The sequence below is a fragment of the Klebsiella sp. Q2 genome (assembly GCF_009900705.1).
Taxonomy (GTDB): domain Bacteria; phylum Pseudomonadota; class Gammaproteobacteria; order Enterobacterales; family Enterobacteriaceae; genus Klebsiella; species Klebsiella quasipneumoniae.
Window position 1 is genome coordinate 1,479,712 of sequence record NZ_JAAABE010000001.1, and the last position, 57,671, is coordinate 1,537,382.

Annotated in this window: 51 protein-coding genes, 1 tRNA gene and 3 pseudogenes (1 of these 55 running past the window's edge); 33 read left to right on the plus strand and 22 right to left on the minus strand. The window is 55.1% G+C overall.

Annotated features, from left to right (window positions below; all coding sequences use genetic code 11):
• Positions 1–520: 520 nt before the first annotated feature.
• Positions 521–1,186: an HAD family phosphatase gene (locus tag GT756_RS07210; protein WP_012542740.1), complete on the minus strand. Its 666-nt coding sequence runs from the start codon at positions 1,184–1,186 to the stop codon at positions 521–523.
• A gap of 95 nt (positions 1,187–1,281) precedes the next feature.
• Positions 1,282–2,151 (minus strand): DMT family transporter, encoded by an 870-nt coding sequence (locus GT756_RS07215; protein ID WP_004204702.1) that lies wholly within the window; start codon positions 2,149–2,151, stop codon positions 1,282–1,284.
• Positions 2,152–2,562: 411 nt separating this feature from the next.
• Between GT756_RS07215 and GT756_RS07220 the strand changes: the two genes are divergently transcribed.
• Complete coding sequence (locus GT756_RS07220) at positions 2,563–3,129, plus strand: C40 family peptidase (protein WP_032426068.1); 567 nt, start codon at positions 2,563–2,565, stop codon at positions 3,127–3,129.
• A 44-nt stretch (positions 3,130–3,173) separates the two neighbouring features.
• On the opposite strand, the gene phoE is transcribed toward GT756_RS07220, so the two are convergent.
• The gene (gene phoE, locus GT756_RS07225) at positions 3,174–4,226 is read right to left on the minus strand and encodes a phosphoporin PhoE (RefSeq protein ID WP_004204700.1); all 1,053 of its coding nucleotides are present in this window, start codon (positions 4,224–4,226) and stop codon (positions 3,174–3,176) included.
• 288 nt (positions 4,227–4,514) lie between these two features.
• Here phoE and proB point away from each other — a divergent pair, with 288 nt between their 5' ends.
• The 4 genes and pseudogenes from proB to GT756_RS07245 form a co-directional block, all read left to right on the plus strand.
• Positions 4,515–5,618: a glutamate 5-kinase gene (gene proB / locus GT756_RS07230; RefSeq protein ID WP_004204699.1), complete on the plus strand. Its 1,104-nt coding sequence runs from the start codon at positions 4,515–4,517 to the stop codon at positions 5,616–5,618.
• A gap of 10 nt (positions 5,619–5,628) precedes the next feature.
• Positions 5,629–6,882, plus strand: coding sequence for a glutamate-5-semialdehyde dehydrogenase (gene proA, locus GT756_RS07235; protein ID WP_004147253.1), 1,254 nt, complete (start codon positions 5,629–5,631; stop codon positions 6,880–6,882).
• 113 nt (positions 6,883–6,995) lie between these two features.
• Positions 6,996–7,071 (plus strand) — tRNA-Thr (locus tag GT756_RS07240).
• Positions 7,072–7,281: 210 nt separating this feature from the next.
• Positions 7,282–7,395 (plus strand): annotated as a pseudogene (locus GT756_RS07245) (transposase); the annotation flags it as partial.
• Between the two features lie 183 nt (positions 7,396–7,578).
• On the opposite strand, the pseudogene GT756_RS07250 reads toward GT756_RS07245, so the two are convergent.
• A pseudogene (locus tag GT756_RS07250) lies at positions 7,579–8,570 on the minus strand (IS110 family transposase); the annotation flags it as partial.
• Positions 8,571–8,636: 66 nt separating this feature from the next.
• Between GT756_RS07250 and GT756_RS07255 the strand changes: the two are divergent.
• From GT756_RS07255 to GT756_RS07280, 6 genes and pseudogenes are all read left to right on the plus strand, one after another.
• A pseudogene (locus GT756_RS07255) lies at positions 8,637–9,609 on the plus strand (IS3 family transposase); the annotation flags it as partial.
• A 475-nt stretch (positions 9,610–10,084) separates the two neighbouring features.
• Positions 10,085–10,357 (plus strand): His-Xaa-Ser system protein HxsD, encoded by a 273-nt coding sequence (gene hxsD / locus GT756_RS07260; protein WP_001610846.1) that lies wholly within the window; start codon positions 10,085–10,087, stop codon positions 10,355–10,357.
• On the plus strand, positions 10,357–11,745 hold the full coding sequence (hxsB, locus tag GT756_RS07265) for a His-Xaa-Ser system radical SAM maturase HxsB (protein WP_160124632.1): 1,389 nt from the start codon (positions 10,357–10,359) through the stop codon (positions 11,743–11,745). The genes hxsD and hxsB overlap by 1 nt, the downstream gene beginning before the upstream one ends.
• The gene (gene hxsC, locus GT756_RS07270) at positions 11,738–12,850 is read left to right on the plus strand and encodes a His-Xaa-Ser system radical SAM maturase HxsC (RefSeq protein WP_053810730.1); all 1,113 of its coding nucleotides are present in this window, start codon (positions 11,738–11,740) and stop codon (positions 12,848–12,850) included. Before hxsB ends, hxsC begins: the two co-directional genes overlap by 8 nt.
• Positions 12,847–13,479, plus strand: a complete 633-nt coding sequence (gene hxsA, locus GT756_RS07275) for a His-Xaa-Ser repeat protein HxsA (RefSeq protein ID WP_071845765.1) — start codon at positions 12,847–12,849, stop codon at positions 13,477–13,479. Before hxsC ends, hxsA begins: the two co-directional genes overlap by 4 nt.
• A gap of 20 nt (positions 13,480–13,499) precedes the next feature.
• On the plus strand, positions 13,500–15,104 hold the full coding sequence (locus GT756_RS07280; protein WP_160124633.1) for a TIGR04141 family sporadically distributed protein: 1,605 nt from the start codon (positions 13,500–13,502) through the stop codon (positions 15,102–15,104).
• A gap of 3 nt (positions 15,105–15,107) precedes the next feature.
• On the opposite strand, the gene GT756_RS07285 is transcribed toward GT756_RS07280, so the two are convergent.
• On the minus strand, positions 15,108–15,434 hold the full coding sequence (locus GT756_RS07285) for a hypothetical protein (RefSeq protein WP_227507942.1): 327 nt from the start codon (positions 15,432–15,434) through the stop codon (positions 15,108–15,110).
• A 443-nt stretch (positions 15,435–15,877) separates the two neighbouring features.
• Positions 15,878–18,643 carry a LuxR C-terminal-related transcriptional regulator gene (locus tag GT756_RS07290; RefSeq protein ID WP_160124634.1) on the minus strand — a complete coding sequence of 922 codons (2,766 nt, stop codon included), beginning with the start codon at positions 18,641–18,643 and terminating at the stop codon, positions 15,878–15,880.
• 254 nt (positions 18,644–18,897) lie between these two features.
• Here GT756_RS07290 and GT756_RS07295 point away from each other — a divergent pair, with 254 nt between their 5' ends.
• From GT756_RS07295 to GT756_RS07350, 12 genes are all read left to right on the plus strand, one after another.
• Positions 18,898–19,857 carry a thiamine pyrophosphate-dependent dehydrogenase E1 component subunit alpha gene (locus GT756_RS07295; RefSeq protein WP_032455609.1) on the plus strand — a complete coding sequence of 320 codons (960 nt, stop codon included), beginning with the start codon at positions 18,898–18,900 and terminating at the stop codon, positions 19,855–19,857.
• Positions 19,858–19,868: 11 nt separating this feature from the next.
• Positions 19,869–20,888 (plus strand): alpha-ketoacid dehydrogenase subunit beta, encoded by a 1,020-nt coding sequence (locus GT756_RS07300; RefSeq protein ID WP_004178692.1) that lies wholly within the window; start codon positions 19,869–19,871, stop codon positions 20,886–20,888.
• 3 nt (positions 20,889–20,891) lie between these two features.
• A complete protein-coding gene (locus tag GT756_RS07305; protein WP_160124635.1) occupies positions 20,892–22,427 on the plus strand; it encodes a 2-oxo acid dehydrogenase subunit E2 in 1,536 nt (511 codons plus the stop codon).
• Entirely contained in the window at positions 22,417–23,814 is a 1,398-nt protein-coding gene (gene lpdA / locus GT756_RS07310; protein WP_160124636.1) for a dihydrolipoyl dehydrogenase, read from the plus strand. The genes GT756_RS07305 and lpdA overlap by 11 nt, the downstream gene beginning before the upstream one ends.
• Before the next feature lie 176 nt (positions 23,815–23,990).
• Positions 23,991–24,242 (plus strand): zinc ribbon domain-containing protein, encoded by a 252-nt coding sequence (locus tag GT756_RS07315; RefSeq protein WP_004204679.1) that lies wholly within the window; start codon positions 23,991–23,993, stop codon positions 24,240–24,242.
• A 510-nt stretch (positions 24,243–24,752) separates the two neighbouring features.
• Positions 24,753–25,544, plus strand: a complete 792-nt coding sequence (locus tag GT756_RS07320; protein ID WP_032455606.1) for a class I fructose-bisphosphate aldolase — start codon at positions 24,753–24,755, stop codon at positions 25,542–25,544.
• Positions 25,545–25,558: 14 nt separating this feature from the next.
• Complete coding sequence (locus GT756_RS07325; protein ID WP_002889866.1) at positions 25,559–26,110, plus strand: glycerol-3-phosphate responsive antiterminator; 552 nt, start codon at positions 25,559–25,561, stop codon at positions 26,108–26,110.
• A gap of 20 nt (positions 26,111–26,130) precedes the next feature.
• The gene (locus tag GT756_RS07330) at positions 26,131–27,669 is read left to right on the plus strand and encodes an FGGY-family carbohydrate kinase (protein ID WP_160124637.1); all 1,539 of its coding nucleotides are present in this window, start codon (positions 26,131–26,133) and stop codon (positions 27,667–27,669) included.
• 11 nt (positions 27,670–27,680) lie between these two features.
• Positions 27,681–28,442 (plus strand): SDR family NAD(P)-dependent oxidoreductase, encoded by a 762-nt coding sequence (locus GT756_RS07335; protein ID WP_004204674.1) that lies wholly within the window; start codon positions 27,681–27,683, stop codon positions 28,440–28,442.
• 16 nt (positions 28,443–28,458) lie between these two features.
• On the plus strand, positions 28,459–29,454 hold the full coding sequence (locus GT756_RS07340) for a 2-hydroxyacid dehydrogenase (RefSeq protein ID WP_053810735.1): 996 nt from the start codon (positions 28,459–28,461) through the stop codon (positions 29,452–29,454).
• An 88-nt stretch (positions 29,455–29,542) separates the two neighbouring features.
• Positions 29,543–30,805, plus strand: coding sequence for a PTS galactitol transporter subunit IIC (locus GT756_RS07345; RefSeq protein WP_160124638.1), 1,263 nt, complete (start codon positions 29,543–29,545; stop codon positions 30,803–30,805).
• A gap of 217 nt (positions 30,806–31,022) precedes the next feature.
• Positions 31,023–31,661, plus strand: coding sequence for a glutathione S-transferase family protein (locus GT756_RS07350; protein WP_042937970.1), 639 nt, complete (start codon positions 31,023–31,025; stop codon positions 31,659–31,661).
• Between the two features lie 40 nt (positions 31,662–31,701).
• Here GT756_RS07350 and GT756_RS07355 read toward each other — a convergent pair whose 3' ends face one another.
• Positions 31,702–32,451 carry a cyclopropane-fatty-acyl-phospholipid synthase family protein gene (locus GT756_RS07355; RefSeq protein WP_032455602.1) on the minus strand — a complete coding sequence of 250 codons (750 nt, stop codon included), beginning with the start codon at positions 32,449–32,451 and terminating at the stop codon, positions 31,702–31,704.
• A gap of 57 nt (positions 32,452–32,508) precedes the next feature.
• The gene (locus GT756_RS07360) at positions 32,509–32,766 is read right to left on the minus strand and encodes a YjhX family toxin (protein ID WP_002889848.1); all 258 of its coding nucleotides are present in this window, start codon (positions 32,764–32,766) and stop codon (positions 32,509–32,511) included.
• Between the two features lie 463 nt (positions 32,767–33,229).
• Between GT756_RS07360 and glaH the strand changes: the two genes are divergently transcribed.
• From glaH to csiR, 6 genes are all read left to right on the plus strand, one after another.
• The gene (gene glaH / locus GT756_RS07365; protein ID WP_004204667.1) at positions 33,230–34,207 is read left to right on the plus strand and encodes a glutarate dioxygenase GlaH; all 978 of its coding nucleotides are present in this window, start codon (positions 33,230–33,232) and stop codon (positions 34,205–34,207) included.
• Positions 34,208–34,234: 27 nt separating this feature from the next.
• Positions 34,235–35,503: an L-2-hydroxyglutarate oxidase gene (lhgO, locus tag GT756_RS07370; RefSeq protein ID WP_032455601.1), complete on the plus strand. Its 1,269-nt coding sequence runs from the start codon at positions 34,235–34,237 to the stop codon at positions 35,501–35,503.
• Positions 35,504–35,526: 23 nt separating this feature from the next.
• The gene (gene gabD / locus GT756_RS07375; RefSeq protein WP_160124639.1) at positions 35,527–36,975 is read left to right on the plus strand and encodes an NADP-dependent succinate-semialdehyde dehydrogenase; all 1,449 of its coding nucleotides are present in this window, start codon (positions 35,527–35,529) and stop codon (positions 36,973–36,975) included.
• Between the two features lie 12 nt (positions 36,976–36,987).
• Positions 36,988–38,271, plus strand: coding sequence for a 4-aminobutyrate--2-oxoglutarate transaminase (gabT, locus tag GT756_RS07380; RefSeq protein ID WP_004204663.1), 1,284 nt, complete (start codon positions 36,988–36,990; stop codon positions 38,269–38,271).
• Between the two features lie 135 nt (positions 38,272–38,406).
• Positions 38,407–39,807: a GABA permease gene (gene gabP, locus GT756_RS07385; RefSeq protein WP_004204661.1), complete on the plus strand. Its 1,401-nt coding sequence runs from the start codon at positions 38,407–38,409 to the stop codon at positions 39,805–39,807.
• Between the two features lie 45 nt (positions 39,808–39,852).
• On the plus strand, positions 39,853–40,545 hold the full coding sequence (gene csiR, locus GT756_RS07390) for a DNA-binding transcriptional regulator CsiR (protein WP_043521479.1): 693 nt from the start codon (positions 39,853–39,855) through the stop codon (positions 40,543–40,545).
• Between the two features lie 97 nt (positions 40,546–40,642).
• Here the strand turns inward: csiR and crl are convergent, their stop codons facing one another.
• From crl to gpt, 3 genes are all read right to left on the minus strand, one after another.
• Complete coding sequence (gene crl / locus GT756_RS07395; RefSeq protein ID WP_002889793.1) at positions 40,643–41,041, minus strand: sigma factor-binding protein Crl; 399 nt, start codon at positions 41,039–41,041, stop codon at positions 40,643–40,645.
• Between the two features lie 57 nt (positions 41,042–41,098).
• A complete protein-coding gene (gene frsA / locus GT756_RS07400) occupies positions 41,099–42,343 on the minus strand; it encodes an esterase FrsA (protein WP_004204644.1) in 1,245 nt (414 codons plus the stop codon).
• 105 nt (positions 42,344–42,448) lie between these two features.
• Entirely contained in the window at positions 42,449–42,907 is a 459-nt protein-coding gene (gpt, locus tag GT756_RS07405; RefSeq protein ID WP_002889733.1) for a xanthine phosphoribosyltransferase, read from the minus strand.
• 257 nt (positions 42,908–43,164) lie between these two features.
• Between gpt and pepD the strand changes: the two genes are divergently transcribed.
• On the plus strand, positions 43,165–44,622 hold the full coding sequence (gene pepD, locus GT756_RS07410; RefSeq protein ID WP_160124640.1) for a cytosol nonspecific dipeptidase: 1,458 nt from the start codon (positions 43,165–43,167) through the stop codon (positions 44,620–44,622).
• A 48-nt stretch (positions 44,623–44,670) separates the two neighbouring features.
• Here pepD and GT756_RS07415 read toward each other — a convergent pair whose 3' ends face one another.
• The gene (locus GT756_RS07415) at positions 44,671–45,117 is read right to left on the minus strand and encodes a GNAT family N-acetyltransferase (RefSeq protein WP_023319792.1); all 447 of its coding nucleotides are present in this window, start codon (positions 45,115–45,117) and stop codon (positions 44,671–44,673) included.
• Between the two features lie 2 nt (positions 45,118–45,119).
• Positions 45,120–46,175, minus strand: a complete 1,056-nt coding sequence (dinB, locus tag GT756_RS07420) for a DNA polymerase IV (RefSeq protein WP_004204641.1) — start codon at positions 46,173–46,175, stop codon at positions 45,120–45,122.
• A gap of 159 nt (positions 46,176–46,334) precedes the next feature.
• On the opposite strand from dinB, the gene GT756_RS07425 reads away from it, so the two are divergent.
• On the plus strand, positions 46,335–47,195 hold the full coding sequence (locus tag GT756_RS07425) for a glycerophosphodiester phosphodiesterase family protein (RefSeq protein WP_160124641.1): 861 nt from the start codon (positions 46,335–46,337) through the stop codon (positions 47,193–47,195).
• Positions 47,196–47,342: 147 nt separating this feature from the next.
• Here the strand turns inward: GT756_RS07425 and nqrM are convergent, their stop codons facing one another.
• Genes nqrM through GT756_RS07460 form a run of 7 tightly spaced genes read right to left on the minus strand, consistent with a single transcriptional unit; the run spans position 47,343 to position 53,403 of the window.
• A complete protein-coding gene (nqrM, locus tag GT756_RS07430) occupies positions 47,343–47,558 on the minus strand; it encodes a (Na+)-NQR maturation NqrM (protein WP_004204638.1) in 216 nt (71 codons plus the stop codon).
• Between the two features lie 2 nt (positions 47,559–47,560).
• On the minus strand, positions 47,561–48,784 hold the full coding sequence (nqrF, locus tag GT756_RS07435; protein WP_064177987.1) for an NADH:ubiquinone reductase (Na(+)-transporting) subunit F: 1,224 nt from the start codon (positions 48,782–48,784) through the stop codon (positions 47,561–47,563).
• Positions 48,785–48,796: 12 nt separating this feature from the next.
• The gene (gene nqrE / locus GT756_RS07440; protein WP_004177335.1) at positions 48,797–49,393 is read right to left on the minus strand and encodes an NADH:ubiquinone reductase (Na(+)-transporting) subunit E; all 597 of its coding nucleotides are present in this window, start codon (positions 49,391–49,393) and stop codon (positions 48,797–48,799) included.
• Positions 49,394–49,399: 6 nt separating this feature from the next.
• Positions 49,400–50,038, minus strand: coding sequence for an NADH:ubiquinone reductase (Na(+)-transporting) subunit D (locus tag GT756_RS07445; protein WP_002889716.1), 639 nt, complete (start codon positions 50,036–50,038; stop codon positions 49,400–49,402).
• Complete coding sequence (locus GT756_RS07450) at positions 50,031–50,825, minus strand: Na(+)-translocating NADH-quinone reductase subunit C (RefSeq protein WP_049003844.1); 795 nt, start codon at positions 50,823–50,825, stop codon at positions 50,031–50,033. The genes GT756_RS07445 and GT756_RS07450 overlap by 8 nt, the downstream gene beginning before the upstream one ends.
• Complete coding sequence (locus GT756_RS07455; protein ID WP_004204634.1) at positions 50,818–52,056, minus strand: NADH:ubiquinone reductase (Na(+)-transporting) subunit B; 1,239 nt, start codon at positions 52,054–52,056, stop codon at positions 50,818–50,820. Before GT756_RS07455 ends, GT756_RS07450 begins: the two co-directional genes overlap by 8 nt.
• Before the next feature lie 3 nt (positions 52,057–52,059).
• The gene (locus GT756_RS07460) at positions 52,060–53,403 is read right to left on the minus strand and encodes a Na(+)-translocating NADH-quinone reductase subunit A (protein ID WP_004204633.1); all 1,344 of its coding nucleotides are present in this window, start codon (positions 53,401–53,403) and stop codon (positions 52,060–52,062) included.
• 411 nt (positions 53,404–53,814) lie between these two features.
• Here GT756_RS07460 and dpaA point away from each other — a divergent pair, with 411 nt between their 5' ends.
• Complete coding sequence (dpaA, locus tag GT756_RS07465) at positions 53,815–54,555, plus strand: peptidoglycan meso-diaminopimelic acid protein amidase (protein ID WP_002889699.1); 741 nt, start codon at positions 53,815–53,817, stop codon at positions 54,553–54,555.
• Here the strand turns inward: dpaA and GT756_RS07470 are convergent.
• Both GT756_RS07470 and lpcA read right to left on the minus strand, forming a co-directional pair.
• Positions 54,526–55,293 carry a class II glutamine amidotransferase gene (locus GT756_RS07470; protein ID WP_004204630.1) on the minus strand — a complete coding sequence of 256 codons (768 nt, stop codon included), beginning with the start codon at positions 55,291–55,293 and terminating at the stop codon, positions 54,526–54,528. The genes dpaA and GT756_RS07470 overlap by 30 nt on opposite strands.
• Positions 55,294–55,367: 74 nt before the next feature.
• On the minus strand, positions 55,368–55,949 hold the full coding sequence (gene lpcA, locus GT756_RS07475; RefSeq protein ID WP_004145825.1) for a D-sedoheptulose 7-phosphate isomerase: 582 nt from the start codon (positions 55,947–55,949) through the stop codon (positions 55,368–55,370).
• Positions 55,950–56,188: 239 nt separating this feature from the next.
• Between lpcA and fadE the strand changes: the two genes are divergently transcribed.
• Positions 56,189–57,671 carry the 5' portion of an acyl-CoA dehydrogenase FadE gene (fadE, locus tag GT756_RS07480; protein ID WP_108450671.1) on the plus strand. 962 nt of this gene lie beyond the right edge of the window, so the window shows 1,483 of its 2,445 coding nt (coding positions 1–1,483); the start codon lies at positions 56,189–56,191; its stop codon lies beyond the right edge, outside the window.

The following is a 57,671-nucleotide window of genomic DNA, read 5'->3' on the forward strand; positions in this document are numbered from 1 at the left end:
GGCCCGGTAAGCGCAGCGCCACCGGGCGATGACAGCGGGTACGGAGCTGCTTTTATGCCGGGTGGCGGCTGCGCCTTACCCGGCCTACGGCCCGAGCAACCAGTCATTAATTTACCCACTTGCGCGACTGAAACTGCCGGTGCTGGCCGGAGCCCGGGGGTACAGGGGGCGGCGGCGACTGGCCGCCCCCTGTGCGCTCCCGGCGCCGTAAGTGACATAACGCAGAAGAACTAACCGGGAGCGCAATCTGCCCGGAAAAAGCCCAGGAGTGGTAGCCCTGCTAAACGCAGGGCGAGCAGGGACATTTCCGGTTGCGCCGATATTCCGCCGGGTGGCGGCTGCGCCTTACCCGGCCTACTCGTCCGGCTCCGACTGTCTGTAGGCCCGGCAAGCGCAGCGCCGCCGGGCGAGACAGCGGGTACAGAGCCGCTTTATGCCGGGTGGCGGCTGTGCCTTACCCGGCCTGCAGGGCTTATCCGGTCTGGAACGACTGAACCCGAAGAAACATTTATCCGCTCCGCTATTCCAGCCGCCAGCTCAGCACCGGCCAGCCGTATCCGGCACCCGCCGCCTGCAGCTGCGGACAGGGATTGACCAGCCGCACGCGATCCGCATGCAGGCACAGCGGCAGATCGTTAATGGAATCGGTATAGAAAGTCACCTCGCCGTCATACTGCGGATGCGCCTCGCGCCACTGCGCCAGACGCGCCACCTTCCCCTGCTGATAGCTGGGGATCCCGGCAATGACCCCGCTGTAGCCGCCGTCGACCATCTCCACGTCAATGCCCAGCGCCTGATCAATCTCCAGCGCGGCGGCCACCGCCTGCACCAGCAGGCTAACCGAGGCGGAGATAATCAGCATCTGCTCCCCCTCGGCCCGCAGACGACGAATGAGCTCCCACGCCTGCGGATAGACCCGGGGCAGGATCGCCTCGCGCACGCAGCGGGCCACCAGCGCATCAACGTCCGATTTCGGTATTCCGGCCAGCGGCGCCTGGATCAGGGCCACATAATCGGCGATATTCATCTCTCCCCGGTCATAATCCGCCATTAGCCGCGCCTCGCGGGCAAGATACCCCTTCTGCGTCGCCAGCCCTTCGCGAACCATAAACTGGCTCCAGACCGTACTGCTATCGCCCTGTATCAGGGTGTTATCGAGATCAAAAATCGTCAGCGTGTTGCCCATGGTACTTTCCCTTACTGGTCAAAATAAGCTGCCGGGAGCATGCGTAAAAAAGATGACAGGAAAATGAACCGGACGCCGCAGCGCCCGGCTCGTCGTCAGCCGGCGCGGACCTTGCCGGTGCGGAACACCAATACGATCCCGCCGACGATCGCCACCATACCGACCATCGCCGCCGCCGGCAGCCGGTTGCCCAGCAGCAGATAATCCAGCAGCGCCGTGATCGCCGGCACCAGATAAAAGAGGCTGGTGACATTGACGATATTTCCCGCGCTCAGCAGACGATACAGCAGCAGCTGGGCGACCACCGAAATCAGCAGCCCGAGAAACAACACCGGAATAATCAACCCGACGTTAACGGTAAACCGGAAGCCGCTGACCGGGGCGAGCAACAGGCACAGCCCCAGACTCACGGCGTACTGCAGCGGCAGGACATCCGCCGGCGACTGACGGCTGCGCTTTTGCCACAGCGCGCCAAAAGTCATCAGCAGCAAAGCCGCCAGCGCAAACAGGATCCCCGCCATCGCCATTGGCGACGCCGCCAGGCTGCGCCATACCAGCAGCACCAGCCCCGCCAGGGCAAGCAGCAGCCCCAGCAGCCGCCGCCCCTGCAGGCGGCGCTCCACCACGCAAAGCGTGAGGATGGGCTGGATCCCCATCATGGTGGCGATAAGTCCCGGCGTCACGCCGTTGGCCATCGCCTCGAAGTAACAGACCGAATAGCCGCCAATCAGCATCAGGCCGGTGGCCGCGGTCTGCAGGCGGGTGCCCGGTGCGGGCAGCCAGCGCCGACGGACGATGGCCAGCGGCGCCAGCGCGACCAGGGCAATCAGAAAACGAAAGACCAGCAGCGCCATCGGCGAGGCATTGTCCAGTCCCCAGCGGGTGAAAATGGCCGCGCTGCCCCACAGCAGCACAAAAATGGCCGTTGTCGCCTGCGAGGCGAGCAGAGAATAGCGAACGTGCATAGCATGCTCCCGAACGTCAAACACAAGGTATCAAGCGTCATACCGGCAGGTAAGCGCCTGCAAAGACGGCGTTAAGCGCCGAAAACAACCCGGTCTGGAGGGGGAGGCGGTGGGCAGAGCGTGGCGAAGCGATGATGAGGCGCAGACGTCATCCACCCCGCGTCGAAAGCGGCGCCGGGCAAAGTCTCACCAGAGATGGCGTAATGCGTCATGGAATGCCTCGTGAGATGTTGATGACAGAATCCTGGCACAGACCGTTGCGGAGTGACAACTGCCCTTTATGGCTGATCCACCCCAAGGCTGTTTATTTTAAATCGTAAATAAACGTAAAGGCGGCCTCGGCTTATTCAGCCGTTCTTTTTAATCGGCTATAAAACAAAGCAGTCTGCTTGCTACTTCGAAAATAACGATATGAAGCCAAAACTGAAGCATGCTCTCTTGTTAATTCCTTTTTTGCTGTTGGCAGGATGCTCCTCCTCACCGAAACAGGCAAAACATACAAAATCTCATGCGGATATGACCATTGACGGTGGATCGGACGATCTGATCCCGGTGGTGGCGGCTCTGCATGATCAGATGCACACCTGGCAGGGAACCCCCTATGAATGGGGCGGTACTGAACAAAGCGGCGTCGACTGCTCGGGTTTCGTCTGGCGCACGCTGAAGGATCGCTTTAACCTGCCGATGGAGCGGATCACCACCCGCGAGCTACTGCACATGGGCGTGCGGGTCGATAAGCGTGATTTACGCCCCGGCGATCTGGTCTTCTTCCGCACCCGGGCTGGGATGCACGTCGGCTTTTACGATACCGATCATAATTTCCTTCACGCCTCGAGCAGCCAGGGCGTGATGCGCTCTTCGCTGGACAACCCTTACTGGGAATCCGCGTTCTATCAGGCGCGCCGTCTGCCGAAGGAGTATAACGCGCAGATCACCATGAACAGCGACACCCTACATCTGGCAAAGAATCGCCGCTAAAAAAAAGCCGCAGCCAGGGCTGCGGCAGGTGGTTCTGAAGTTGATCAGAACTGGTAGGTCATGCCCAGCGCGACGATGTCGTCATCGTTGATGCCGAGTTTGTTATCGCTTTTCAGCTGGTTGATTTTGTAATCCACGAAGGCGTTCATGTTTTTGTTGAAGTAGTAGGTCAGGCCCACGTCAATGTAGTTAACCAGATCTTCGCTCCCCACCCCTTCGATATCCTTCCCTTTCGACAGCACATAGCCGAGGGACGGACGCAGACCGAAGTCGAACTGATACTGGGCCACCGCTTCAAAGTTCTGCGCTTTGTTGGCAAAACCGCCGCTGATCGGTGTCATTTTGCGGGTTTCAGAGTACATGGTCGCCAGGTAGATATTGTTGGCGTCATATTTCAGGCCGGTCGCCCAGGCTTCCGCTTTCGAACCCTGGCCGCGGGCCAGCAAGTTCTGATCGTTGGTACGGTCGGAGCTAGTGTAGGCTGCGCTGACGGCGAAGTCGCTGCCGCCGAAATCATAGCTTAACGAGGTGCCGACGCCGTCGCCGTTCTGTTTCTTCGCTTCACGGCCTTCGTTTTTACCCTGGTACTGCAGGGTCAGATCCAGGCCATCCACCAGACCGAAGAAGTCGGTGTTGCGGTAGGTCGCCAGGCCGCTGGCGCGCTTGGTCATAAAGTTATCGGTCTGAGCGGATGAGTCGCCGCCGAATTCCGGGAACATATCGGTCCAGGCTTCCACGTCGTACAGGGCGCCAAGGTTACGGCCGTAGTCGAAAGAACCGTAGTTCTTCAGCTTCACCCCAGCGAACGCCAGACGAGTCTTCTGGCTGGAGTCGCTCTCGGTTTTGTTACCCGAGAATTCAGATTCCCAACGGCCATAGCCGGTCAGGTCTTCGTTAATCTGCGTTTCGCCTTTAATACCGAAACGCACGTAAGTCTGATCGCCATCTTTGCTGTCATAGTCGCTGAAGTAGTGCATGGCTTTGATCTTGCCGTACACATCCAGTTTGTTCGCGTTCTTGTTATAAACTTCCGCTGCCTGCGTCGCCGTTGAAGCCACAAAGCCCATCATCATTAATGCCAGAGTACTCTTTTTCATTATTCAGTCCTGGTGATTTATTTATACGCGCTATTCAATTGCGGGCTCTCGCCCATCAAAAACAGGAGTTTTTTAACGCCGGCATATTAAATATTTATGACAATGTGGAACTTTTTATAAAAAAGGGTATTTAAATGTATCTGACATATTTTTGTCACATTCCCTCTCCAGAATGCCAGATCCCGCGCAATAAAATGGCGCGCCCGCCGCCCCGGGTGTTGGCAAGCGGGCCGACTCCTGCTACAACATCAGCTCGATATCGATATTCCTTTTGAACGGCAGAGAATCATGAGTGAAAGCCAGACGCTGGTGGTAAAACTGGGCACCAGTGTTTTAACAGGCGGGTCCCGTCGCCTGAACCGCGCCCATATCGTCGAGCTCGTGCGCCAGTGCGCACAGCTGCACGCCATGGGACACCGTATTGTCATCGTGACCTCCGGGGCCATTGCCGCCGGGCGCGAGCACCTTGGTTACCCGGAACTGCCCGCCACCATCGCCTCCAAGCAGCTGCTGGCGGCGGTGGGACAAAGCCGTCTTATCCAGCTGTGGGAACAGCTGTTTTCTATCTATGGCATTCACGTTGGCCAGATGCTGCTGACCCGCGCCGACATGGAAGACAGAGAACGGTTCCTCAACGCCCGCGACACTCTGCGCGCCCTGCTGGATAACAGCATCGTCCCGGTCATAAACGAAAACGACGCCGTCGCCACTGCGGAAATCAAAGTGGGCGATAACGACAATCTCTCCGCGCTGGCCGCGATCCTCGCCGGGGCGGATAAGCTGCTGCTGTTAACCGACCAGCCTGGCCTGTTCACCGCCGACCCGCGCAGCAACCCGCAGGCGGAGCTGATTAAAGACGTCTACGGCATCGACGACGCGCTGCGCGCCATCGCCGGCGACAGCGTTTCCGGACTCGGCACCGGCGGCATGGGCACCAAGCTGCAGGCCGCGGACGTCGCCTGCCGCGCGGGGATTGATACCATCATCGCCGCCGGCAACCGCCCGGACGTCATCGGCCACGCGATGGCAGGCCTGCCGGTAGGCACCTGCTTCCACGCCCAGGAGTCTCCGCTGGAGAACCGTAAGCGCTGGATCTTCGGCGCCCCGCCGGCCGGTGAACTGACCGTCGATGCGGGCGCGACCCAGGCGATCCTCGAAAGAGGCAGCTCGCTGTTGCCAAAAGGGATCAAAATCGTCAGCGGCAACTTCTCCCGCGGCGAAGTGATCCGCATCCGCAATAGCGAAGGACGCGACATCGCTCACGGCGTCAGCCGCTACAACAGCGATGCGCTGCGCCTTATCGCCGGCCAGCACTCGCAGCAAATCGATGCCATTCTGGGCTATGAATACGGCCCGGTGGCCGTCCACCGCGATGATATGATCATCCGTTAAGGAGCTGAAAATGCTGGAACAAATGGGCATTGCCGCCAAAGCGGCCTCCTGGCAGCTGGCGTTACTCTCCAGCCGGGAAAAGAATCAGGTACTGGAAAAGATCGCCGATTATCTGGAAGCGCAGACCGACGATATTCTGCGCGCCAACGCGGAAGATTTAGCCGAAGCTCGCGCCAATGGCCTGAGCGAAGCGATGCTCGATCGCCTCGCGCTGACCCCGGCGCGCCTGAGCGGCATCGCCAGCGATGTGCGCCAGGTGTGCAATCTGGCCGACCCGGTCGGCCAGGTGATCGACGGCGGGCTGCTGGACAGCGGTCTGCGTATTGAACGTCGCCGCGTCCCGCTGGGGGTGATCGGCGTGATTTATGAAGCGCGTCCTAACGTGACGGTCGACGTCGCCTCCCTGTGCCTGAAAACCGGCAACGCGGCGATCCTGCGCGGCGGGAAAGAGACCTGGCGCACCAACGCCGCCACGGTGAAGGTGATCCAGCAGGCGCTGCAGGAGTGCGGTCTGCCGGCCGCCGCGGTACAGGCCATTGAGAGCCCGGATCGCGCGCTGGTGGGCGAAATGCTGAAGATGGATAAATACATCGATATGCTGATCCCCCGCGGCGGCGCGGGCCTGCACAAGCTGTGCCGCGAGCAGTCAACGATCCCGGTGATCACCGGCGGGATTGGCGTGTGCCATATCTTCGTTGATGAAACCGCCGAGATCGCCCCCGCGCTGAAGATCATCGTCAACGCCAAAACCCAGCGGCCGAGCACCTGCAATACCGTGGAAACGCTGCTGGTGCACCGCAACATCGCCGACACCTTCCTGCCGGCGTTGAGCAAGCAGATGGCCGAGAGCGGCGTCACCCTGCATGCCGCCCCTTCCGCCCTCCCCGCGCTGCAAAACGGCCCTGCGAAGGTCGAGCCGGTGAAGGCGGAGCAGTATGACGACGAGTATCTGTCGCTGGATCTGAACGTCAAAGTGGTGGCTGATATGGATGAGGCTATCGCCCATATCCGCGAACATGGCACCCAGCACTCCGACGCCATCCTGACCCGCACCCTGCGTAACGCCAACCGCTTTATCAATGAAGTGGACTCTTCCGCGGTCTATGTGAACGCCTCCACGCGCTTCACCGACGGCGGCCAGTTCGGCCTCGGCGCGGAAGTGGCGGTCAGCACTCAGAAGCTGCACGCCCGCGGCCCGATGGGACTGGAAGCGTTAACCACCTATAAGTGGATTGGTTTCGGCGACGATACCATTCGTGCGTAAATGAGAACGGGCGATGCAAAAATAGGCAGTTGATTCCACTGACTATTGACGCATCGCCCGCTAAGTTCTAACCTTTTGCCTCGTGATTCACGCTCGTGAACACCTCTTGCAGGGCCGATATAGCTCAGTTGGTAGAGCAGCGCATTCGTAATGCGAAGGTCGTAGGTTCGACTCCTATTATCGGCACCATCCTACCTATTTTAACGTCTCCCTAAGTCTACTCAAACACCCTTTAAATCCTTATAATACGCGGTTTCACAACCCTTATTGTCTCTGCTCGTCTACTCACGTTCACGAAAATATACGGTGAGTTGGGGGCATCGGTGGGTGATCTGCTCCCCGTTGATTAATACAACACGATATTAGTAATGTCTTCATAAGCCACATGAGGACATCCCCATGAAGAAGGGTTTTTCCGACGAACAGATCATCAGTTTCCTCCGCGAAGCTGAAGACGGGGTTTCTGTCCGTGAGCTCTGCCGTAAACACGCCATTTCCGATGCCACCTTTTATATCTATGGACTACCTCCGTTTTGCAAGTACTGAATCTGGTTTTGGGTTGTTGCTTACATCTATCCGGCATCAGGAAAATCTGTGCCCAAATGGGTAATTCGCACACAATCGCCTCAACAACTGGACGGCCTCTGAGGCCAGTATGAAAATCAGGTTCCGATTGTGCAGGTGCAACCTGTCACCATTTTTCAGCATCGACCAGATTATTCGCGCGTTTTTGTTAGCGACCGCCACGGTCGTTTTATTAAATCCGTTCCGTTCCTTTAACTTGTTAACCCACTGATTCATATGGCCATCATTGTTATTCATGGCAACCCTGACGACAGCGCGGGCACCATGAATAAAAAGTGTCCGCAGATGCTTCTCGCCTTTTTTCGTCATATTCATCAGCACCTGCCTGTCGCCACTCGAATGCTGGCGTGGAACCAAACCCAGCCATGCAGCAAAGTGGCGGCCATTCTTAAATTCAGTTCCTTTGCCAATAGCAGCAACAACGGCCGTGGCCGTTTTAGGGCTAATGCCTTTAACTCTGGCGATACGCTGACAGGCTTCTGATTGCCTGAATACTGTTTCAATTTCATTATCAAAAAAATGGATCCGACGCTCGAGATCGTTAAAGAGATCATAGAGCTCGGCAATTGTTCTGCGCATACGGGAACTTAGACCGTTTTCTGCATCTTCAAGGATAAGAGGAATAGCCCGGCGAGCTCTGGAGACAGCACTGCCAATGGGGATCCCCCGGTCAAGTAACAGCCCTCTTATTTGACAGATGTAGCAGTGCGGTGATTGACAATACGCTGCCTTGCCCGCTGTAAAGCCTGGATATCCTGCTGTTAGGGGCTTTTTGGCGGCACGAACTGCATTTTCGGTTGCATCAGAGCCACTGCGATGGCCTGTGCATCATTACCATCATTTTTTTGCCCGCGGACAAAGGGTTTTACATACTGAGGACTGATGACCTTTACTTTGTGCCCCAGTTTCTCAAACTCACGCTGCCAGTAAAATGCCCAGGTGGACACTTCGATCCCAATCAGACATGCAGGAATATTTGCCAGCGTCTGGAGCAATACTTTTCGGCCAGTTCGTTTCGTATAAACCGGTTTGCCGGCCTGGTTTAATCCCCAGAGCTGAAAAACATTTTTAGCCAGATCAATACCCAGAAATACGATATTCATGGTAATTCTCCTGGTGAGCACATTTCGTACAGTTAACCGCAGCGGGAGGAGGTAGTCCATCCCATTACCTGGCGCAAGAAGTATGGCGGTATGGAGATGCCCGAGGTTAGGCGCCTGAAGTCGCTTGAGGAAGAGAACGCAAGACTCAAGAAGCTGCTTGCCGAAGCCATGCTGGATAAGGAGGGATTTCAGGTGGCTCTGGGGCGAAAATACTGACGACAGACCAGAAGCAGGAAGCCGTTGAGTTTATGTGTGATGCGACCTGTCTGTCGCAACGTCGTGCCTGCCGGCTTACTGGTTTGTCCATGTCAACCTGCCGCTATGAGGCTCAGCGTCCGGCAGCTGATGCGCATTTATCAGGGCGCATTACTGAGCTGGCACTGGAGCGCAGACGTTTTGGCTACCGCCGCATCTGGCAGTTACTGCGCCGTGAAGGCCTTCATGTTAATCACAAGCGCGTGTACCGCCTTTATCATCCGAGAGGACTGGGCGTAAAACGCAGACGACGTCGTAAAGGGCTGGCAACAGAACATCTACCGCTGCTCCGCCCGGCGGCGCCCAACCTGACCTGGTCGATGGATTTTGTCATGGACGCGCTCGCCACCGGTCGCAGGATCAAGTGCCTGACCTGTGTGGACGACTTCACGAAGGAGTACCTGACAATTACCATCGCATTCGGGATTTCAGGCGTTCAGGTCACGCGTATTCTGGACAGCATTGCACTGTTTCGAGGCTATCCGGCGACGATAAGAACTGACCAGGGGCCGGAGTTCACCTGCCGCGCACTGGATCAATGGGCTTTTGAGCATGGTGTTGAGTTGCGCTTAATCCAGCTGTAAGCATCCCGGGCAAGCTGACGCAGAAGGGATTTATTGAGATTTTTAACAGACAATTTCGCGATGAATGTCTGAATGAGCACTGGTTCAGTGATATCGTTCATGCTAGGAAAGTTATTAATGACTGGCGGCAGGATTATAACGAGTGTCATCCACATTCAGCACTGAATTATCAGATGCCATCAGAGTTTGCAGCACGGTGACGAAATCGAAAATGTGAAGGTAAACAAACCGACATTACTAACTGATGGTTGTATCTAATACAGGGGGCAGGTCAATCTCTCTATGTTGTTCGAGGTATTGAGCGCGATTGTAAGCTCTCCTGACTTCGTTAGTATCGAGATGTACTAACGCAGCTTCGATCACATCAGGAGAAAAACCTTTCTCTTTAAGCACCGTTGAGGCAATAGCTCTCATCCCATGACCGACAAAAAGATCATGAAGCCCATACTTATAATGGCATGTTAGCCTCCTAAATGTTCACCTGTTCAAGCTGCTGATGATAATCGGAAAATATCATTATTTACATAGGGATAAGCAACATCATTTTTCAGAATCGTCATTCTGATGCTAACATCCTGTAACATATTAATTAAATGGTGTATCCTCATTTCTATAGGAAGAATCCGCTTTAAATCGGTTGCTGATTGTGATTATTAGTTTTGTGAGGCAATGGCAATGTGCGAAAGGATGTTAAAAAAAGATGTTTATTCTGAATGGGTTATACGCAATAGCCTGTACTGGATGACTTCGCTTACTCAGTGGAAGCTTTGTGAAGATATATCCTCCTGGACTATCTCTTTTGAAAACGATAGTCCCGAATGCCTCTATGAATTCGAGAGGCTGCTGAATGATTATACTTTGCGAGAAAAACTACAGCATAAAACAGGGGCGTTGAGAGATTCTATTGTCCATAAAGTGCTTCGCAGTGTCGATGAAAGGCTTTCGTAATGGAATTGATGCCATTCAATTTTGACAGATTGCCTAATGGACAGGTGTTTATAAGTAACCTCGCTGGTTTTCATCACTTCATTGATGAACAAGAGCTGCTTGATCTTTCTGATGAGCAAATCAATGCGGAACAATCAAACGCACTCGAAAGCAAGCTATTTATAGCTAACGAAAGCTCATCGGCTATAACTCCCTATGCTTTGAGTTCTGCTTTTGCAAAACGATTGATGAATGAACTGGCGGTCAGGCCAATTTTCATGATTGTGCCCACATTACGTTGCGACCATACCTGCAAGTATTGTCAGGTCAGTAGAGCTTCCATGAACGCCTATGGTTATGATCTAGATCCCGCTCTCATCCCTGATATCATTTCTACTATCAAAAAACTATCAACTCCACCTTACAAGATAGAGATACAGGGTGGAGAGCCACTCTTGCGGTTCGATTTAATTCAGTATACCTACGAGCAATGTGCTGAAACGCTGGGAAGTACCGATTTTGAGATGGTGGTAGCATCAAGCCTGTCTGTCTTGAATGAGGATATGCTTGAATGGTCGAGAGACAGGAACATAACGTTCTCTGTTTCGCTTGATGGTGAGGAAGTTGTTCACAACAGTAATCGAATTCTTGGTCATGGGCTTGCTTACAGTAGAACAGTGGCAGGGGTAGAGGCTATCAAACGATCTTTAGGCGCTGGTCGCGTTGCAACGGTTACTACAGTTACTAAAGATCTTATCAGGCACCCTGAATCGATTGTCCAGGCTCACTTATCTCTTGGCCTCAAGGACATGTTTATCCGACCTGTTAGTCCCTATGGGTTTGCACAAAAAGCATCGTTCACCTTTTCTATGGACGAATACTTCAGTTTCTATGCCTCTTTGATAGATGAAATTCTTAAGATCAACAATGAAGGGATAAGGGTTGTTGAACATTCGGCCTCCATTCATCTAAAAAGGATCTTCAATCCCGGTTTTAGTGGTTATGCGGATTTAAAGTCTCCAAGTGGGGTCGTGCTTAACAGTATTCTTTTCAATTATGACGGTCGAGTATATGGTAGCGATGAGAGCCGTATGTTGCAAAAGGTGAATCCTGAAACGGAATTCAGTGCAGGTGAGGTTAAGACGCTATCATTTTCCAAGAGTCCTTATTATAACGCAGTATTGAGTTCATCGTTCAATTTTGCTCTGCCTGGTTGTGATACATGCGCGTATCAACCATTTTGCGGTGCAGACCCATGCCAGAACATAAGTGTACAAGGTGAGCCTGTCGGTGATAGGGGTCGTTCAACGTTTTGTCAGTATCACAAGGGGATGTTCAGGTATCTGATGAACTCCATCTCAGAAGGTGGTCCGAAGGCTGAAATGCTAAAAGGATGGGCATATGTCTGAGGTTATCAGGAACGATATCTTTCATTTTGCTTCAAAAAAGAATGTGCCCACGGGGTTCTATCGGTTATGCAAACAAAAACCAGTGAACCCTTTATTTTTTTTGCCCAATCTGCTAGTAGTTGCTGAAGGCAATAACGATGCCATTCAACCATATTTTGATTACTCTGTTATTAGCACTGAATTATTTGAGTCAATTGAAGATGGAGATATTGGGATAATCAACAATGGCAATATGATACGCGTTATTCTGTCCCGCAGAGCCAATCATAATACTGTCTTAGTTACGGAACGCTGCAATAACCTGTGCCTGTTTTGTTCCCAGCCACCAAAGAAAGCGAATGATGACTGGCTGCTTACCCAATCAGCCCTTGCTATAGCTTCATTTGGTTTGAAAGGAGTTGTTGGGGTCAGCGGTGGTGAACCTCTGCTGTATGAAGATGATTTCCTACATTTCATTGATTTTATCATCGAGAACTCACCAGATACTGCTTTGCATGTTTTAACAAACGGACGCAAATTTGCTGATACCAACTTTACTCAGGAAATGGCAAAGCGAAGCAAAAAGATCAAAATCACCTTTGGTATCCCGCTCTACTCATCAAGACCACTTGTGCATGACCATCTTGTAGGGAGTGATGGCGCATTTAATGAAACGGTCAAGGGGTTAATCAATGCAGGAAACTCAGGGATTAATATCGAACTTAGAGTTATTCCGACACTGGCTAACTATACAGAATTGGATGATATTGTAGAGTTCATTGGCCGTGTGTTCTCCAACATCAATCAGATTTCCCTTATGGGGTTGGAATCTATCGGTTGGGCACGAAAGAACTGGTCAACAATCTTCATTGAGCACAGCAGTTTTAGTGAGAAAATAACCTCCGCCATAGATGCTGCACACAGGTCAGGCATACCTCTAACAATTTTTAATTATCCTTTGTGTCATCTTCCTGAAAGAGCTTGGAAGCTTGCTGCACAGTCGATCTCTGATTGGAAAAATTACTATCCAAAAGAATGTAATGAATGCACTCAGAAGTCTTCCTGTGCTGGTTATTTCAGTTCCTCAACAGGCCGTTTTCATCAACCACCGAGACCAATTTTATGAAAAAATTTAATTTTGCTGCTCTACTTCCGGGATTTTTGGCACTCAATAATTCTGTATGGGCAAGTGATTCATCTACCGGAGCAAGTGATTTGCCTGGTATGACTCTTAATGAACATGATTTAGTGATAGCACCACTTAACACCGAAGTTCCATTCTACATTGCAGGGCATCGCAGTCATAGCTCCCATCGGAGCCATAGTTCTCACCGATCATCATCAGGCGGCGGGTACTATGGTAGCAGCACTCCTTATTATCCAAAAACATACAGCTCACCAAGCTCATCTGGTTCTTCAAGTTCAGGAACAAGTTCCTCATCGTCCTCTTCTGTGCGTTCGCTTCGTTCTAACGACAATATTAACCCTACTACTGCGAATTCAGTTGGAACTACAGAAGCTAACCGTGCAAGTAATGGGCTTACTTCTGGTACAGAGAAGCGTAAGCGCTTAATCATGCGGGTTCAATTCGCTTTGCTGGACAACGGTTATTACAACGGGAATATTGACGGCATAATGGGGCCCTCCACAAGGCAGTCTATAAAAAATTACCGAATTGCGAAGGGACTACCAACGCCTGCAACTGAAACACTGGATACTCAATTATTGAACTCGTTAAACATTTTGGCCCGCTAAAGAGTTCAGGAGGGAATGAAATGAAGATTAAACTCTCGATATATAAAGCAAAAAGACTCAATGATGATATTGAAAAAGTTTTGAATTTGGAGAGAGTGAGAAATCCAATTGAGTTCAACATAGATGAGGCTAGGGTGTATTTGTATGCAAAACAATTCTTAGATCCCAAGCCTCCTGAGTGGACATCTTTATTTACAAGCCAAAAGCCAGAATTGGATTATAATTTCTTCGGGAAAAATAGTAGCACTGGTGCAGTCTTAGTTATTGAAATGAATAACTCAAGATATCTAATTCCTTTCGGGACAGGGCATCACTTAATTAATGATAATAGCATTATCAAAGGTTTTGGTCTTAAAACTACACTTAATTGTATTGAACATAACAAAATTCGTAGTTTGGATAAAGGCAGCCATAATGAAACAAATCTATTAACTCGAAGTCAAAGTAGTAAAGAGGTTGATATTTTTAACCTTAAAATTGATTCCGAGATGGATATACTTACCACTCTAACAGGGACTTCCACTGAAGATGTTTTAGGTAATAAAATAACGGGTAAAGATGCATTTGTAATTATGCCTGATATTGACCTAAAATCCATCCCGGAGTTGTTAAATAAAATAGATTCCATTTATTCTCAGCCTCTCCCAGAAGAGTTTGAATGGGTTAATAATATAAAAGAGGCAGATGAAGCAGAAGTTGAGATACTTGATTCAATTCTTGTCGATTTAATAAAAGCAAAAGATTTTAATGACATATGGCTGGGTGAGCCTGAAATTGTAGATTGGGAGAATCAGATAGGCTATTGTTTTGAGAAGCGGCAAAGAAGCATGATTTATGAAAGTTTGTCGGTTAGTCATATTTGTGAGTATTTTGAAAGCAAAAAGATCGAAATAACTTTAAATGATCTCAAAGGAAGCAGTTTGCATGTTTTAGATGCAGATTATCAGTCTTTAAAAAAATGGTCTCTTTATAGATGTCTGTATGCTGAGATAAAGGAAGGTGATCAAAACTATATCCTAAGAGATTCAATTTGGTACGTGGCTGATAGAAAGTTTGTTTCCTCGATTGACAATGAAATTAAACAAATTAAGCTGTATGAGGAAGCCGACAAATTCCCGATTTATTCGTATAAAAGAGAAGAGCAATACAATGAAGAAACTTGTCTTGCTGATCAAAGCTTTACTCATATGGATCAAAAGTTCATATATCATGGTGGTGGGCGCAGTAAAATTGAATTTTGCGATATTATTAGAGGTGCAACTGACTTTATTCATGTGAAATATTATAGCGGTGCGCAAAGCATGAGCCATCTTTTTTCACAAGGATTTATAAGCTCTGAACTTTTCATAAGCGATTCTGAATTTCGTTGGAAGCTTAATGAAAAATTGCCAGCGCATATAAAATTAGCTAACCATACATTAAGGCCAGAGGCTCATAAATATAAAATAGTTTTCGCTATTGCCACAAGTAAAAACCTCCCAGATGACTTGCCTTTGTTTTCTAAGATAAATTTGAAGAATTTTAATAAAACTATTTCTAATTTCGGATACGAAGTTAGGATCTGCAAGATAGATGTGGACCCCACAATTTATAAAAAGAAAATTTGTAAACCCAAAAAAAATTAAGGTTCAATTTAATTTATCAATGTCAGAGATTTTAGTCAGTTCATTAAGGTATTCATTTTTGTTCCTAAGGAGCCAGTGGAATATTTTAGGGTTCTTAAGAAGCTTTTTGATGTGAGAAATGAGAATTGTCAGTTTCAAGCTATTTGAGCCATAACTCTCTTGTATTGATTGGGTGTCAAAATGAACCTGAGCCATTTCTTTCTCAAGTAGTTCAATAGCTTTTCCATTACCATTTTTTGTATCTGTATTATTTTTAGTTTTGACAATTAACAACTCAGGGGAGGAACTATGATATAGAGACTCAGCAAAAAAGTTTTGAGTAATTATCAAACTTCACCCTTAAATTAGCACATTCTATTTGTCTGAAAGGAACTGTTTTTAAAACCCTAAAAGCTTTATGGGAATATCTTTACCATTAAACAAATAAACTACTTGAGGGCATATCCCTTTCAATACGGATATATTGATTCTTAGAGAATCTATACTTATATTTAATGATGTGATCTCCTCCCGGAAAAGAGTACCACTCTACATTAAGATAAAAGCCTCTCTGGGTTTACACCAGGGTCGCTTTCCCCGGAGACCGATGCACTTAAATTCCATGCTCTTATCGCTGAGCCAAGGCATCAAAACTACCATCACGGTCAGTGATAAAAGCTCCCGCGGGCTCATAAGTATCTCGATTATCCATGGCTCATAGCCCCGTAACGTAAGCGGCGATGAGCAATGCCATCTTAATAATATTTTGTATCCAGGCCCCCCTGTTCAAACCATTAATCCAGTAATTTCATCTCCAGCGCCCGGCTCATCGCTTGAGTGCGGCTATTCACTTTAAGCTTCGCGTAGATGTTTTTGATATGCCATTTGACCGTCTCGGCAGAAATAGCGAGGGAGCGAGCGATTTCTTTGTTCATCTGACCTTCAGCGATCAGTTGTAATATCTGCAACTCTCGCTCGCTGAGTTCCCCATGAATATCGGGGCTTCCACTATTAAACGGTGTTCCTCCTGCAGAAGCGCGCTTGTCTGCCCAGGGACCTTGCACTCCCCTTTCCTCTGTCCAAGCCGAAGAGGATTCATTCATACCGGCAAGCAAAGGTTGCAAGGTATCGCCAGCGTCAAGAAAGAGGCCTTTGAGATGCTGTTGTTCAGCCAGCTGCACGACTGGCTGAAATGTCGTGCGCGCTGCCGCAGTTTTGCCGCTGTGCCACAAGGCCAATGACCAGAGCGTACGCAGACGCGCTGCGGTTAACCTGTCCCCCCGGCTTTCCTGATCGGAGACCATCTCAGCCAGTAGAACACAGGCTTGCGGCGCCAGGCCTCTGGCGAGAAGAAGCCGGCTGCGGCTAAGGGATGCAGACATAACGATAGCGCGTTGGCAGGGATGTTCGGCATCCATTCTGAAGCTGGCGGACATTTGTTCAAGCTGTCGCTGCAGTTGCTCTGCGCCTGTGAAATTGCCGCGCTGCAGTCGCACCCTCACCTGCTCGGCTAACATCATGGCCTGGAGCCGTTGCCAGCCGCGAGACACCGCAAGACGCTGCGCATGCTCCAGCAATCGCTCGGCCTCATACGGCATATCGCCATCCAGAGCCTGACGCGCGAGATAGGTATAGCAACGACTCAGCGCGTCGGGTGGACTGAATCGGTCGATGAATTCGAGCCGGTCGGCTAACAGATGATCGGGCGAGTCACCCCTCTGACATTCATAGGCTATCTCCGCCAGCAGCGGCGCCAGCGTCGCGCCACTGGTCGACTGGGTACCGGTATAACATTCAGCCTGACGCAACGTTTTCTCTGCATACCACCCGGCTTTTCCCAGATCGCCCTGACAAAGATGGCATTGGGCAATAATAAAAGCGCGATAAACCGAGACAAACAGATTATCTAAAGGACTTTCCGGAGAGGGCATATGCTGTTGAACCTCCAGCGCGTCGTGATAGCGCTGGTTAACAACATGGCAATAGCTGAGAATATTGCATATCAGACCATCAACCCAGGTGTCACCGCAGGGCACTTCGGCCAGCAACGGCTGAACAATAGCCAGACTCTCCGGGATGTTTTCAGCAAAGGCTTCGCAAATTGCCCGCACAACGCGCAATTTACACCAGGTGCTGCGGGTTAAATCCTCACGATGATGAAGTACCATCTGATCGAGGTTATCAAGCAGCTGCCTCGACTCATCAAAGTGGAAATAATGCGCCAGTGCCCAGGCCAGGTTAATTTGCAGGTCAATGCGCGAAGGATCGGTGCTGGGCGGTAAATGATGCATCCATGAGATCAGGGTATCGATATCCCCTTCTTCCGCCAGTGACTGAGCGCTTGCGCCATCCTGCACGGGGCTATGCACCGGCTTGCCTGCGCTGAGCGCATGGCGTACCGCCTCAGACCACAGCTTCTGTTCGACGAACCAATGACTGGCTAATTCATGTAGCTGTTTGCGATCAATAGCGTTGTTCTGCTGCAGCATAGTCCGAAGATTTTCCTGTAACAGAGGATGGTAGCGGAACCAGTAGCCTTGTTCGTCAAGGGCTGACAAAAAAAGGTTGTGTCGCTCAATCCATGCCAGCATCGCTTGACTATCATCTCGTCCTGTCACTGCATTGCATAGTTCGGCATTTAACCGGCTGAGGAAGGACGTTTTTACCAGGAAATCGAGAACCTCTTCCGGCAGCGGGTCCAGTACCACCTCTTTCAGATAGCGGGCAATGGACCGTGTTCCTCCATGCATATTGCGCAACAGATGCTCGGGATTATTTTGTAATTCTGCCGACAATGAAGCGATCTTCATGCCTGCGATCCAGCCCTCTGTCACGGACTGTAGCCGCTGTGCATGGTGGTTGCTGAGGGGTAGCGCAACCGTGCGGCTAAAATAGTGTTTTGTTTCTTCGAGCGTGAATTGCAGGTCTCGATCATAGATCTCCACCAGTTGGTCCTGGGCCTGCAGCTGGCTCAGCGCAAGATTCGGGTGGAAACGGCTGCCAATGATCAAATGCAAGGCGGCAGGCGCATGCTTGATTAAATACCCCAGCGCTTCATAGACCCCACGATCGTTAATCACGTGGAAGTCGTCGATAATCAGGTACACGTCATGCGGGCAGTAGTGTAGCTGGTTAATGAGCCCGGCCAGCAGTTGCTCGGAGCTGGAGAGCTTCTGTTCTTCCATGTCACGCCAGAAATCGGCGTCCCAGTCAGCATAGAGTGGACGCAATGCTTGCAGCAGATAAGGAATAAACTGCCATACGTCATCATCATCCTCATCGAGGCTCAGCCAGGCGATACGTTCGCCCTGGGCGACCATCTGCTGATGCCATTGCGCCAACAGCGTGGTTTTGCCAAATCCAGCGCCGGCGCAGACGACGCCCAGCCGGCACTGCTGAACGGGACTGAGAAGCTGAAGCAGCCGGGGGCGCTCCAGCAATTGTATCGAGGAGCGAGGCGGGACGAATTTGGTCAGGATTAGCGGCAAGCCTCGCGTCAGCCGCAATGGCCCGGAGACCAGTGAGGGTGATTGGCGACTTTCTAAATCCAATGGCTTCATCCGTGGTTATCTACTCGCTTTGTTTTTTTTCAATTGTACGCCAGCCCCCGGGATGACATGGGACAGCCAAACTTTATTACTACACAAAATTTAGAAAGTTTGACCTCAAGCATGAAAACCCCCACCTACCCCCCCATGAAGGTGGCTTCGCACTCCCTTTAACCGCTCGTAGATTCATTGCATGGGTGTGGCCAGGGTTATCCGCCCTGTCTGTTGGCCCCGCCTGGGTGACCTTTATTGAGGAGAATTAAACGATGCTCAGCAAACAGGCGTTATTGCAGGCTTACCGCAAGATGCGGGAGATCAGGACCTTTGAAGAGCGGTTGCATCAGGAAAATACCAGCGGTGATATTCCGGGCTTCATTCACCTTTACACCGGCGAGGAAGCCATCGCGGTGGGGGTCTGCGAAAATTTAACGAGCGCAGATTTCATTGGTTCAACACACCGTGGACATGGCCACTGTATTGCTAAAGGTTGTGACATTCACGGCATGATGGCCGAAATATTCGGTAAGGACAGCGGGTTATGTCGCGGTAAGGGCGGGTCGATGCACATTGCCGATCTGTCGAAAGGAATGCTGGGGGCGAACGCTATCGTTGGGGGAGCCCCTCCCCTGGCCATCGGCGCCGCGCTAACGGCAAAGACGCTAAAAACCGGCAACGTCGGTGTCTCTTTTACGGGCGATGGGGGTTCTAATCAGGGCCTGGTCTTTGAAGCCATCAATATGGCCGTCGTGCTCCAGCTTCCAGCCGTCTTTATTTTCGAGAATAACGGTTACGGCGAAGGGACCGGCCATGACTACGCCGTGGGTGGGCGTGATATCGCCCGGCGCGCCGCTGGCTTCGGCCTGCCGGCAGTGACCGTCGATGGCACCGATTTCTTTGCCGTTTATGAGGCAACCTCAGAGGCGGTCAAGCGTGCGCGAGAAGGCGGTGGCCCAAGCGTCATTGAGGCCAAAGCCTTCCGCTGGCATGGTCATTTTGAGGGCGATCCCGCGCTATATCGTGCGGAAGGTGAAGTGCAACGCCTGCGTGAACAACATGATCCGCTGAAGATTTTCACCGCTAAGGTCAAGCAACATATCACCCAGGAAGAACTAACGGCGATTGACGAGGAAGTAGAAGCCCTGGTCAACGATGCCGTATTGAAGGCCCGGGCCGCTGCCTACCCGGCTCCGGAAGACCTGCTGACAGACGTGTACGTCTCATACTGAGGGTGATAACCATGACAATAAAAACCTATCGTGAAGCGGTCAAGGAAGCCCTGGCTCAGGAAATGGAACGCGATGAACGCGTGGTGCTCATCGGTGAAGACTTGCGTGGCGGTCATGGCGGAAATGCGCCCGAAGAGGCGAAGATAGAAGCCTTTGGCGGTGTGCTTGGGGTCACTAAAGGGCTGTGGACGCAGTTCGGCTCCGATCGGGTGATCGACACGCCCATTACCGAGTCGGCCATTATCGGTATGGCGGCCGGCGCCGCAGCGACGGGTCTACGGCCGGTCGCGGAATTGATGTTCATGGATTTTTTTGGCGTGAGTCACGATGCGCTGTACAACCAGGCGGCTAAGTTCCGCTACATGTTTGGTGGCAAAGCCAGGGCCCCGCTGGTGATGCGAGGTATGATCGGCGCGGGGTTTTCCGCCGCGGCCCAGCATTCACAGTCACCCTATAATATCTTTGCCACCACCCCAGGGCTGAAGGTGGTGGTGCCCTCGACGCCTTATGACGTCAAGGGTCTGTTAATCCAGTCCATTCGCGACGACGACCCGGTGGTATTCTGCGAGCATAAAATGCTGTACGACCTCAAGGGCGAGGTACCGGACGAGAGCTATACCATCCCGCTAGGTGTAGCCAACTATACCCGCGAAGGAGAGGACGTCACCATCATTGCGTTGTCGGCAATGGTGCATAAAGCCAACCAGGTGGCGGACAAGCTGGCTAAAGAGGGGATCTCGGTCGAGGTGGTCGACCCGCGAACCATTTCGCCGCTGGATGAGGAAGGGATTCTGGAATCGGTGGCTTCCACGGGACGGGTCGTGATTGTCGACGAATCCGCGGCACGCTTCGGTTTTGCTCATGATGTCGCGGCGCTGATTGCGTCCCAGGCATTCCATTTCCTCAAAGCGCCCGTTCTGCTGGTGACGCCGCCACACACGCCGGTCCCGTTCTCCCCTGCTCTCGAAAAACTCTGGATCCCTGGCGTTGAACGTATCGAAGCCGCCGTCCGTCAAGTGCTGGAGGATTAACCGATGAGCGAAATCAAGACGCTTGAAATGCCAAAGTGGGGGCTTTCCATGGAGGAAGGCTTGCTCGCTCGGTGGGCAATCCAGGAGGGTGACAGCTTCACCCCAGGGCAGGAAATCTGTGAGATTGAAACCAGTAAAATCGTTAATGTGCTGGAGGCACCCTTTGCCGGTACGTTACGTCGGATAATCGCCCGCGAGGGTGAGACGCTTCAGGTAGGCGCCGTGCTGGCCCTGGCGGCTGACGCGTCGGTCAGCGATGCTGAACTGGACGAATTTGCTGCCAGCCTGGCTTCGGCGAAACCCGCAACCCCTGGCCCGGAGTCTGCCGCGCCGGGCGTAGCGGCACAGGCAGGCGCTAAGCCAGCTTCCATTGTTTCCCCGCCATCCAACAGCCCCGAGCCCCCTGTTGGGCAGACCGATATCCCCGTCAGTCTGCAAGGCGTGACCGATGTGACTCAGGTTAATGCCACGCCCCATGCGTTAAGACTGTCTGCCCGCTGGGGTGTCGACCTGAAAAAAGTCCGCGGCAGCGGGCGCGGGGAGCGTATCTCTGTTTCTGATCTGGAAAGCGCGATCATTGCCGCCGGCGGTCGTCTGGCCTCTCCGACGCCCCCCGTTCGTCGCAGCAAAGCGCCCCGCTCGCATGCCGATGATAGCCAGGTATCGGCTACCCCGCTGGCGCGCCGTCTGGCCGGCAAACTGGGTATCAACTTACATGACTGCCGAAGCAGCGGTTCACGCGGTCGGGTGAGTCGCGATGATGTGCTGGCCGCGGCGTTGTTACTCGACGAGCAACCGCAGACCAGCCCTGTGCAGGAGAGTGCCCCGGCACCCTTTGAGAGCATCCCGATGTCCGGTATGCGGCGGGCTATCGCTTCTCGCCTGCAAACGTCCAAGCAACAGTCTCCCCATTTCCGTTTGAACGTCGATCTCGATCTGGAACGACTGTTAGCGTTACGTCAGGACATTAACCGCGAAGTACCCGGCGTCAAGATTTCGGTTAATGACCTGTTGGTGAAGGCCTGCGCCCTGGCTCTGGTGGCCGTGCCTGACGTCAACATCCAGTTTGATGAAGCGACACAAAGTATCCGCCGCTTTGCGGATGCCGACATTTCGGTGGCCGTTGCGCTGCCTGCCGGGCTAATTACCCCTATTGTTCGCTCGGCGAACCGGAAATCGATTAGCGACATATCGAAAGAAATTCACTCGCTGGTGACCAGAGCCAAAGCGGGCACGCTGAAGCCGGAAGAGTTCCAGGGCGGGACCTTTAGCGTGTCAAATCTGGGAATGCTCGGCGTCCGGCAGTTTGACGCCATCATCAATCCACCGCAAAGCGCAATCCTCGCCATTGGCGCCGGCGAGCTCCGGGCGGTAGTACGCGACGGGCAAATCGTCGCGCGCCAGCAAATGACGGTATCGCTATCCTGCGATCACCGGGTCATCGATGGCGCGGCAGGTGCGGCTTTTCTCCGGGAACTCAAGCGACTGATTGAAACCCCGACCTTGATGTTTATCCAGGAGACGAGCTATGCACGATAAATACGATGTGCTGATCATCGGCGGTGGTCCTGGGGGATACGTTGCCGCCATCCGTGCCGGTCAGCTAGGGCTTCGTACCGCATTAGTGGAAAAACAGCATCTGGGCGGCATCTGCCTGAACTGGGGATGCATTCCAACCAAGGCGCTGCTGCATGGCGCTGAGGTTGCGCACACTATCACCCATGCCAGTCAGCTGGGCATCAGCGTGGGCGAGGTGAACGTCGATCTGCAAAAACTGGTGCAGTTTAGCCGTAACGTATCGCAACAGCTCACCGCAGGGGTTGCGTACCTGTTGAAGAAAAATGGCGTGCAGGTCATTGATGGCACCGCGCGGCTGCGCGGCAAGGGGCAAATAACGGTCGAGGATGCCCGCGGTGAAGCCCGCGATTACCGGGCCGATCACGTGATCCTGGCAACCGGCGCCCGGCCACGCGCATTACCAGGCATCACGCCAGATGGCGAATATATCTGGACCTATTTCGAGGCGCTGCGGCCTAAGCGATTGCCCAAGTCGCTCTTAATCATCGGTTCAGGGGCGATTGGCGTCGAGTTCGCCAGCCTTTATAACGATCTGGGCTGTAAAGTAACGCTGGTCGAGCTGGCTTCGCAGATTTTGCCAGTGGAAGATGCCGAGGTGTCTGCAGCAGTGCGTAAGTCATTCGAAAAACGCGGTATTCAGGTCCATACCCAGACCCTGGTGACGCAAGTACAGCTCACCGATACCGGGGTGCGCTGCACACTGAAAAACACCGGCGGCGAATATTCCCAGGATGTCGAACGTGTGCTGCTGGCGGTCGGCGTACAGCCGAATATTGAAGATCTGGGGCTGGAAACGCTGGGCGTTGAGTTAGACCGCGGTTTTATCAAGACGGACGCGGCTTGTCGCACTAACGTATTCGGGCTTTATGCCATCGGCGATGTAGCCGGCCCGCCGTGTCTGGCGCACAAGGCCAGCCACGAAGGCGTGATCTGCGTTGAGACACTGGCCGGTATCGAAGGCGCCCATCCGCTTGATCGCGACTATGTGCCCGGTTGCACTTATGCCCGGCCTCAGGTTGCCAGTATGGGCCTGACGGAATCGACGGCTCTGGCCAGGGGACGGCCCGTCAGGATCGGTAAGTTCTCTTATCAGAGCAATGGTAAGGCGCTGGCCAGCGGCGAGACAGAGGGTTTTGTGAAGACGATTTTCGATGCTGAAACCGGCGAGTTGCTGGGCGCGCATATGGTTGGCGCACAGGCCACGGAACAGATCCAGGGCTTTGGCATCGCCCGTCACCTGGAGGCCACAGACGAAAGTCTCCTGTCGATGATCTTTGCGCATCCGACACTTTCCGAAGCGATGCATGAATCCATACTCGCGGCCTGCGACCAACCGTTGCATCAATAAAAAATAAGGGAGGCGATAGCTGAGCGATACGGAGTAAGTTCCCGTTATCCCTCCCGCACTCCCCGGCAGAAGATCCCCAACAACGGTTACGGCAGGATCTATTGATCTGAAACGCTAAGCGCCATGCGTAAATTCTGTATGTTTAGTAGACAACCAAACGACAGGAGGGGCGATCTATGACACAGCACGAAAGTTTTTGCCAGGCCTGCGGAATGCCGATGTCCGCACCTGATGCGCAAGGGGCCAGCGATAAATATTGCGCGTATTGCAGCGACAGCGACGGTAATCTGAAATCCTGGGAAGAGGCCGTATCCGGTCTGGCGGCTTTTCTCGACTCCTGGCAAAAGGTGGGCGTAGCGGAATCACGGAAACGGGCAAAACGTTATCTGACGGCGATGCCTGCCTGGGCGCACAAAGCGGATGAGTAATTTGCCCGGGCGGCAGGATGAAATCAGTAGGGACAGATCGCCATGCCGACAACATTGCTATAGCGTTTTTGTACGCCATCCGGACAGGAATAAATGCGCGTTGTAGATGACGACCTGCAGGCATAGGCATGCATGGATGCGATCTTCATGCGGATGAAATAAACGCCTGGCGTTCTCACCCTTGACCGGATGCATTATTGCCTGGTTTTTAAAGGTTCTGTTTCTGTATTTAACCCGGCACTTCTCATGGAATACAACATATTGATGTGATGAATCTCTCATTTCAACGATACCAACTGGACAATAAGTTATCGCGTGTGTTAGTTATTTAATCACGCAAGAGAACAGATTTAATTTAAAAAAGTTAAACCTTTCTCACTTTGCTAAAAAATTGCATTGATAATGCTTTGGAATCCCGAACCATTATCAAAAGGGTATGTGAACAGAAAGCCCTCAGAGACGCGAGTCTCTGAGGGCTTTTTTTTTGTTTTTTATCTCAGGAGTAAATAAATGTCTAAAGAACGTCGTCTCGCAAGAATATTCGCAAAAGATGGTAAATCCGTGACCTTAGCGCTGGATGGCTACTATTTTTCCACGAAAACAAATGGTATTGATAATACGATAAATCAGCTCCCTGCTCTGGTGGAACACGGCCTGGATTGTGCGCTCGTCACGTACGGCATGTTGAAGAATTATCGGGAAGCATTAAACAGCGTTCCCGTTGTCTTACGCGTCGACAGCACGGTCAGTATCTTTGACAATACCGTTCCCGATACTACCCCCGTTTTTTCCGTCGAAGATGCGCTTAAAGTCGCTGCCGAGGGCGTGGTCTGCATGACCTTCCCCGGCGCCTTCAATGAAGAAAAAACCCACATTATGGCGATGCAACTCGCGCAGGCAGCGGATCGCTGGAACGTACCGCTGATTGTCGAATCGCTCCCGTATGGTTATCCCGTCACCAGCGATGATTCTAACAATCCGGCCATCATCGCTGCATCGGCCCGCGCAGCGGTGGAGCTGGGCGCGGACGTCATCAAAACGCGTTTTACCGGTTCACCAGAGGACCGACTGATCGTTGAAGCTGCTGGCGTGCCGGTGCTTGCCTTAGGAGGGCCAAAAACCGGCATCGACGGTTACTTCAAATTTGTTCAGCACTGTATGCAGATGGGTGCGAAAGGCGTGGCTGTGGGACGAAACATTACCCAGGATCCGCAGCCGGCGAAAGTGGTAGCAGGCCTGAATGCCATCATCCATGAAAACGCAACAGCGGAAGATGCATACAGCCTCTACATGGCTAAATAACATCGGAAATTAATATGATTTCGAATAACACCATCATCCCTTCCATCAGGAAGTATAAATACTTTGAAAAAGCATTATCCTGCCAGTCAGAATATGTACTGCTATCCGAAGCGAATATCGGCAATCTGCAGTCGCTGATTGGCAAATGCCATCAAAGCGGTAAGAAGGTCCTCGTTCACCTTGAATTACTGGGCGGCTTCAAACCGGATCAGGCGGGGATCAATCTGCTGAAAAATTATTACAAGGTTGATGGTGTTATTTCTTCCAATCTCTCCGCGCTACGCTACGCCAAAAAGGAGGGATTGCTGACCGTATATCGGGTTTTACTTATCGATTCGCGATCGCTTGATCAGTCGCTCGATATTGTTAAACACAGTCCACCGGACGCAATTGAAATCTTACCTGCTGAATATGCCTGCCAGTGTCTGGAGTTGATTAGCCGAAATTTGAAAGGCTTTGATGTGGTATTCATCGCCGGAGGCTTTGTTAAGCGCAAATACCTTGTAGATAAAATATTCCATGCCGGATTTAAAGGGATAACCACCAGCGAGCCCGGCTTATGGTAACCAATAAGGAGTCCACGCGAATGAAAGATGAATACGTCATGGGCATCGACAATGGTGGAACCGTCACCAAGGCAGCCATCTATGACCGTAAAGGACAGGTGCTCGCCATCGCCTCAAAATCCACACAGATGCTGACACCCAGGGAATTCCACACAGAGCGCAGTATCGATGAGCTGTGGGCCGCTAATGTCGAAGTGATTAAAAAAGCGATTGCGCAATCAGGTATCGACGCCAGCCAGATAAAAGGAGTGGCCGTCACCGGTCATGGTAACGGTCTGTATCTGGTCGACGAAGAAGGTCACCCGGTGCGTAACGGCATTATATCCACCGATAACCGGGCAAAAGAGTACGTTGAGAGATGGCAACGCTCGCCAGAATTCCTTACCGACATTTTGCCAAAAACAATGCAGTCCATCTGGGCCGGACAACCTGTCGCCCTGCTGGCATGGCTGAAGGACTTCGAGCCCGAGACGCTGCAAAAAGCGCGTTATATTTTTATGGTCAAGGACCTGATCCGTTTTTACCTGACCGGAGAGGCTTTTCTTGAGCTGACCGATATCTCAGGGACCAACCTGATCAACGTACGTGACTGCCAGTATGACGATGAACTACTGGCATGGTGGGGACTTGATGAACTGCGGGACAAATTGCCCCCCATCAAACGCTCAACAGAATGCTGCGGAAAAATCACTGACGACGTGGCCCGTCTGACCGGTTTATGCGCAGGTACGCCGGTTTCTGGCGGGGTGTTTGATATCTCGGCCTCTTCCATTGCCTCAGGGATTAACAGTCTCGATAAGATGGCGATCGTCACCGGCACCTGGAGCATAAACGAATACGTTACCGACCACCCGGTTATTGATAAAGATCTGTTTATGACCTCCATTTATCCCATTGAGGGTAAATGGCTCATCACCGAGGCCAGCCCCACCTCCGCGAGCAACCTGGAGTGGTTTATTAACAACTTTATGGAGAGCGACCGGAAAACCTCCGCCGAACAAGGATCGTCGGTCTATGACCTGTGCAATAAGCTGGTTTCATCAACGACGCCGGATGAAAGTCACCTGCTGTTCTTTCCGTTCGTGTTTGGCTCTAACACCATTCCCGACGCCTCGGCCGGCTTTATCGGTGTCAACAGCTTCCATAAAAAAGCCCATTTTCTGCGGGCGATATATGAGGGCGTGGCCTTCAGCCATCTCTACCACACCGAGCGCTTACGCAATATTAACCCGAAGTTAAGCCGCACTATTCGTATTGCTGGCGGCGTCACGAACTCCCCGGTCTGGCTGCAGATATTCGCCGATATCTTCCAGGCCACGCTGGAAATCGTTGACGTCAAAGAGCACGGGACCCTGGGTACCGCGATGACCGCCGCCGTCATGGTGGGCTGGTTTGCGGAGGTATTTGCGGCCTCAAACGACATGGTCCATGTCTCACGCACCGTCTCCCCTAATCCGGAAAACCACCGGGTCTACCAGACCAAATACCAGCTTTATAAAAACCTGTTATCAGAAATGCAGTCGCCGTGGAAAAGCTGCAGCAACTACATCGCGCACTAAGTGAGGAAAAAATGGATCTGAATTTAACGAATCGTACGGCCATCGTGACAGGCGGCGCAACCGGCCTGGGGAAAGAGTTTGTTCTTTCTCTCGCCAAAGAAGGCGTCAATATCTGCTTTACCTATATGCGTGAGGAAGAGCATCCCGAACGGCTGATCGAAACGGTGAAGGCCAGCGCGAACGTAGAGATCATCGCGGTCAAAACCGATCTCTCTGACGAGCAGAGCCGGGAAAATCTGTTTGCCACCTGTATCGACAGACTGGGCAAAGCCGACATTCTGGTGAATAACGCCGGGATCTGGCTGAGCGGCTACGTCACCGAGATCAGCCCGCAGGACTGGGATCTGGTGATGAATGTCAATCTGAAAGCCATCTTCCATCTCAGCCAGCTGTTTGTAAATCACTGCCTGCAGCATGACCAGATGGGCAGCATTCTGAATATTACCTCGCAGGCCGCGTTCCACGGCTCCACGACGGGACATGCGCACTACGCGGCAAGTAAGGCCGGCCTGGTCGCCTTTGCTATCTCTCTGGCGCGGGAAGTCGCCAAACAAAAAATCAATGTGAACAATATCGCCGTCGGGATCATGGATACTGCGATGATCCGTAAGAACATTGAGCAAAACCCTGACTATTACGTCAGTCGTATTCCGGTGGGCCGCGTGGCCCAGCCGCAAGAAATTGCCGACATCGGAGTCTTCATGGTTTCTCCTAAGACCAGCTATATGACGGGAGCAACTCTGGACGTTACCGGCGGTATGTTGATGCGTTAATCTAGGGAGAATCATTATGAAATGTCTGGCAATTGCCGATCTGTTTATCAATGCAGCGATGATGGAATCAGGACTAAAAGCGCTCAGGGATAAGGGAATTGAAGTGGAAATACGCGAGTGGTCACATGACTCCGTTGAGAAACTTCAGGAAGATAATCTGCGGGTTGAACAGGAAGGAGCAGAAGCGGTGGCCTTACCGGAAGCGCTGCTTCAGGGAACGGATGATATTGACATCCTGATCACTCAGTTTGCCCCCGTCAATACTGCGGTGTTCGATAAACTACCAAAGCTGAAATATGTAGGCGTGCTCCGCGGTGGCGTGGAAAACGTGAATCTTCAGGTGGCGAACGCCCGGGGCGTTGAGGTGATAAACACACCGGGGCGTAACGCTCGCAGCGTCGCCGAATTCACGGTCGGCATGATCCTGGCGGAAATGCGCAATATCGCCCGTTCACACGATGCCCTGCGTGACAAATACTGGCGTAAAGACAGTCCGAACCATCAGGCGATCCCGGAGCTTGGCGGAAAAGTCGTGGGGCTGGTTGGCCTCGGTCATATTGCCCAACTGGTCGCGGGATTTCTCAGTGGCTTTGGCACGGAGATTATCTTTTACGATAAGTACGTTGCAGACCATGAACGTTATGAGAAAGTCGATTCTCTGGACGAACTGGTACAACGCGCCGACGTTATCTCGTTACATGCTCGCCTGACGCCGGAAACCGAAAATCTGATTAACGCACACCATTTCGCGCTAATGAAGCGCAGTGCCATCATTGTTAACACGGCACGCTCCGGGTTAATCAATGAAAAAGAGATGATTGATGCGCTCAGATCCGGGCAAATCATGGGCGCCGCGCTTGATACCTTTGATGACGAGCCACTCCCTGACGACAGTGCATTCTATACACTGAATAACGTGACCATTACGCCGCATATTGCCGGGAGTACCATTGACGCATTCAGTAATTCGCCCAAACTCTTCGCTGAGATCCTTTTAAAGAAACTCAGTTAAATACTAAAAGAACCATTAAAGGTATTAACAGGGCCCAATGGGCACGGATTAACTCGTGCCCAATTCGCCCGCCTTTTAAGGAATCATTATGGATATTATCAACAGCATTATTAGTCTGGGGGCATCAGTAATGATGCCAGTAATATTCTTTATTATCGCGCTTTGCTTTGGCGTTAAAATCGGTACGGCATTTAAAGCAGGAATGCTGGTAGGCATTGGTTTTGAAGGGGTGGGGCTGGTGATTGGCCTGCTGCTGACAAATCTGGGCCCCGCATCGCAGGCGATGGTTGAGCGTATCGGCCTGCAATTAACGGTCGTTGATACCGGTTGGCCTACCGCATCGACCATTGGCTGGGGTTCGCCGCTGATGCTGCCCGTCGTGGCGGGCTTTATCGTCATCAACCTGGCTATGCTTCTGTTGAAATTAACCAAAACGGTGAATATCGATATTTTTAACTACTGGATTTTCCTGATCATGGGGTCTGTGGTCTATGCCGGAACGGGAAATTACTGGCTTTCGGTCGGTATTACATTCGCTATTTTTGTGTTGACGCTATTGGCGGCAGATTTAACGGCTCCATATTTACAAAAAAACTATAATCTTAAAGGGATATCATTCCCACATCTTACCTGTATAGCTTACGTGCCGTTTGGCATTGCCTGTAATTACATCATTGATAAGATCCCGCTTATCAATAAAATCAATTTCGATCCGGAAAGTATTAATAAAAAATTCGGCGTTTTTGGCGAGCCTCTTACCCTGGGATTTGTGCTGGGACTGCTGTTGGCCTTCCTGGCGGGATATGACGTTTCTGCTGCCGTTTCACTGGCCATTAAGGTTTCAGCCGCCATGCTGCTACTGCCTAAAATGATTGAAATTCTGGTGCAGGGATTGTTGATTGTCCGTGATGCCGCTGAAGCAAAACTGAAGGCTAAATTCCCGGGGCGCGATTTTTACATCGGGATGGATACGGCGTTACTGATCGGTGAACCTTCGGTACTGGCGACCGGTCTGCTGTTAATCCCTATGGCTGTGGTGCTGTCTATCATTCTGCCCGGCAACCGCGTACTGCCCTTTGTCGATCTGGCTTCATTAATGTTCCTGCTGGCAATGGTCACGCCGTTCTGTAAACGAAATATGTTCCGCATGTTCATAACCGGAACCCTGATCGTGACCTGCATCCTGTATGTCGGGACGGACATTTCGCAAGAATACACTCAGGCGGCGGTGAACTCGCATATTCCAGTGCCGGAAGGGATGGCCGAGATCACCAATATCGTCGGCGGCGCCACGACGCCTGTCGGCTGGCTGGCCGTCAAGTTTGGCGAGTTTTTTAGCGCCACACCCTAGTACAAAACCACACAAGTAAACAGAGGGTAAACTGCTGCCCTCTGTTTCTTCCTCTTATACTGTGCACTGAATAGCTGGCTCAGCTACGCCCCTGGTTTGAACATCTGACCAGCGCGTCCGCCCCCTGCGCGGCGAGGTGGTTCATTTCTTTTGTGCCCCCTCCTCTTTTCAACCCAACCTGTTATGCTCCTTCTTTCATTATTCTCTGGAGATCCCGATGCTGACCATCTGGGGCCGAAAAACCTCCTCTAACGTGCAGGCGCTGATGTGGTGTGTTGGCGAGCTTGGGCTGGATTATCTCCGGTTCGACGTGGGGCATCGCTATGGCGGTACCGACAGCGAGGCGTTTTATCAGCTCAATCCCAATCGTACGGTGCCAGTGCTGCAGGATGACGAAAATCCGCCGCTGTGGGAAACCGGCGCGATCCTTCGCTATTTAGCCAGTCGCTACGCCGACGACGCCTTCTGGCCGGGCGAACTGCTGGCTCGTACTGAGGTTGATCGCTGGGCCGAGTGGTCAAAGCAGAATATCGCCCTCGGCTTTACGGCGCCGGTGTTCTGGCGCGTGGTGCGCACGCCCGCCGCCGAGCGGGATCCGCAGGCCATCGCCGCGGCGGTGACGGCCCTGGAGCAAAAGCTGGCGGTTGCCGAGGCACGTCTCGCCGGCAGTCGCTATCTGGTGGGCGATACGTTCACCCTGGCCGATATCCAGTTTGGCCATGTGCTGTACCGCTACTTTGCAATCGATATCACCCGTCGTCCCCTCCCCCACCTTGCGGCGTATTATGCACGGCTAACCGCACGGCCCGCCTTTCGCCAGCACGTCATGGTCAGCTACGACGAGCTGAAGGTCTGAAAATGGTCGGTAGCGCCTCCTGACGCTACCGACATACCGGTTAACGCGCCATCAGGACAAACACGCCCCAGCCGAGATATTCCCGGGTCCAGGTGACGTGGTGTAGCGGCGCAGTGGTCAACTGCTGGCGAACCTCCGGCGCGAAGTCATCGTGCGGATTGGCCTCCAGCCAGCGGCGCATCGTCAGCCATTTCGCCGCTTCATAACGATCCCAGCCCTCCTGGTCGGCCAGCACCATCTCCACCACGTCATAGCCTAGTTCGCCAAAGTGAGCGACCAGCGCCGGCAGCGTCAGGAAGTCATCGGGTGACTGCGCGCCGCAGGCAACCGCTTCTTCCGCAGTGGCGGGGCGTTTGCGCCACCATGGCTCGCCGATAAGCAGCATGCCGCCTGGGTTAAGACTCTGCTTCAGCAGCGCAATCGTGCCTGCCACTCCGCCGCCGATCCACGTTGCCCCCACGCAGGCGGCAATATCGCACGGCTGACTGGCGACATACCCGCTGGCATCCTGGTGTATGAAGGTCACCCGGTCGCTCACCCCGAGCGCTTCTGCCCGGGCGGCCGCCTGCTGACTGAATAGCAGACTCATGTCCACCCCGGTGCCGACGATCTGATGATCGCGCGCCCAGCTACAGAGCATCTCGCCGGAGCCGCTGCCGAGGTCAAGAATGGCGGTGCCCGGCGCCATTCGCAGCGCCCGTCCCAGCGTGGCGTACTTTTCCGGGGTAAAAGGGTTATGAATACGGTGTTCGCTTTCACTGATAGTAAAAATGCGAGGGATATCGATCATGAGTGTTTCTCCTTGAGAGCCATACGCCCGGGCAGCGACCCTGCCCGGGTCGCTGTATCAGCGGTTGTCCGCCTGTGCGCGAACGTTATTCAAACCGGTGGTGTTGATCCGGTACGGCTGGCCATTCACCGACTTAATCAGCTTTTTGGTTTTGAGCTTTTTGAAGACCGCGAGGGTACAGTCGCTCAGCAACAGCCCTTCCCGGGTGTAGCATTCGACGGCGGTAATGCGGCCGGAGGTATCGCGGACGTGCGCAATACGGCCACCTTTGGCGAGTACGTGTAAGGTCCGTTGTTCCTGACGGGATAAATTCATACTGAAACCTGTTCATTATCATGTGCGAAAACATGCCTACACCCGCAGGTGTGTGCGTAAGGTTTAAGCGCAGCGATAATCAGTCCGGCCTGGGCAGGTCGGGAAGCTGATTATCTGATAATGACATTCTCCAGCATCGAAGCCTCGGTGAGCATTGAAAGGTATTTACCGGCTGAATATTAACACCTTCATCTGGTAAGGGTATTGTGCAGATTAAAAACTGTGACCGGTATTACGATTTCCCGTCAGCCTACCCCCCATTTTTTGCGCTATCCGCCGCTCGCTCTGCTCCTCAACTTTCACCACCACCTTATCCCCCTCCCGCATTGTTAAATAATTGTTGTCAGATCACAAAATGAAAACAAAAAGGCCATTTCGTACGCATTTTATAAAAATGTAGATATTTTTAATTTATGGCTACGAAATGAACATCACCCTGACCTTACAGCGAGGAACGATCCTGATGAACGCCCTGACCGCAGTAAAACCGACACCCGCGCCGTTAGCCCAGCAATACCCTGGCTTTACCGTCTCCCCTTCCGCCCAGTCGCCGCGCCTGCTGGAGCTCACCTTTTCCGCGGACACCACCACCCAGTTTCTGCAGCAGGTCGAGCAGTGGCCGGTGCAGGCGCTGGAGTACAAATCTTTCTTACGCTTCCAGGTGGGCAAGATCCTCGACGATCTGTGCGGCAACCAGCTGCAGCCGCTGCTGATCAAAACATTGCTCGATCGCGCGGAAGGCGCGCTGCTGATCAACGGCGAAGGGATCGATAACGTCAGCCAGGCCGAAGAGATGGTCAAGCTGGCCACCGCCGTCGCCCACCTGATTGGCCGTTCCAACTTCGACGCCATGAGCGGCCAGTATTACGCCCGCTTCGTGGTAAAAAACGTCGATAATTCCGACAGCTACCTGCGCCAGCCGCACCGGGTGATGGAGTTGCACAACGACGGTACCTACGTCGAAGAGCAAACCGACTACGTGCTGATGATGAAGATCGACGAGCAGAACATGCAGGGCGGCAATTCCCTGCTGCTGCATCTCGACGACTGGGAGCACCTCGACGAATTCTTCCGCGACCCGCTCGCCCGCCGCCCGATGCGCTGGGCCGCGCCGCCGAGCAAAAACGTCAGCAAAGATGTTTTCCACCCGGTGTTCGACGTCGACCAGCTGGGTCGCCCGGTGATGCGCTATATCGACCAGTTCGTCCAGCCGAAAGATTTCGAAGAAGGCACCTGGCTGAGCCGCCTCTCCGACGCGCTGGAGACCAGCAAAAACATTCTTTCTATACCGGTGCCGGTAGGCAAATTTCTGTTGATTAACAACCTGTTCTGGCTGCACGGCCGCGACCGCTTTACGCCGCACCCGGACCTGCGCCGCGAGCTGATGCGCCAGCGCGGCTACTTTGCGTATTCCACGAATCATTACCAGACTCATCAATAAGGGTTTTCAGGCGAAGGAATTGAGCGGATGTATGATTTCGTGATTATCGGCGGCGGCATCATCGGCATGTCGACCGCCATGCAGTTAATTGAGATTTACCCGGACGCCCGCATTGCGCTGCTGGAAAAAGAGTCCGGCCCGGCCTGCCATCAGACCGGCCACAACAGCGGCGTGATCCACGCCGGGGTGTATTACACCCCCGGCAGCCTCAAGGCGCAGTTTTGCCTCGCCGGCAACCGCGCTACCAAGGCCTTTTGCGAGCAGAACGGCATCCGCTATGACGTCTGCGGCAAGATGCTGGTCGCCACCTCGCCGCTGGAGATGGAGCGGATGCGCGCCCTGTGGGATCGCACCGCCGCCAACGGCCTGCAGCGGGAATGGCTGAGCGCCGGGGAGCTGCGCGAGCGCGAACCGAACATAACCGGGCTCGGCGGGATCTTCGTCCCTTCCAGCGGCATCGTCAGCTACCGCGACGTGGCGGCGGCGATGGCGAAGAACTTCGAATCGAAAGGCGGCGCCATCGTCTACAACGCCGAAGTCAGCGCCCTGAAAGAACACGCCAGCGGCGTGGTGATCCGTACCCGTCAGGGCGGTGAGTATGAGGCCTCGACGCTGATTACCTGCTCCGGGCTGATGGCCGATCGGCTGGTGAAAATGCTCGGCGTCGATCCCGGGTTTATCATCTGCCCGTTCCGCGGGGAATATTTCCAGCTTGCCCCGCAGCACAATCAGATCGTCAACCATCTGATCTATCCGATCCCCGATCCGGCGATGCCGTTCCTCGGCGTCCACCTGACCCGCATGATCGACGGCAGCGTCACCGTCGGCCCCAACGCCGTGCTGGCCCTGAAGCGCGAAGGCTATCGCAAGCGTGATATCTCGCTGGCCGATACCCTGGAGATCCTCACCTCGCCCGGCATCCGCCGGGTACTGCAAAACAACCTGCGCTCCGGACTGGGCGAAATGAAGAATTCGCTGTGCAGAAGCGGCTATCTGCGGCTGGTGCAGAAATACTGCCCGAGCCTGACGCTCAGCGATTTACGCCCGTGGCCGGCCGGCGTGCGGGCGCAGGCGGTGTCGCCGCAGGGCAAACTGATCGACGATTTTCTCTTCGTCACCACCGCGCGTTCCATTCACACCTGTAACGCGCCGTCGCCGGCGGCGACGTCGGCTATCCCGATCGGCGCGCATATCGTCAGCAAGGTGCAGACCCTGCTGGCCAGCCAGAGCAATCCCGGACGCACGCTGCGTGCGGCACGTAGCGTGGAGACACTACACGCCGCTTTTACCCGTTAACCCCCTGAAGACAGGAAGCGATTATGCAACTCAACGATATGACTCTGTTTCGCCAGCAGGCGCTGATTGATGGTCAGTGGCGCGATGCGCCCAACGGCGACGTGATTGCGGTGACCAACCCGGCCAACGGCGAGCAGCTCGGCAGCGTGCCGAAAATGGGCGCCGACGAAACCCGACAAGCGATCGAGGCAGCTAACCGCGCCCTTCCCGCCTGGCGTGCCCTCACCGCCAAAGAGCGGGCGAACATTCTGCGCCGCTGGTTCGATCTTATGATGGAGAATCAGGACGATCTCGCTCGTCTGATGACCCTCGAGCAGGGGAAACCGCTGGCGGAAGCCAAAGGTGAAATCAGCTACGCCGCCTCCTTTATTGAGTGGTTCGCCGAAGAAGGTAAGCGCATTTACGGCGACACCATTCCTGACCACCAGGCCGACAAGCGCCTGCTGGTGATTAAGCAGCCCATCGGCGTTACCGCCGCCATCACCCCGTGGAACTTCCCGGCGGCGATGATCACCCGCAAAGCGGGCCCGGCGCTGGCTGCGGGCTGCACCATGGTCCTGAAACCGGCCAGCCAGACGCCGTTTTCTGCGCTGGCGCTGGCCGAACTGGCGAATCGCGCCGGGATCCCCGCCGGGGTGTTCAACGTGGTCACCGGCTCAGCCGGCGCGGTCGGCGGCGAACTGACCAGTAACCCGCTGGTGCGCAAGCTCTCCTTTACCGGCTCGACCGAGATTGGCCGCCAGCTGATGGAGCAGTGCGCGAAAGACATCAAAAAAGTCTCCCTGGAGCTGGGCGGCAACGCGCCGTTTATCGTCTTCGACGATGCCGACCTCGACAAAGCCGTCGAGGGGGCGCTGGCGTCGAAGTTCCGCAACGCCGGGCAGACCTGCGTTTGCGCCAACCGCCTGTACGTCCAGGACGGGGTATATGAACGTTTCGCCGAGAAGCTGCAGCAGGCGGTGGAAAAACTGCGCATTGGCGACGGCCTGCAGGACGGGGTCACCACCGGCCCGCTGATCGACGAGAAAGCCGTCGCCAAAGTTGAAGAACACATTGCCGACGCCATCGCCAAAGGCGCGAAGGTGGTCACCGGCGGCAAACCGCACGCCCTGGGCGGCAACTTCTTCCAGCCGACCATCCTGGTCAACGTTCCCGACAGCGCCAAAGTGGCGAAAGAGGAGACCTTCGGCCCGCTGGCCCCGCTGTTCCGCTTTAAAGATGAAGCCGACGTCATTGCCCAGGCCAACGATACCGAGTTCGGCCTCGCCGCCTATTTCTACGCCCGCGATCTGAGCCGCGTGTTCCGCGTCGGCGAAGCGCTGGAGTACGGCATCATCGGCATCAATACCGGCATTATCTCCACCGAAGTCGCCCCGTTCGGCGGCGTTAAGGCCTCCGGCCTCGGCCGCGAAGGGTCGAAGTACGGTATCGAAGACTACTTAGAAATCAAATACATGTGTATTGGCCTTTAACAGGAGTGTCGGATGAACAGCAATAAAGCATTAATGGCGCGTCGCAGCGACGCGGTCCCGCGCGGCGTCGGCCAGATCCATCCTATCTTCGCCGAGCGCGCGGAGAACTGCCGGGTGTGGGACGTCGAAGGGCGGGAATATCTCGATTTTGCCGGCGGTATCGCGGTGCTCAATACCGGCCACCTGCATCCGCAGATTGTCGCCGCCGTGGAGGACCAGCTGAAAAAGCTGTCCCATACCTGCTTCCAGGTGCTGGCCTACGAGCCCTACCTGGCGCTGTGCGAAAAGATGAACCAGAAGGTGCCAGGTGATTTCGCCAAGAAAACCCTGCTGGTCACCACCGGGTCGGAAGCGGTGGAGAACGCGGTGAAGATCGCCCGCGCGGCAACCGGGCGCAGCGGCGCTATCGCCTTCACCGGCGCCTATCACGGCCGTACCCACTACACCCTGTCGCTGACCGGTAAAGTGAATCCTTACTCCGCCGGTATGGGCTTAATGCCGGGCCACGTCTATCGCGCCCTCTACCCGTGCGCGCTGCACGGCGTCAGCGATGACGAGGCGATCGCCAGCATCCATCGCATCTTCAAAAACGATGCCGCGCCGGAAGATATCGCCGCCATCATTATCGAGCCGGTGCAGGGTGAAGGCGGATTCTATGCCGCCTCCCCGGCCTTTATGCAGCGCCTGCGCGCCCTGTGCGACGAGCACGGCATTATGCTCATCGCCGATGAGGTTCAGAGCGGCGCGGGCCGCACCGGTACCCTGTTCGCCATGGAGCAGATGGGCGTCGCGGCGGATATCACCACCTTCGCCAAATCCATCGCCGGCGGTTTCCCGCTGGCGGGCGTCACCGGCCGTGCGGAGGTGATGGACGCCATCGCCCCCGGCGGACTGGGCGGCACCTACGCCGGCAACCCCATCGCCTGCGCCGCCGCCCTGGCGGTATTGCAGATTTTCGAGCAGGAAAACCTGCTGGAAAAAGCCAACCAGCTCGGCGATACCCTGCGCCAGGGCCTGCTGGCGATCGCTGAAGATCATCCGGAGATCGGCGATGTCCGCGGTCTGGGAGCGATGATCGCCATCGAGCTGTTTGAAGAGGGCGACCACAGCAGACCGAACGCAAGACTCACGGCGGATATCGTCGCCCGCGCGCGCGACAAAGGCCTGATCCTGCTCTCCTGCGGGCCGTACTACAACGTACTGCGCATCCTGGTGCCACTGACCATCGAAGAGGCGCAGATCGAGCAGGGGCTGAAGATCATCGCCGACTGCTTTACCGAGGCAAAACAGGCATAGAACAACAGATATGCGGACACGAAGTACGTTAGTAAGGGAATGAAGACGAGACCTGCAAAACAACAATAATACGCGTGCCCCGGCGCGGGAATGTCGGGGCGCTCTCCCAGGTGACACACTTCGAGAGGGTAAATGATGGGGCAACTGTCGCAATCACAGGATTTAGGGGCGGGACTGAAGTCGCGCCACGTCACAATGTTATCTATCGCCGGGGTGATCGGCGCGAGTTTATTTGTCGGATCCAGCGTCGCCATTGCCGAGGCGGGCCCGGCGGTGCTGCTGGCCTATCTGTTTGCCGGGCTGCTGGTGGTGATGATTATGCGTATGCTGGCCGAAATGGCGGTCGCCACGCCGGATACCGGCTCCTTTTCCACCTACGCCGATAAAGCCATCGGCCGCTGGGCGGGGTATACCATCGGCTGGCTGTACTGGTGGTTTTGGGTCCTGGTTATTCCGCTGGAAGCCAATATCGCGGCGATTATTTTGCATTCATGGGTGCCGGGCGTCCCGGTGTGGTTGTTCTCCCTGGTCATCACCCTCGCCCTCACCGGCAGTAACCTGCTGAGCGTCAAAAACTACGGCGAATTCGAGTTCTGGCTGGCGCTGTGCAAAGTGGTCGCTATTCTGGCGTTTATCGTACTGGGCGCGGTCGCCATTACCGGTTTTTATCCCTATGCCGAGGTGAGCGGCATTTCGCGTCTATGGGATCACGGCGGCTTTATGCCCAACGGCTTCGGCGCGGTGCTCAGCGCGATGCTGATCACCATGTTCTCGTTTATGGGCGCAGAGATTGTCACTATTGCCGCCGCCGAATCGGATACCCCGGATAAACATATCGTGCGCGCCACCAACTCGGTGATCTGGCGTATCTCTATTTTTTATCTGTGCTCGATCTTTATCGTCGTCGCTCTCATCCCATGGAATATGCCGGGGCTGAAGAGCATCGGCTCCTACCGCTCGGTGCTCGAGCTGCTGCATATTCCCTATGCCAAGCTGATTATGGACGGCGTGATCCTCCTGTCGGTCACCAGCTGTCTGAACTCGGCGCTGTATACCGCTTCGCGGATGCTCTACTCCCTGAGCCGTCGCGGCGATGCGCCGGCCATCATGGGGCGGACCAACCGCAGCAAAACGCCGTACGTGGCGGTGCTGCTCTCCACCGGCGCGGCATTCCTCACCGTGGTGGTAAACTACTACGCGCCTGCCAAGGTGTTTAAATTCCTCATCGACAGCTCCGGCGCCATCGCCCTGCTGGTCTATCTGGTGATCGCCGTTTCGCAACTGCGGATGCGCAAAATCCTTCAGGCGCAAGGCGGCGAGATCCGTCTCAGAATGTGGCTCTATCCGTATCTGACCTGGCTGGTGATCGCCTTTATCACCTTCGTGTTGGTGGTGATGCTGTTCCGTCCGGCGCAGCAGCTGGAGGTGATCTCTACCGGCCTGTTAGCATTGGGAATTATTTGTACGGTACCGATTATGTCGCGCTGGAAAAAGCTGGTATTGTGGCAAAAACTGCCGCTGCAAAATACGCGTTAACCCTCTTCCCGGCGCCCGCCGGGAAGAGTATTCAGGAGTAAGAACATGACCGCCATTTCCCAGGCGACGGCCATTGACGGGTACCGTTGGTTAAAAAACGACATCATCCGCGGGGTCTACCAACCCGATGAGAAGCTGCGGATGAGCCTGTTGACCTCGCGCTATGCCCTGGGGGTCGGTCCGCTGCGCGAGGCGCTTTCGCAGCTGGTGGCCGAGCGGCTGGTGACGGTGGTCAATCAGAAAGGCTATCGGGTAGCGCCCATGTCGGAACAGGAGCTTCTCGATATCTTCGACGCGCGCGCCAACATGGAAGCCATGCTGGTGCGCCTCGCCATTGAGCGCGGCGGCGATGAGTGGGAAGCCGAGCTGCTGGCTCGCGCCCATCTGCTCAACAAGCTGGAGTCGTGCGAAGCGAGTGAGCACTTACTCGATGAATGGGACCAGCGCCATCAGGCATTTCACACCGCCATCGTCGCCGGCTGCGGTTCGCAGTATCTGCTGCAGATGCGCGAACGGCTGTTCGACCTGGCTGCCCGCTACCGCTTCATCTGGCTGCGCACCACTGTGCTGTCGGTGGAGATGCTGGAAGATAAGCATGTCCAGCATCAGACTCTGGTGGACGCTATTCTGGCGCGCGACGCTGAACAGGCCAGCGCGCTGATGCGCGAGCACTTACTGACTCCGATCCCGATTATTCAGCAGGCGATGGCCGACAAGCTGCAGCCGCAGGTAGTGTGAGTCAGGCGGTGGGGTAGAAAGTACGGGGATGCCGGCAACGTCTTCGTCACGCTCCTCCACGCCGCACGGGCGTGGAGAAATCGTATCCGTAGATCAATCAGGCCCGCAGACGAACCGGCTCGCTGAAATCGTCGGCCGGTTCCAGCTTCAGATTAAAGGTGGTCAGCAGTGCTGCCGCGCGCTCGTGAAACTCGCGCAGCGTTTTTTCCAGTCTGTCGCTCACTTCCGGGTCGTCAATGTCGACCGCCTGCCATGACCCTTCTTTATTGAACAGACCAAACTGGTAGCTATAGGTAAAACGTGACTCTTGTGCTTCCATTTCCATCCACCAGCCCCAGAATTCACGCTTCTCCGGCGCGGGCTTAACATTGACGCAAACTGCCAGGCAATCGAAAAAGAAACGGTTGTCATGGCACTGCTCTTCGCGAATGTAAGGCCCTAGCGCCGTGAATTTCTTGATCAACTTACTTTTCAGGTGTCCACTCGGTAACGTCATTGCGATCTCCTTTAGTGATGCAACTGTTTTACCAAACCAATAGAATTTAGCAATAAATTAACCAAATCTATGATTGATCCAGCGGGCGATCTGTCGCAATGCGTGATCAAAATTGCGATACACCGGGTTAAACGGGATCTCCAGCAGTTTGCCATCGGCAGATGACGAGGTGATTAACCGCGACTCCTCTTCAGGGCTGAACGGATCATCCTTCCAGAAGCCGGAGAGCATCGGCGTCGGGCAACGGCGCCCCAGCAGTCCCTGGGTTTTGAGCGAATAGCGATTGAGCTCCACGCGCAGCGCTTCATCGGATGCGTCATGCATGCCCAGCCGCGAGGCCAGCACGTCGAGGTACATCTCCGGCACGCGCCCCTGATGCAGGGGATCCACCAGCAGACCGTGGACCACCGGCCCCAGACAGGCTACGGCCTTCAGCCGCTGCGGCTCCAGGTAACCGAGACGCACCGCGATATTGGCGCCAAAGCGGAAGCCGAAGGCGGCGACCCGGGTATGGTCAATCCACGGCACATTTTCCAGATGGCGCAGCGCGTGCTGATGCAGCAGGCTGGTGTCCTGATTCAGCGTCCATTTTGATGAGAAGCCGATGGAGGGCATATCAATGGTCAGCATGGCAATGCCGAGCGGTGAGAAGTAGTTTTCATACAGGTTGTAATAATCGGTCTGCAGCGAGTCCAGCCCCCCGCACATCAGCACCGTCGGAAACGGCCCCTCGCCTTTCGGCATATGCAAAAAGCCGGTTATCGGCGAGCCGCCAGGGATAGTAAACTCCAGCTCGCGCAGGGCGCCAGGCAGCCGCTGGGCGGCCTCTTCATACGCCCGGTTGGCTAAAGCCTGCGCCTGTTCCGCCAGCTCATCGCCTTTGATATGCGGATAAGCGGCAATGCTGTACAGGTTCGAAGCATGCAGCCAGTGGCGGCCGCTCAGCAAAGGATCGGCTTCCTGCCCGGCCTTTTGCTGCCACTGCATGGCTTCTTTCGCCCACTCAAAAATCCAGTTGCCGCCGCGATAGCCGATAACGGTATCGAACAGCTCGGGATCGGTTCGTTCGGCCTCGCTCATTACAATGCGCGCTTGCACATCGAGAATCTCTTGCGGGGTTACGCCGCGCCAGATCCACATTAAGCGATTGATCAGACGGTACCAGTGATCGACGTGATTGCCGCTCAGCGCTGACTGCATCGCCTGGGGTTTTCCGGCAGAAAACCGGCGCACCAGCGTAGAGGTTTCTGGATGTTTGAAGCGAGGTTTAAACAGCGTTTCGCTAAGGTTAGCCTGTGACATGTGCAGTCTCCGTCGTAGTGCCACTCCGGATATTGTAACCTGCTAAAGGATAAAAAAAACCACGCCCGGCAAGCCGGGCGTGGTAAATAGCACTGTCCTGAAGAATTAACGACCTGCGATAGGCGGTACAAACACCACGCCCATATCCCACGGCTGTTCAATCCAGGTATCCTGCGGAATATCAACCACGTAATCATCCACCAGCGGACGGCCTGCCGGTTTGGCGAAAATGGTGACAAAGTGCGCTTTGGGATACATTTCGCGGATCGCCACAGCGGTCCCGCCGGTATCCACCAGATCGTCGATAACGATAAAGCCTTCGCCATCGCCTTCCGCACGTTTCAGCACTTTCAGCTCGCGCTGGTTATCATGGTCGTAGCTGGAGATGCATACGGTATCAACATGACGAATGCCCAGTTCACGCGCCAGTAACGCTCCCGGTACCAGTCCGCCGCGGCTAACGGCAATAATGCCTTTCCATTGCTCAACCGGCAGCAGACGGCTGGCCAGTTTGCGGGCGTGAATCTGCAACATGTCCCAGGTGACGACGTATTTTTCGCTCATGTGAAGTGTCCCAGCCTGTGTAATACGGCTTAAATAATGTTCGAGGGGGAAAATGGTTGCGCGAGATTATAGAGATCTGACGCACTAAAAACCAGTGTTAAGCGGTTTGCGCAACGCTTTTTGCGTTGTTTACACTACCTGCGGCGGTGGAAAGTGGTATTCTCAACCCCATCGCGCAAGCCCGGGCTTGTTGTGTATTTTAACGCTAACCCTCGTCCTGCAACCGCTGTATGCAGGAGTCTGTAAGGAGACTTACCGTGTCTGAACTGTCTCAACTATCCCCGCAGCCGCTTTGGGATATTTTTGCCAAGATTTGCTCCATCCCGCACCCGTCCTATCACGAAGAACAGCTCGCCGAGCACATTATGGGTTGGGCAAAAGAAAAAGGCTTACACGCGGAACGCGACCAGGTTGGCAACATTCTGATTCGTAAAGGCGCGACTGCCGGTATGGAAAACCGTAAGCCGGTAGCGCTGCAGGCGCACCTCGATATGGTGCCGCAGAAAAATAACGACACCGTCCACGACTTCGTTAAAGATCCGATCCAGCCGTACATTGACGGCGAATGGGTGAAAGCGCGCGGCACCACGCTGGGCGCGGACAACGGTATCGGAATGGCGTCCGCACTGGCGGTACTGGCCGATGATAGCGTCGCTCACGGCCCGCTGGAAGTGCTGCTGACCATGACCGAAGAAGCCGGCATGGACGGCGCGTTCGGTCTGCAGGCCAACTGGCTACAGGCCGATATCCTGATCAACACCGACTCCGAAGAAGAAGGCGAAATCTACATGGGTTGCGCCGGCGGGATCGATTTCACCTCTAACCTGGCGCTGACCCGCGAAGCGATTCCGGCCGGGTTCCAGAGCTTTAAAGTCACCTTAAAAGGGCTGAAAGGCGGCCACTCCGGCGGTGATATTCACCTTGGTCTGGGTAACGCCAACAAGCTGCTGTCGCGCTTCCTCGCCGGCCACGCCGATGAGCTGGATCTGCGTCTGGTCGATTTCAACGGCGGCACGTTGCGCAACGCCATCCCGCGTGAAGCTTACGCTACTGTCGCCGTCGCCGCGGATAAAGCCGATGCGCTGAAAGCGCTGGTGAATACTTACCAGGCGCTGCTGAAAAACGAGCTGGAGGCCAAAGAGAAGAACCTGGTGGTGCTCGTGGAAGCGGTCGATAACGACAAAGCGGCGCTGACTCAGGCTTCCCGCGACACTTTCATCCGTCTGCTGAACGCCACGCCGAACGGGGTTATCCGCAACTCTGACGTGGCGAAAGGCGTAGTGGAAACTTCGCTGAACGTCGGCGTCGTCACCATGACCGATGACAACGTACAGATCCACTGCCTGATCCGCTCGCTGATCGACAGCGGCAAAGACTACGTGGTCAGCATGCTGGATTCTCTGGGTAAGCTGGCGGGGGCGAAAAACGAAGCCAAAGGCGCTTACCCTGGCTGGCAACCGGACGCCAATTCGCCGGTGATGCACCTGGTGCGCGAGACCTATCAGCGTCTGTTCAACAAGACGCCGAACATCCAGATCATCCACGCCGGTCTGGAATGCGGCCTGTTCAAAAAACCGTATCCGGAAATGGACATGGTCTCCATCGGGCCGACCATTACCGGTCCGCACTCTCCGGATGAGCAGGTACATATCGAAAGCGTCGGCCAGTACTGGACGCTGCTGACCGAGCTGCTGAAAGCCATTCCGGCTAAATAAGCACTACCACCGGCGGCAGTCCGCCGCCGGTTTTTCACCCGCCTCACCTTAGCGACCCGCGCTTTCCATCCGGTAGTTAATAAACCACTCTCCGCGCGCCGCTACCCGCTGCTCAGCCACCACCTTAAAGCCATGGGCTGTAAAACAGGGTTTTGCCGTAATGCTGGCGTCCACCGTCAGGATTTGCGCAGGATACTGAGCGCAGAGCGCCTCGATAAGCGCGCCGCCGATACCCTGCCGGCCATGATCCGGCGAGACGAAGAGTAAATCGATATGCGTCCCGATGGCGGTGATAAAGCCAACCGGTTGATGCTCTACTTCCGCCACCAGCCCGATTGAATCAGCCAGCTTTTGCCGCCAGCGCGTCTCATCCACCTGCGCCCAGGCCGCAATCTGCGCCGGGGTATAGTCCCGGCTGGCCGTTTCCCGCACCGCGCGCAGAAAGATCTGGCAGAGCAGTGGTAAATCGCTGTCGTGGTAAGGGCGAATGTGCATGGTTAAATCCCTAATAAAAGCTGCCTTTCCAGCTGCGGATCGAGCAGCGTTACGTGGAGCCCAACCAGACGCACGCCACGTCCGCCACGGCGCTCATCCCAGGCCTTGTGCGCGGTGGCAATCAGATCCGCTTTGTTCAGCCGCGGCCAGACGTGCTCCTGGGTGGTCAGCTGGAAGTCATTGAATTTCAGTTTAATCCCCTGACGGGCGATCAGCAGGTCCGGTTTAACCTTCGCCAGCCGGCGCTCCAGCTCCGGGTAGAGGTTTTCGATTATCGCTTCGCACTCCGGCCATTCGTGAATATCTTCCGCCAGGGTGCGCTCCACGCCCACCGACTTGCGCTGCCGGTCGTTATGGATTTCCCGCTCATCAATCCCGTGGCTACGCTCCCACAAAATACGGCCAAATTTACCGAAGCGCTTAAGCAGCATGGCCAGATCGCTGTTCTGCACATCGCCACAGGTACGCAGGCCCATATTTTCCAGCTTCGCTGCCGATACCTTCCCGACGCCGGGTATTTTCGCCAGCGGCAGCGCCCGCACAAACTCAGCCACCTGATGGGGAGCGATAACGAACTGGCCGTTGGGTTTATTCATGTCAGAGGCGATTTTGGCAAGAAACTTTACCGGCGCGACCCCCGCCGAGGCGGTGAGGCGCAGCTCCCGTTCAATGGTTTCGCGGATCTCCTGGGCTATCAGGGTGGCCGACCCGTGACAATGCACGCTGTCGCTGACGTCAAGATAGGCTTCATCCAGCGACAGCGGCTCAATGCGCGAGGTGTAGCGGGAGAAAATTTCGCGGATATGGTTCGAGGCTTCTTTGTAGGCATCGAAGCGGCCGGGAAGCAGTGTGAGATGCGGGCACAGCTTGAGCGCTGTCGCCGTCGGCATAGCGCTGCGCACGCCAAACTTGCGCGCAGGATAGTTCGCGGTACTAATCACGCCACGCTGTACCCGACTGCCGCCTATTGCGAGGGGGATATCGCGCAACGCCGGGTTGTCGCGCATCTCCACCGCCGCAAAGAAACAGTCCATATCGACATGGATAATTTTACGCATCGTCAGACTCAACACTGTATACCCATACAGCATAGCAAAACTCGCTGCGAATTTGATGCTTTTTTTATTTCATCGGCTAAAAAAGCGGTCAAAACATAAAAATGCAATGAATTATGTTTATTTTCATAAAGTTAACCAATGAATCTGGAAGGTGTAATCATGAAGAAAATACTTACCGCACTTTGCCTGGTGGCCACCGCCGGCGCCTGGGCAGCCCCACAGCTGATTGCCCACCGCGGCGGCACCGGCGATGCGCCGGAAAATACCCTGCCAGCGATCAAGCTGGCGCTGGAGAATAACGCTGAGGCCATCTGGGTCACCGTGCAGTTAAGCCGCGACGGCGTGCCGGTGCTCTACCGGTCAAGCGATCTTTCCGCATTGACCAATAGCGAGGGCAAAGTTTCCAGTTTGACCGCCGCCGAGCTGGCGAAAGTCGATGCCGGCTGGAAATGGGGTGATGACAGCCACCCCTGGCGCGGCAAGCAGGCTACCATTCCCACGCTGCAAGCCGTTTTGCAGCAATGGCCGCACACGTTCTTCTACATCGACATTAAATCTCCGGATGCCGACCCGATCGTGATGGGCGAGCGCCTGCTTGCGGTGTTAAAAGCCACGCACAGCCTCAATCGCGTGCGGGTCTATTCCACCGAAGACCGCTATATCGCCGCGCTGCCGCCGGCTATTCCCCGCTTCGTCACCCGTAGCGAAACCCGCACCAGGCTCGCCAGTATTTCGCTCAGCCATCAGTGCCAGCCTGCCAGCCAGCGCGAAGGCGAACAGTGGTATGGGCTGGAGCTGAAGCGCAAGGTAGAGGTGGTGGAGAAATTCACCCTTGGAGAAGGGATCTCCCCGGCGACGCTCACCTGGGATAAAGAGGCGATGGATTGCTTCCGCTCGCAGGGCAAAGCGCACATTATCTTCTTCGGCATCAACAGTGCGGAAGATTACCGCACGGCGAAGGCGCTGGGCGCTGACGGCGTGATGGTTGATTCCCCGGCGCAGGCGAAAAGCTGGCAGTAAGGGCGCAAAGGGAGAAAAAAGGCCACGAAAGCGGCCTCACATTGCTGGCATGTTGTTGCCGGGTGGCGGCTGGCGCCTTACCCGGCCTACAAAACCGAAGCAGCAGGCCCGGCAAGCGCAGCGCCTCCGGGCCAAAATGGCCAAAGATTACAAAATACGCCGCTGCTGGCGCTGCGCCTCGCGGGCGAGACGTTTCTTACGCGCGTCGCAGGGCTCAGGACAGTCGCAGACTTTCTCCAGCCCCAGCGAGGAGATCCCCCCGCAGCTGCCCTGAATGCTCTTGCGCTTCACCAGGTAGCCCAGCGACATCCCGAGGATCACCAACGCAAAAATCACAAAGGTTGCGACAAACACCGTCAGCATCGTCAGCCTCCAAAGTCGTCGAGCAGAATATTCTCGTCCTCGACGCCCAGATCCTTCAGCATCTTAATCACCGCGGCATTCATTACCGGCGGCCCGCACATGTAGAACTCGCAGTCTTCCGGCGCCGGGTGATCGCGCAGATAGTTCTCGTACAGAACGTTATGGATAAAGCCGGTATGCCCCGTCCAGTTATCTTCCGGCAGCGGATCGGAGAGCGCGACGTGGAAGGTAAAATTCGGGTTATCCCGCGCCAGCTGTTCAAACTCATCATCGTAGAACATCTCGCGCAGCGAGCGCGCTCCGTACCAGAAGCTGATTTTGCGTGTGCTGTGCAGGCGCTTGAGCTGGTCGAAAATATGCGAACGCATCGGCGCCATCCCGGCGCCGCCGCCGATAAACACCATCTCAGCGTCGGTTTCTTTGGCAAAGAACTCGCCGAACGGCCCGGAAATCGTCACCTTATCGCCCGGCTTCAGCGACCAGATATAGGACGACATGATCCCCGGCGGGGCATCCGGCACCTTCGGCGGCGGCGTCGCAATGCGCACGTTGAGCATAATGATACCCTTCTCTTCCGGATAGTTAGCCATCGAGTAGGCGCGCAGGGTCGGCTCTTTCACCTCAGAGACGTAGCGGAACAGGTTGAACTTGTCCCAGTCCGAGCGGTATTCATCCGGAATATCGAAGTCAGCATAGGCCACTTTATGCGGCGGGCATTCGATCTGAATATAGCCCCCCGCGCGGAACGGCACCACCTCCCCCTCCGGGATCCGCAGCTTGAGCTCTTTAATGAAAGTGGCTTTGTTATCATTGGAGATAACTTCACACTCCCATTTTTTCACACCGAAGATTTCCTCCGGTAGCTCAATCTTCATGTTCTGCTTCACCGCGACCTGGCAGGCCAGACGGCAGCCGGCTTTGGCTTCACGTTTGGTAATATGCGAAAGCTCGGTCGGCAGGATATCGCCGCCACCCTCTTTAATAGTCACCCGACACTGGCCGCAGGAGCCGCCGCCGCCGCAGGCGGAGGAGACAAAAATCCCGTTGCTCGACAGCGTGTTCAGCAGCTTATCCCCCGCCGGGGTGCGGATCTGCTTATCCGCTTCGTTATTGATCTCAATAACCACGTCGCCCGCGTTCACCAGCTTTGAGCGCGCTGCCAGGATAAGCCCCGACAGCACCAGCACAATCAGCGTGAACATCACGACGCCAAGAATAATTTCCATACTTATTCGCCCTTATAGCTGCACGCCTGAGAAGGACATAAAGCCCAGCGCCATCAACCCGGTGGTGATAAAGGTGATCCCTAACCCGCGCAAGCCGGCAGGCACGTTGGCGTACTTCATCTTTTCGCGGATCCCCGCCATCGCCACAATCGCCAGCATCCAGCCGATGCCGGAGCCGAAGCCGTAGACGATGGATTCCGGGAAGTTGTAATCACGCTGCACCATGAACGACACACCGCCGAAAATGGCGCAGTTAACGGCGATAAGCGGCAGGAAGATCCCCAGCGCGTTGTATAGCGCCGGGAAGTACTTATCGAGGATCATCTCGAGGATCTGCACCAGCGCGGCGATCACCCCGATAAAGGTGATGAAGTTCAGGAAGCTGAGGTCCACCCCTTCCACCAGCGCGCCGTCGCGCAGCACCAGGTTATACACCAGGTTGTTGATCGGTACGGCAAGACCCAGCACCACCGTCACCGCAACGCCGAGGCCGAAGGCGGTGGAGACCTTTTTCGACACCGCGAGGAAGGTACACATCCCGAGGAAGAAGGCCAGCGCCATGTTCTCAACGAACACCGCGCGGACAAACAGGCTAATGTAATGAGCCATCATCGATTACTCCTTTTCCTGCTGTTCAGGCTTCCAGCTACGCAGGGCCCAGATCAGCAAACCGATAATGAAGAACGCGCTCGGCGCCAGCAGGAACAGGCCGTTCGGCTGATACCAGCCGCCGTTCTGCACCGTCTCCAGCACCGTGATCCCGAACAGCTTGCCGCTGCCGATAAGCTCGCGCAGGAAGCCGACGATAATCAGGATCGCGCCGTAGCCGAGACCGTTGCCGATACCGTCCATAAAGCTGGCCAGCGGCGGCGACTTCATGGCGTAAGCTTCGGCGCGGCCCATCACGATGCAGTTGGTGATGATAAGCCCGACGAATACCGACAGCTGCTTGGAAGTCTCATAGGCGAAAGCCCGCAGTAGCTGATCCACCACGATAACCAGCGAGGCGATGATCGCCATCTGCACGATGATGCGCACGCTGTTGGGAATGTGGTGGCGGATCATCGAGATAAACATGCTGGAGAACGCCGTCACCAGGGTTACCGCAATGGTCATCACGAAGGCGGTTTCCAGTTTAGTGGTGACCGCCAGCGCGGAACAGACGCCCAGCACCTGCAGGGCGATGGGGTTATTGGCAATGAGCGGGCCCACCAGCACGCGCTTCACCTCTTTCATATCGCTCTGTTCAGCCATTGTTCAGCCCTCCTTCACGCACCTTTTTCAGGAACGGACCAAAGCCCAGTTCACCCATCCAGAAATCGAAGCTGTGCTGTACGCCATTTGACGTCAGCGTGGCGCCCGATAAGCCATCAACCGCATGCAGGTCACCAGCGCGCGCGCCGCCTTTGACCACTCTCAGCGCCGGCATGCCGTTGTCATCCAGCACCTGCTTGCCGACAAACTGCTGGCGCCAGTTCGGGTTCTCCACTTCGCCGCCCAGCCCCGGCGTTTCGCCCTGATCGTAGTAAGTAATGCCTTTTACCGTGCGGCCATCGACGTCCAGCGCCACGAAGGCATACATCATCGACCACAGGCCGTTGCCATAAATGGGCAGCACCACCTGCTCAATCTTCTGCTGCGCGTCACGCACCAGGTAAATTTCCGCCAGATTACTGCGGCGTTTTATCCCGGCCGGATCCTGGCTGGCGTCCAGCGCCATACTCTGTTGCGGATCCTTCAGCGCCTGGGCCTGATTGAATTTTGACGGGTCTTTCTCCAGCAGCTCACCGGTCGCCAGATTCACCAGTCGCGGCGAAATGCGCGCCGCGAAGGTGTCGGCGACCGCATCAGCATCCATGCCGGGGTGCATCAGGCCGGACACCGCCAGGATATTACGCTGCTTATCCAGCGCCCGCTGCGCCTGCTGGCGGGATTTCAGCCCGACGGCCGAGCCCGCTACTACGATGGAGCAGACCAGACAAAGCACCAGCACCACCAGCAGCGTTTTGCCGATGCTATCGTTACTTTTCTTCTCAGCCACGCGACTTCCTCCGCTTAATATTGGCCTGCACCACCAGGTAGTCGAACAGCGGTGCGAAGAGGTTGGCAAAGAGGATCGCCAGCATCATCCCTTCCGGATAAGCCGGGTTCACCACGCGGATCAGCACGCACATCACGCCGATCAGCACGCCGTAACTCCATTTCCCTTTATCAGTAAACGAGGCGGATACCGGGTCCGTCGCCATAAACATCATGCCGAAGGCAAAGCCGCCGAGCACCAGATGCCAGTACCATGGCATAGCGAACATCGGGTTGGTGTCGGAGCCGATAACGTTAAACAGGGTGGCGGTGGCGATCATGCCGATCATTACCCCGGCGACGATGCGCCAGGACGCGACGCGGCCAAAGAGAATGATCGCGCCGCCGATCAGGATCATCAGCGTTGAAACTTCGCCAATCGAGCCCGGAATATTGCCGAGGAAGGCGTCCATCCAGCTCACCGGGATGCCGGTAGCGACGTTAACCAGCGCTTCACCGCCGCCGCTGGCCCACTGGGAGAGCGGCGTCGCGCCGGAGAAACCGTCCGCTGCCGTCCACACCAGGTCGCCGGAGATCTGCGCCGGATAGGCGAAGAACAGGAACGCGCGCCCCGCCAGCGCCGGGTTGAGGAAGTTGCGCCCGGTGCCGCCGAAAATCTCCTTAGCGATCACCACCCCGAAGGAGATCCCCAGCGCCGCCTGCCATAGCGGCAGCGTGGGCGGGACGATCAGCGCAAACAGAATCGAGGTGACAAAGAAGCCTTCGTTGATCTCATGCTTGCGCACGATAGCGAACAGCACTTCCCAGAAGCCGCCGACGATAAAGACAGTGATATAGATAGGCAGGAAGAAGACCGCGCCTAAGGTCATCATGCTCAGCCAGCCGGCGTCGGCGCTGAAGCTCACCCCTAACCACTGGGCGACGCTATAGTGCCAGTTGTTGGCGATCGCCTGCTGCAGTTGTTCGGCGCCGTAAAGCTTATGTAGCGCCGGAATGGTCTGCAGCCCGACGTTGTACATCCCCCAGAACATCGCCGGGAATACGGCAAACCACACGAGGATCATCATCCGCTTGAGGTCGATGGCGTCGCGCACGTGCGCCGCGCCGCGGGTGACCTGGCCTGGAGTGTAGAAGATGGTCGCCGCCGCCTCATACAGCGGGTAATATTTTTCCAGCTTGCCGCCGTGCGTGAAATGCGGCTCAAGTTTTTCAATCAGATGCTTTAAGCCCATCTCTTATCCTTCCTGCTCAATCCGGGTTAATACGCTGCGCAGCGCCGGGCCATATTCATACTTCCCGGGGCAGACGTAGGTGCAGAGCGCCAGATCTTCTTCATCCAGCTCCAGACAGCCCAGCGCCTGAGCGCTGTCGGTGTCCCCGGCCAGCAGATCGCGCAGCAGTATAGTCGGCAGGATATCCAGCGGCATCACCCGTTCGTAGTTGCCGATCGGCACCATCGCCCGCTCGCCGCCGTGGGTATCGGTGGAGAAATGAAAGCGCTTGCGCTTGAAGAAATGGCCTAGCGTAGTGCGGGTAATCGAGAACTTCTCTTTGCCCGGCATCACCCAGCCAAACAGCTCTTTTTCCCGACCTTCGCGAACCACGCTCACCTGCAGATGGAAACGCCCGAGGAAGGCGTGGGGGCCGTGGGCGCGGGTACCGCTGAGCACCGAGCCGGAAATGACGCGGTTTTCCCCCTCCTCCAGCTCGCCCGCCAGCAGATCGTCCAGACTGGCGCCCAGCGTCGTTTTGACCAGCCGCGGCGACTTCACCTGCGGGCCGCCGAGCGCAATCACCCGCTCGCAGTTCAGCTCACCTTCAAGGAAAAGCTTACCAATGGCGATCGCGTCCTGATAATTGAGGTGCCAGACCTGCTTATTCAGGCTCACCGGCTCCAGAAAGTGAATATGCGTTCCCGGCAGCCCCGCCGGGTGCGGCCCGGTGAACTGGTTAAAACAGACCTGGCCAGCTGGATGACCGCCGAGCTTACCGCCGCTGGGCTGGCAGACGTGGACTTTCCCGTCGGTCAGACGCGTCAGCACGGTAAGGCCGGCGTCGAAAGCGGCCCGTTCGGCCAGAATAATCGGCTGCGGCTCCGCCGCCAGCGGATTGGTATCCATGGCGTTAACAAAGATAGCAGCCGGCACGCTGCCCGGGCGCGGCGTTTTACTGAATGGCCGGGTGCGCAGCGCCGTCCACAGGCCCGACGCCAACAGCTGCTGCTGCACGGTGTCGCGCGGCAGTTCAGCCAGCGCGTCCGCGGCGTAACGGGTAAACGCCACCGCGTCATTGCCCTCGATATCAATCACCACCGACTGCAACACGCGCCGTTCACCGCGGTGGATCGCGCTGACGACCCCGCTCGCCGGGGCGGTAAAGCAGACGCCGGGGATCTTTTTATCTTCGAACAGGATCTGACCTTTTTTGACCCGATCGCCTTCTTTGACCGCCATGGCGGGACGCATGCCGACGTACTCTTCGCCGAGTAGCGCGACGCGCTTCACCGCTGGCGCGGAAGAAATCTGCTGTAATGGCATGCCAGCTATGGGCAAATCCAGCCCTTTCGTGATTTTAATCATATCGTTAGCAGGTATCCGTAACCTCAACCCCGACGCAGGCCGGGGCCAGCTTATTGACAAAATGGTAGAGAAGAAAGGGCAAAACGGCGCCAGTAGCGCTCAGGACGGAAGAGAAGCATCCTTTCTTACTCTGGTGATGAACCGGCGCAAGTGTAACATTTCGTGAGCGGCGGCTGTAGCGCAAGGGGCGATAAGTGCTTCTAAAATGCGAGCTATTGCGCAAAGTTCTCACTGTGTTTTCGTCGCCGTCAGGGTATAAAGTGAGGCTGAATTGTAAACGCCGCCACGTCGCCCTTGCGAAAAAATGCCGTGATGCTAATGTGAGCGCTCTAAATCCAGAAAACTCTGATTTCGGGTCTCTCTTGCCGTCCTGGCAATGTGGCTATTTTGTTTTATCAAGGAACAAGCAGTATGCGCAAAATCGCATTATTTATTGCGATGCTTCTGCTGCCGTGCGTGTCATTTGCCGGGCTGCTCAGCAGCAACAGCCCGACGACGCCGGTTAGCAAAGAATATAAGCAGCAATTAATGGGTTCACCGGTTTACATTGAGATCTTTAAAGAAGAGCGCATGCTCGACCTTTACGTCAAAATGGGTGAGACCTACCAGCTCCTCGACAGCTATCGGATCTGCAACTACTCCGGTGGCCTGGGCCCGAAACAGCGCCAGGGCGATTTTAAGAGCCCGGAAGGGTTCTATAACGTCACCCGCAGCCAGCTCAAACCCGACAGTCGCTTCTATAAAGCGATTAATATCGGCTTCCCGAACGCCTACGATCGCGCCCATGGTTATGAAGGGAAATACCTGATGATCCACGGCGACTGCGTATCAGTCGGCTGCTACGCCATGACCGACAGCGGGATCGATGAGATCTTCCAGTTCGTGACCGGCGCCTTAGTCTTCGGTCAGCCAAGCGTGCAGGTGAGTATCTATCCGTTCCGCATGACCAACGCCAATATGGAACGCCACAAATACTCCTACTATGCGGATTTCTGGAAACAGCTGAAGCCTGGCTATGATTATTTCCAGCAGACCCACAAACCGCCGGTCGTATCAGTGACCGACGGCCGCTATGTGGTGAGCAAGCCGCTCAGCCACGAGGTTGTCCAGCCGCAGCTGGCCTCAAACTATACGCTCCCCGAGACAAAATAACGCCCACTCGCCTGGCATGATCTTATGCCAGGTCTCATTGGCCGTCAGCGGCTGCGTGGCGATAACCGTGACCACATCGTTGGGTGTGGTCTCGCGTTGAAAGTCGATCTCCACATCCTGGTCCAGCAGTTTTGCCACGCCGAACGGCGCCCGCCGGGTGATCCAGTGCAGGTTGGTCGAGCAGAACGCCATCACATAGCGTCCGTCCGATAGCAGCATGTTGAACACCCCTTTCTCACGCAGCTCCCCCGCCAGGGTGGCGATATACTTAAATACGCCCAGCATATTGCCCGGCGTACGCGGGTAGCGCTCGGTTAAGCGGTGCAGCAGCCAGCAGAAGGCCTTTTCACTGTCGGTTTCACCTACCGGGTGGAAATTGCCGGTTTTCAGCGATTTATAGCCTTTGAGCTGCCCGTTGTGCGCGTAGGTCCAGTTGCGCCCCCACAGCTCGCGGGTGAACGGATGCGTATTCTCCAGGGCCACCATCCCGCGGTTGGCCTGGCGGATATGCGCGACGACGGAACAGGACTTAATCGGGTAATCCTGGACCAGTTTCGCGATCGGCGACTGAAAGCTCGGCTGCGGATCTTTGAATGTGCGACAGCCTTTGCCTTCATAGAAGGTGATGCCCCAGCCGTCTTTATGCGGCCCCGTCCCGCCTCCGCGCTGTACCAGCCCGGTAAAGCTAAAACAGATATCTGTTGGCACATTGGCGCTCATCCCGAGCAGTTCGCACATAGATCACCTCACCATCACAAATCACGACGGCGCCGAAGCGAGGCCGCCGTCAACAGTACACACTCACCTGCCTGTTAGCCTTTCGCCATCTCTTTTTCGATCAGCATAATCAGGATATGGATCACTTTGATGTGGATCTCCTGAATGCGGTCGGCGTAGCCAAAGTGCGGCACGCGAATTTCAACATCGGCGCTCCCGGCCATCTTACCGCCGTCTTTACCGGTCAGGGTGATCACTTTCATCCCCTGCGCCCGCGCGGCTTCTATGGCCTTGATAACGTTGCCGGAGTTGCCGGAGGTGGAGATGCCAAGCAGCACATCGCCCGCGCGGCCGACGGATTCAACGTAGCGGGAGAATACATACTCATAGCCAAAATCATTGCTCACGCAGGAGAGATGGCTGACGTCGGAGATCGCAATGGCCGGATAACCCGGGCGGTTTTCGCGATAACGTCCGGTCAGCTCTTCCGCAAAATGCATCGCATCGCAATGGGAACCGCCGTTACCGCAGGACAGCACTTTACCACCCGCCTTAAAGCTATCCGCCAGCAGGACAGCGGCACGCTGGATAGCATGGATATTGGCTTCGTCCTGCAGAAAGTTAGCCAGCGTTTCCGCGGCTTCGTTCAGTTCGTTACGAATAAGATCCTGGTACATGAGGATAATCCTTCAGTATGAGTGGAATAACCCTGGCAGTGTACCGGATAGCCGCCGAAGCGAGAAGCAGCAGGCAGCGTTATCCCCCGCCCTTTTGATTTTATGTGCCGCTTTTGCATACAACAATGTGAGCAAGGTTGTAATTATTTTGTAAACACATTGCTAAATAAAAAAGCATGCACTACAACCAATACATCACAAGTGGTCAGACCTCCTACAAGCACAGGGAGCATTTCTCTATGATGATTTTGAGTATTGTTGCAACCGTTGTTTTACTCGGTGCGCTCTTCTATCACCGGGTCAGCCTGCTGCTCAGCAGCGTGATCTTGCTCGCCTGGACCGCAGCGCTCGGCGCGGCCGGTCTGTGGAATATCTGGCTGCTGCTGCCGCTGGCGATCATTCTGTTGCCGTTTAACTTTGCGCCTATGCGTAAATCCATGATTTCCGCACCGGCGTTTCGCGCTTTCCGCAAGGTGATGCCGCCGATGTCGCGTACTGAAAAAGAAGCCATCGACGCCGGGACCACCTGGTGGGAAGGGGATCTGTTTCGCGGCAACCCTGACTGGCACAAGCTGCATAACTATCCGCAGCCGCGTCTGACCGCCGAAGAGCAAGCCTTCCTCGACGGCCCGGTGGAAGAAGCCTGCCGGATGGCCAACGACTTCGCCATCACCCACGAAATGGCCGATCTGCCGCCGGAGCTGTGGGCGTATCTGAAAGAGCATCGCTTCTTCGCGATGATCATTAAGAAAGAGTATGGCGGGCTTGAGTTCTCCGCTTATGCCCAGTCGCGGGTGCTGCAGAAGCTCTCTGGCGTCTCCGGCATTCTGGCGATCACCGTCGGCGTCCCGAACTCACTGGGGCCGGGCGAGCTGCTGCAGCATTACGGTACCGAAGAGCAGAAAAACCATTATCTGCCGCGTCTGGCGCGCGGGCAGGAGATCCCCTGCTTCGCTCTCACTAGCCCGGAAGCGGGCTCTGACGCCGGCGCCATCCCGGATACCGGCGTGGTCTGCATGGGTGACTGGCAGGGCCAGCAGGTGCTGGGTATGCGCCTGACATGGAACAAACGCTACATTACGCTGGCGCCTATCGCCACCGTGCTGGGACTGGCGTTTAAACTTTCTGACCCGGATCGTCTGCTGGGGGGAGAAGAAGAGCTGGGCATCACCTGCGCGCTGATCCCGACCTCCACCCCGGGCGTGGAAATTGGCCGTCGCCACTTCCCGCTTAACGTCCCGTTCCAGAACGGCCCAACCCGCGGCAAAGATATCTTCGTGCCGATCGATTACATCATTGGTGGGCCGGGGATGGCCGGTCAGGGCTGGCGCATGCTGGTTGAATGTCTGTCGGTGGGCCGCGGTATTACTCTGCCATCCAACTCCACCGGCGGCCTGAAATCGGTGGCTATGGCTACCGGGGCTTACGCCCATATTCGCCGGCAGTTCAAAATCTCGATCGGTAAAATGGAAGGGATTGAAGAGGCGCTGGCGCGCATTGCCGGTAATGCTTATGTAATGGACGCTGCGGCGTCGCTTATCACCTACGGCATTATGCTCGGCGAGAAACCGGCGGTGCTCTCCGCGATCGTGAAATATCACTGCACCCACCGCGGCCAGCGCTCCATTATCGACGCAATGGATATTACCGGCGGGAAAGGCATTATGCTGGGCGAAGGCAACTTCCTCGCCCGGGCCTATCAGGGCGCGCCTATCGCCATCA

What these genes read in the sequence shown, in the direction of transcription:
- hxsA (WP_071845765.1), top strand. Translation starts at nt 12,847, where the DNA reads ATGAAAAAATTTAATTTTGCTGCTCTACTTCCGGGATTTTTGGCACTC.
- gpt (WP_002889733.1), bottom strand. Translation starts at nt 42,907, where the DNA reads ATGAGCGAAAAATACGTCGTCACCTGGGACATGTTGCAGATTCACGCC.
- GT756_RS07220 (WP_032426068.1), top strand. Translation starts at nt 2,563, where the DNA reads ATGAAGCCAAAACTGAAGCATGCTCTCTTGTTAATTCCTTTTTTGCTG.
- GT756_RS07425 (WP_160124641.1), top strand. Translation starts at nt 46,335, where the DNA reads ATGAAGAAAATACTTACCGCACTTTGCCTGGTGGCCACCGCCGGCGCC.
- lhgO (WP_032455601.1), top strand. Translation starts at nt 34,235, where the DNA reads ATGTATGATTTCGTGATTATCGGCGGCGGCATCATCGGCATGTCGACC.
- GT756_RS07305 (WP_160124635.1), top strand. Translation starts at nt 20,892, where the DNA reads ATGAGCGAAATCAAGACGCTTGAAATGCCAAAGTGGGGGCTTTCCATG.
- GT756_RS07315 (WP_004204679.1), top strand. Translation starts at nt 23,991, where the DNA reads ATGACACAGCACGAAAGTTTTTGCCAGGCCTGCGGAATGCCGATGTCC.
- gabD (WP_160124639.1), top strand. Translation starts at nt 35,527, where the DNA reads ATGCAACTCAACGATATGACTCTGTTTCGCCAGCAGGCGCTGATTGAT.
- GT756_RS07360 (WP_002889848.1), bottom strand. Translation starts at nt 32,766, where the DNA reads ATGAATTTATCCCGTCAGGAACAACGGACCTTACACGTACTCGCCAAA.
- GT756_RS07280 (WP_160124633.1), top strand. Translation starts at nt 13,500, where the DNA reads ATGAAGATTAAACTCTCGATATATAAAGCAAAAAGACTCAATGATGAT.
- GT756_RS07345 (WP_160124638.1), top strand. Translation starts at nt 29,543, where the DNA reads ATGGATATTATCAACAGCATTATTAGTCTGGGGGCATCAGTAATGATG.
- GT756_RS07320 (WP_032455606.1), top strand. Translation starts at nt 24,753, where the DNA reads ATGTCTAAAGAACGTCGTCTCGCAAGAATATTCGCAAAAGATGGTAAA.
- nqrF (WP_064177987.1), bottom strand. Translation starts at nt 48,784, where the DNA reads ATGGAAATTATTCTTGGCGTCGTGATGTTCACGCTGATTGTGCTGGTG.
- GT756_RS07300 (WP_004178692.1), top strand. Translation starts at nt 19,869, where the DNA reads ATGACAATAAAAACCTATCGTGAAGCGGTCAAGGAAGCCCTGGCTCAG.
- gabP (WP_004204661.1), top strand. Translation starts at nt 38,407, where the DNA reads ATGGGGCAACTGTCGCAATCACAGGATTTAGGGGCGGGACTGAAGTCG.
- hxsC (WP_053810730.1), top strand. Translation starts at nt 11,738, where the DNA reads ATGTCTGAGGTTATCAGGAACGATATCTTTCATTTTGCTTCAAAAAAG.
- GT756_RS07330 (WP_160124637.1), top strand. Translation starts at nt 26,131, where the DNA reads ATGAAAGATGAATACGTCATGGGCATCGACAATGGTGGAACCGTCACC.
- GT756_RS07215 (WP_004204702.1), bottom strand. Translation starts at nt 2,151, where the DNA reads ATGCACGTTCGCTATTCTCTGCTCGCCTCGCAGGCGACAACGGCCATT.
- GT756_RS07290 (WP_160124634.1), bottom strand. Translation starts at nt 18,643, where the DNA reads ATGAAGCCATTGGATTTAGAAAGTCGCCAATCACCCTCACTGGTCTCC.
- crl (WP_002889793.1), bottom strand. Translation starts at nt 41,041, where the DNA reads ATGACGTTACCGAGTGGACACCTGAAAAGTAAGTTGATCAAGAAATTC.
- glaH (WP_004204667.1), top strand. Translation starts at nt 33,230, where the DNA reads ATGAACGCCCTGACCGCAGTAAAACCGACACCCGCGCCGTTAGCCCAG.
- GT756_RS07460 (WP_004204633.1), bottom strand. Translation starts at nt 53,403, where the DNA reads ATGATTAAAATCACGAAAGGGCTGGATTTGCCCATAGCTGGCATGCCA.
- GT756_RS07295 (WP_032455609.1), top strand. Translation starts at nt 18,898, where the DNA reads ATGCTCAGCAAACAGGCGTTATTGCAGGCTTACCGCAAGATGCGGGAG.
- GT756_RS07445 (WP_002889716.1), bottom strand. Translation starts at nt 50,038, where the DNA reads ATGGCTGAACAGAGCGATATGAAAGAGGTGAAGCGCGTGCTGGTGGGC.
- lpcA (WP_004145825.1), bottom strand. Translation starts at nt 55,949, where the DNA reads ATGTACCAGGATCTTATTCGTAACGAACTGAACGAAGCCGCGGAAACG.
- phoE (WP_004204700.1), bottom strand. Translation starts at nt 4,226, where the DNA reads ATGAAAAAGAGTACTCTGGCATTAATGATGATGGGCTTTGTGGCTTCA.
- GT756_RS07470 (WP_004204630.1), bottom strand. Translation starts at nt 55,293, where the DNA reads ATGTGCGAACTGCTCGGGATGAGCGCCAATGTGCCAACAGATATCTGT.
- dpaA (WP_002889699.1), top strand. Translation starts at nt 53,815, where the DNA reads ATGCGCAAAATCGCATTATTTATTGCGATGCTTCTGCTGCCGTGCGTG.
- nqrE (WP_004177335.1), bottom strand. Translation starts at nt 49,393, where the DNA reads ATGGCTCATTACATTAGCCTGTTTGTCCGCGCGGTGTTCGTTGAGAAC.
- hxsB (WP_160124632.1), top strand. Translation starts at nt 10,357, where the DNA reads ATGGAATTGATGCCATTCAATTTTGACAGATTGCCTAATGGACAGGTG.
- GT756_RS07335 (WP_004204674.1), top strand. Translation starts at nt 27,681, where the DNA reads ATGGATCTGAATTTAACGAATCGTACGGCCATCGTGACAGGCGGCGCA.
- GT756_RS07455 (WP_004204634.1), bottom strand. Translation starts at nt 52,056, where the DNA reads ATGGGCTTAAAGCATCTGATTGAAAAACTTGAGCCGCATTTCACGCAC.
- nqrM (WP_004204638.1), bottom strand. Translation starts at nt 47,558, where the DNA reads ATGCTGACGGTGTTTGTCGCAACCTTTGTGATTTTTGCGTTGGTGATC.
- GT756_RS07355 (WP_032455602.1), bottom strand. Translation starts at nt 32,451, where the DNA reads ATGATCGATATCCCTCGCATTTTTACTATCAGTGAAAGCGAACACCGT.
- lpdA (WP_160124636.1), top strand. Translation starts at nt 22,417, where the DNA reads ATGCACGATAAATACGATGTGCTGATCATCGGCGGTGGTCCTGGGGGA.
- frsA (WP_004204644.1), bottom strand. Translation starts at nt 42,343, where the DNA reads ATGTCACAGGCTAACCTTAGCGAAACGCTGTTTAAACCTCGCTTCAAA.
- GT756_RS07415 (WP_023319792.1), bottom strand. Translation starts at nt 45,117, where the DNA reads ATGCACATTCGCCCTTACCACGACAGCGATTTACCACTGCTCTGCCAG.
- GT756_RS07210 (WP_012542740.1), bottom strand. Translation starts at nt 1,186, where the DNA reads ATGGGCAACACGCTGACGATTTTTGATCTCGATAACACCCTGATACAG.
- GT756_RS07340 (WP_053810735.1), top strand. Translation starts at nt 28,459, where the DNA reads ATGAAATGTCTGGCAATTGCCGATCTGTTTATCAATGCAGCGATGATG.
- proB (WP_004204699.1), top strand. Translation starts at nt 4,515, where the DNA reads ATGAGTGAAAGCCAGACGCTGGTGGTAAAACTGGGCACCAGTGTTTTA.
- GT756_RS07350 (WP_042937970.1), top strand. Translation starts at nt 31,023, where the DNA reads ATGCTGACCATCTGGGGCCGAAAAACCTCCTCTAACGTGCAGGCGCTG.
- csiR (WP_043521479.1), top strand. Translation starts at nt 39,853, where the DNA reads ATGACCGCCATTTCCCAGGCGACGGCCATTGACGGGTACCGTTGGTTA.
- hxsD (WP_001610846.1), top strand. Translation starts at nt 10,085, where the DNA reads ATGTGCGAAAGGATGTTAAAAAAAGATGTTTATTCTGAATGGGTTATA.
- dinB (WP_004204641.1), bottom strand. Translation starts at nt 46,175, where the DNA reads ATGCGTAAAATTATCCATGTCGATATGGACTGTTTCTTTGCGGCGGTG.
- proA (WP_004147253.1), top strand. Translation starts at nt 5,629, where the DNA reads ATGCTGGAACAAATGGGCATTGCCGCCAAAGCGGCCTCCTGGCAGCTG.
- gabT (WP_004204663.1), top strand. Translation starts at nt 36,988, where the DNA reads ATGAACAGCAATAAAGCATTAATGGCGCGTCGCAGCGACGCGGTCCCG.
- GT756_RS07325 (WP_002889866.1), top strand. Translation starts at nt 25,559, where the DNA reads ATGATTTCGAATAACACCATCATCCCTTCCATCAGGAAGTATAAATAC.